The organism is Streptomyces viridochromogenes DSM 40736, from assembly GCF_000158955.1.
Taxonomy (GTDB): Bacteria; Actinomycetota; Actinomycetes; order Streptomycetales; family Streptomycetaceae; genus Streptomyces; species Streptomyces venetus.
The window spans coordinates 6773834-6831504 of record NZ_GG657757.1 but is presented as its reverse complement, the minus strand read 5'-3'; the positions used below and the strand labels follow the sequence as shown (position 1 = coordinate 6831504).

The following is a 57671-nucleotide window of genomic DNA, read 5'->3' as shown; positions in this document are numbered from 1 at the left end:
GCGGGCTCCGACTGGCTCGCCCAGTTGTTCCGCAAGCTGGACTTCGGGGCGCTGACGGAGGTCGGGGCTGGGGGTGTTCCGGCCGACTCCGATTCGGAGAAGCGGTTTCCCGTGTCGCATCGGCACGGTCCGGCGCTGGTGCATCTGGTGCCGTGGAACCAGGAGTTGGACAAGCGTCCGGCGGCCGGTCAGGTCCCGGCGCAGTCGATGCTCCAGGACTGCCTGAACCGCACCGAGGCCCACCTGTGGGCGGTGCTCACCAACGGGCGCCGGCTGCGGCTGCTGCGGGACTCGTCGTCCTTCGCGACGGCGGCGTACGTCGAGTTCGACCTCGAGGCGATCTTCGACGGGGAGCTGTTCAGCGAGTTCGTGCTGCTGTACTGCGTGCTGCACGCGTCGCGGTTCGCGGTGCCGGAGGGGGCTGCCCCGGCCGGGTGCTGGCTGGAGAAGTGGCGGACGGTCGCCATCGAGTCCGGTAGCCGGGCGCTGGATCACTTCCGTGACGGCGTTCAGGCGGCGCTGACCGTCCTCGGTACCGGGTTCCTGAGCCACCCGCACAACAACGAACTCCGTGAGCGTCTGGACGTCCACGCCTTCCAGACGGCGCTGCTGCGGCTCGTCTACCGCATGATCTTCCTCTTCGTCGCCGAGGACCGGGGTGCGCTGCTGGACCCCGATGCGGATGAACAGACCCGCGAGCGTTTCATCCGCTACTTCTCCACCGCGCGCCTGCGCCGACATGCCCTGCGCCGTCTGGGCACGGCCCACGACGACCAGTACCAGGCCCTCCTGCTCCTGATCGACGCGCTGGGTTCTGAGGACGGCCGTCCGGAGCTGGGGTTGAAGGGCCTCGGTGGCCTCTTCAACGACGGCCCCGCGGACAAGCCTCTGCACGGGGCGCGGCTGGCCAACCGCCACCTGTTCGAGGCGGTCAAGCACATGGCACGTGTGCGCGACACGGGCTCCGGCCGTTGGCGTCCCGTCGACTACCAGCACATGGGAGCCGAGGAGCTCGGCTCCGTATACGAGGCACTGCTGGAGCTGGTGCCGAAGCACAGCGTGGCCGACCGCACCTTCGAACTGGTCGATCGCATCGGTAACGACCGCAAGAAGACCGGTAGTTACTACACCCCATCGGCACTCACCGAGACGCTGCTCGACTCGACGCTGAACCCGGTGATAGACGATGCCGTCAGGCGCGGGGAGCAGCGGGCGAACGCGGAGGGTCGGCTCAGCCCCACCGATACGATCGTCGAGGAACTCCTCTCCCTCACAGTCTGCGACCCCGCCTGCGGATCGGGCCACTTCCTCGTGGCGGCTGCCCGCCGCATCGCCAAGCGGGTGGCCGCCGTCCGCGAGCGCAACCCGGAGCCCACAGCCGAGGCTGTACGGCATGCCCTGCACGAGGTCGTCGCGCGGTGCGTCTACGGCGTGGACCTCAACCCGATGGCGGTCGAGTTGGCCAAGGTATCGCTGTGGTTGGAAGCAATGGAACCGGGCAAACCCCTCAGCTTCCTGGACGCCCATATCAAGCATGGCAACGGTCTGATCGGGGTGACCCCAGCCCTGATGCGCGACGGCATCCCAGAGAAGGCGTTCAAAACGACAGAAGGCGACGACGATGCTTGGGCGCGGCAGTTGCTCAACCGCAACACGGAGGAACGCAAGGGCCAGGGCGTTCTGTTCGAGGCGCAGACGGAGACGAACGTCGCCAACACGTCCTTCGCCCGCAGCCTGCGCCATATCACCGCGTCTCCGGCCGACAACCTCACCGAGGTCCGCCGTAAAGAAGCCGCCTATCGTGACTGGTCCACGTCGGACGACTACCTCCACGCCCTACATTTGGCGGACGCCTGGTGTGCAGCCTTCGTCTGGGTCAAGCGCAAGGAGTCGTCACCAGCGATCACTCACAAGGTGTTCCGGGACCTAGAGGCACCTGACGGCAACGGGGCATCCCAGTCGACACACGACGAGATTGTGCGCCTACGTGACCAGTACGCCTTCTTTCACTGGCACCTAGAGTTCCCCGAAATCTTCTCGGTGTTGGAAGACGGAAACACACCGGCGGAAGCGGCTGCCGCCAGCCCGACAATGGGTTGGTCCGGCGGGTTTTCGTGCGTGGTGGGCAACCCACCGTGGGATCGTTCCGAGTTCGAAGACAAGAAATATTTTAGCGTGACAGAGCCGTCCATCGCCGAGCTGTCAGGCGTCGCTATGCGCAAGCGGATTGCCACCTGGCTTCAAGAGAATCCGGCCGAGGCTGAGCGATACCAGAGCGCGCGCCGAACACTGAAGTCCACTTTCATGTTCGCGGCAAACTCTGGCGTTTTCCCCCTGTGCGCCGAAGGGCTCACCGCCGGAGGCGTCACCAAGCTGCAGACGGACCAACTATTCACCGAGCTCTTTTCATCAATCTGCAGCCCAAACGGCCGGTTCGGATCCATCATCCCGACCGCCATCGCCACGAATGCCGGAGGGCAGTTTCTGTTCGGCGACTTCGTCCGCATAGGCACATTGGCATCGCTGTACGATTTCGAGAACCGCCGCCCGAAGTCTCCCGCTCTACCCAAAGGCGGAAAATGGTTCGCGAGTGTGGATTCTCGTTACAAGTTCTGCCTACTTTCCCTCACCGGGCGGGCCACCCGTGCGGATGCGAGCCGCATCGGCTTCTTCCTCTCGGAAACAACGGACATCCATGACTCAACCCGTGTCCTCGCCCTAGCCCCGGATGACCTGGCACGGATGAGCCCAAACACAGGCACCCTCCCCGTATTTCGCACACAGCGAGATGCGGATTTGACATCGACGATCTACCGGCGCTTTCCGGTATTGCAAAACGAAAAGTCATCAGATGGAAACCCGTGGAATATCGACTTCAAGTACATCATTCGGAGCGCTAATGACAGGGAAATCATTCGCCCACGCGCCGAACTAGAAGAAGAGGGCTGGGAACTTCAAGGGCACTCTTTCGTACGCGGCAATGAAAGAATGCTTCCCCTGTACGAAGCTAAGATGGTCAACTTCTTCAATCATCGAGCTGCCGATGTCATCAAGAGCCTCACTGCTGTCAACCGGCAGAACCAACCCCGCTATCTGCCTGCGACCGAGCTGCAAGATCCAGCGCGACAGGCGTTCCCGCTCAGCTGGGTTCAAGATGCTGGAACTATTTCGGTGGAGCGGAACGGCCGGAAGGTCGAAGTGCCAGGGGTCAGTATGCGCCTGGCTGAAGCACACTGGCAGCATGACTGGCTCTGCGGCTGGTGCGACGTGACCGCTTCAACTAACGAACGTACCGCCATTCCAGCCTTCATTCCCCGCGTAGCCACCCTCAATACCTATCCACTGATGCTGCCCCAGGTTCCGCCCAGGTTCGTCGCAGCCCTGATCGCCACCCAGTCATCCCTGGTGTTCGACTTCGTAAGTCGTCAAAAGATCAGTGATGCTCACATGAAGCTCTTCACGTGGAAGCAGCTACCTGTCCCCACCCCCGCTGTCCTCGAACCTCATCTCCCCTTCCTCCTACCTCGCGTCCTCGAACTCGTCTACACCGCCTACGACATGACTCCACTCGCCCGCGACCTGAGCGACGAAGGCGAACCGTACCGGTGGGACGAAGACCGCCGCACCCAACTGCGCGCCGAGCTGGACGCGTACTTCTTCCACCTTTACGGGATCTCCCGCAAGGACACCGACTACATCCTGGAGTCCTTCCAGTCGGAGTCGGGCGGCCTGAAGAACAACGAGATCGCCAAGTACGGCGAGTACCGCACCAAGCGTCTCGTCCTCGCCGAGTACGACCGCATGGCCGCCGCCGGGCTGACCCTGGAGAACCCGCTCACCGAGGGCGAGTCCGGTACCTACCGCTCCACCCTCACCCCACCCCCCGGTCAAGGTCCCCGCCACGACTGACCTGCCCCCGGGGGTGGCCCCCCCGGTGGCCATCCCCGGGCCTGCCCCACCGCTCAGCCAAGGAACAACGCACGTGGTACGTCGAAGCCAGACAGCAACCCTCGTTCGGTCGTCGTCCTGACCTCGGGTACCGACTGGGGCACCCGCGCCGCCGGGCAGCGGCGGAGCAGCGGGGCCGAGGAGCCCATACCCAAGCGGCAGCCCGCGAAGATCAAGGCCCTGCACCAAGCCCTTCACCTGGCCCGCGCGGCGATCGGCAGGAAGAACTGGCACGCAGCGCGTTACGCACTCAGCCGGGCCCGCGCCCTCACCAACCCCCTCCCCACGAACGTGGCCATTCGCGAGCGCGAGCAACTGTCGGAACTCCGCAGGAAGTTTGCGGCCCGCAATACGCCGGCTGCGAAGATGGCCAAGCAGGCGAAGGTGACTCAGGTCAAGCGGGCGGGCGGCGGCAAAAAGTCCGCCCCCAAGAAGGCCACGGCAAAGAAGGTTGAGCAGCAACCGAAGCCCGCACCCGTGCGCGACCTCGGTGACCGCTTCATCAACCGCGCAGCCCTCGGCTACGCTCCCACGAACAAGGCAGAGCATCGTTGTGTATCTACCCCCTCCGGCCAAGCTCTCGCAGGCCGGCCCGCCAGGAAGCATGACGCGTGACCTATGACATATCGGACGCTCAGGTCGCCGAATTTCGCGCCCATGGGCCCGCCATCATCGAGGCATACCTGGAATCCAAAGGTTGGCAGCGGAACCGCAGTGACAGCCCGCGTAACATCTGGTACTGGCAGAAGACCGCCTGGAACCTATGCCCGTACTGCGACGATCCAGATGGCCCGATCAAAGAAGATCCGTATTGCCCTGCTCATGACGATGCCACGTGGGCTCTCGTATGGCCCTACGGAGACGGAGCTACGGCTTACGACGCCTTGCGCACACTGTGTCAAGCAGAGGAACGCGGGCCGGAAAAGATCCTCCATGCACTGACCCTGCGCGGTCGCGACGAAGTCCGGGCACGAGGCGGCACTTCATTTTGGAAGGACATCGCGACCCCAAGTCTAGGTATCGAGTTCTTCGCGACACTCAACGACGTGCTGGCGTTGACTGCGGGACCCGACGAGGGTCCGGAGTCACCCAACAAGCACCCGTACGCGGTCGAACTGGTCTCCGAGAGCGAAGTGTTGTTCAGCTTTCCCCACGACGAACCACCGACGCGTGGCAAGTCACCCTCCGCAAGTCGGCAAGCGGCACAGCTTCTCTATGCAGCCGCATGCGGCCAGGAAGACTCCGACCGCGGCACTCATGTGGCGACGAGGTATGCAACCGGCGAGTGGACCACGGTAGAGGTCCTTGGACCGGAAGACCTACCTCCGTCAACTCCCCTCGAGAATAACGTCAGCTCGCTCGTCCACCAGTTCGGCCTACGAATCTGGACGTTCGACCTGGCGCTTCCTTCGAAGCGCCTCACCTCTTCCTTGTAAACCGTACGAGGTGTGCTGTCCGCTGCTCCAGCGGACAGCACACCCTCAAGTCGCTCAGCGCTCCGACGCGAACCGTACGAACTGGCTCCAGCCTTCGCGGCCGACGGCGAAGGCCGGACGGGTCACGTCCTTGGAGTCCCGTACGTGGATGACCTGTTCGGCGATCGCGATCTCCACACAGCTGTCGCCCTGGCTGCCGCTGTAGCTGGACTTGAACCAGGCGAGTTCCGATGTACCGCTGCTCATAGCTCTCCTCGCAGTCGCTCCAGCAGGTCCCGGGATTCTGTCGGGTTCAGGGCCTGCGAGCGCAGTGTGTCATAGCGTTGGCAGAGCAGAATCATCTCTTTCGGGTCGGAGATCAGCCGACCGTTCTGCTGTCCCTCGGAGTACCCGAGCCGTCGCCCCTCCGAGGTCTCCAGAATCTGTAGGGGGCCATCCAGGCACGCGTGCAACCGCGCCTCCACCGGCACCACCTGAAGCGTCACGTTGCGCGGAGCCGTGAGCTCAAGGACGTGGTCCATCAACCCACGCATCGCCTCGGCATCACCGAACTGCCGCCGGAACACGTGCTCCTCGACGATAAAGCTGAACGGCACCGTCGGCCGCTCCCGCATCATCACCTGCCGCTCCATCCGCGCGGCGAGCTGCACTTCCAGCTCCTCGTCCGTACGCAGCGGAATCGTGCCCTCGAACACCGCCCGCGCATACGCCTCCGACTGCAACAACCCCGGAACCAACCGGCACTCGTACGTACACAGACTCACCGCCTCCCGCTCCAGCCGAGCCCACCGCCGGAACCACGCCGCCAGCCCCGCCTCGCCCCGCGTGAGATGCCGCGCCGCCTTCCGCAACGCACCCGTGTTGCCCAGTGCCTCCTCCGCACGCTCCACGAACGCCTCGTCCGGCATCCGCCGCCCCAACTCCACGGACTCAACCGTGTGTTTGGAGTACTGGACCCGGGCGCCGAGGTCGACCCGGCTGAGCCCCGCATGCTCGCGCAACGCCTGGACGACCGCCCCGAACGTCCGCAGGCTGTCCGACGGATGCGGCTCCCGCTCCCACTCCCCCGCCGGAACCGCCCGCGCGCCGGCGCTTCCGGCCGCCGCCTCCCCCTCGACCCCGACCACGTCCATCCGCCGCCCCTTTCGTCCGCACCGCACCGCACCGCGACGGCAGTTCCACACGCCGCTCACTCGCCCACAGACTGGCGGATCATCAGACGTACCGTCCACTCTTCGTGTCCGTACGCTGACTCAGCGTACGGGGTGCCACACTCGTCCCCGCCCTGGCCCGACCGCCACTCTGAGACCACGGAGATCCAGGCCGACCGTCCGTGTGCACCGCTCACCTGCGGAAACACCCAGACGGCACGCCCCCTCCGTGCACTCCCGCCCATCACGGGCGGCGGCGGCCGGACTCGGCCGCGTCAGACGAGCTGGAAGGTGCAGTCATGCAAGACGGAACCCACCTGTACGCCCTCGACATCAGCGCGGCCTCGTTCACGAAGGCGTGCGGCGGCCCCTGCACGGAAGGGTGCGTGACCCTCGCCCGGATCGGTGAGGACGCCTGGGCGCTGGGCGACAGCAAGCGGCCGGACGCAGCACCGCTGCGGTTCACCACGGAGGAACTGAACGCCGCCGGTATCGACCCGGCCCGCTTCGGCCTCGGCGCCTGACACCCTCCCTCCCCCTCCCCTGTCGCCGGCCGGACCGGGTCCCTCCCCGCGTCCGGTCGGCGCTCCGCACTCCGGGAGCAGAACGTGCACCACCACGCCTACCTCTGGACCGGCCCGAAGACACGCTTCGACGACGAGGCCCTCCGACGGCCCCCGCACCCCGATCCCCCGCCAGCCGGGAGCAGACCGGAACTGATCGAGCGCTACCGCCTGGTGGCCGCAGAGTTCCGCACGTCGGACCTCCCGCCCCTGGAGACGGCGTACTGGCTCATCAAGCCCCGCTCGCTGGTGCGGGGCACCTGGGAGGAAGCGAAGGAGGCGGCGGCCTGGCTGGGTGAGCGGCTCGCCGAGTACGCCCCCCGGTTCGCCGCGGAGCACGACCGGGACACCGCGCGCCTGGCCCGGCTGGTGAACTCCGCCGCCGAACAGCTGCACGCGGGCGGCGACGTGTCGTACGGCCGCTACCTCGAACGCCCCTCCTACCTCGCCCTCGCCGTGGTGACGTGCTCCCCGAACCGCACGGCCCCCGAACTGCCGTGCCCCCGCGCATAGTCGGGGGCCCGGGTCTTCCCGTACCGCGCAGGCGCTCCGGCTCCGGTGAGTGAGCCGAGCCGGGAGTCGAGGGGCCGCCGGGCGGTGGGCGCACAGGAGGTTTGACAGGCACGGCAGTTCACTGGATCAGGTCTGTGTGCGGATGCTCGGGAGAGGCCGGACAGACGTAGAGCTGCATGTTGTCCGCCCTGCCCACTTCCACCTTCGTCGGCTGCGCGGGGGACAAGCCGGCGCGGTGACCGGCGGCGTAGGCGCCGGCCCGGTCCTCGTAGGGCGCCCAGCCGCGTCGCTCACCACCGTCCCATTCGAAGGAGGCGATGGTCAGCAGCGGGACCATCTGGGCTTCGCAGACGGCGCAGTACCGGCGGTACGGGTCGGTGCGGCCCCACGGCGGCCAGCCACCGACCTTTCCGCCGGGAGCGTCCGCCAGATTGCCGTCGTAGAACTCCGCCGGATACTCCGCGTACGAGCCGTCCACGTCCACGCCGGCTGCCTGCCATCTGCTCCAGTCCCCCACCACTTGCCTCAACTCCGGACCCCGATCAAGGCTGTTGGGATACTCGGTGATCGCTTCCGGTGCCAGCAGGCACGGCTCCGGTACGTAGCCCGGGTAGTTGACCTCGTACGGTTCCGGTGGCGTGGCGAGGACATCGCCGACCGAGGCGGCGGAACGCCAGAACACCGCGGTCGCGGGCTTCCAGTCCGGCTCGTGGTCGTAGGGGCACCAGAGGACCTGGAGCAGATCGGCCTCTCCGGGCGGCCGCAACAGGGGTACGTCGCGCAGGTACAGCTGGGCCACGGGCAACAGGGGCACCGGGCACTCCGCGGGCCGGGGTGGGCCGGCGTCGAATCGCTCCGCGAGCCGCGCGGCGTTCCGCTCCTTGATTTCCTCCTCCTCGGGCGTGAACTCGGGACCGTGGGGATCACGGTGCAGCCGGGCCAGCCTGCGCCTCGTCAGCCGTACGTCTGCCGGCGACTGGCGGAACCCGCTGTCCCCGTGCAGGTGCGAGGCTTCGCAGTGCGGCGACGGCTCCTCGGCCGGCCACAGCAACGGCCCCCGACCGAGCTGTCCCTGACCGAAGGCGACCCGGGACGGGGGTGCAGCCGTATCGCGGGACGCGCCAGTGGAGCCAGTTCGGGAAAGACCGCGGTCACCTCGACAGGCCGCGGCGGAGTCGTACGGACGAAAACCATGCCGGCGATCCTGCCACCAGCCACCGACAGTCCCTCGCCACCTCGATCGGCGCCCACGCTCAACCGACCGCGATGCCCCACCCACCGCACGGGAACCCTCTGCCGCCTTCCCGCGTTCCTCACACAGCATCGCGCGAATCCGGCGTACCGCCCGCCTTACCCGTCCGTACGCCTACCCTCCGTACGGGGCGCGGCACTCGCCCCCACCCGCATCCGGCCGCCAGTCTGGCGCCATGAACCACGCAACACCCCAAGTGGGCGCCCCTGTCGCGACCTTCACCCAGCTGCTGTCGTCCACGCGGCGCGGCGCCCGGCTCGCCCGACTCCTCGCGGTGACCGAGCTGCGCTCCCGAGGCGCGTCCCACGACCTCACGGAGCGTGCCGAACTCGTCGTCGGGGAGCTGGCCGCCAACGCCGTCCTGCACGGCCGCGTGCCCGGCCGCTGCTTCCGGCTGACCCTCGTCCTCGACCCGGCCGCCGGCCGCCTCCGCATCGAGGTCAGCGACGCCCGCGGAGACCTCCGCCCGCTCCCCCGCCCCACGGACACCGCGCCCGACCCCCTCCCGACCGGCGGACGCGGCCTGACCCTCGTCACCGCCCTCGCCGACCACTGGGACTGCGTCCCCTACCCGCCCAGCGGCAAGACCGTCCGCGCAGTGCTCTCGTGCCCACGCGCCAAGTCACCCCGAACGCCGCGGTCACCTCTCCGCAGCGGGAGCGACGTACCGCTGCGGGCAACGGCCATCCCTGGACTTCCGTCGCGCAGAGATCTGGGCACAGCGCCGATCACATCTGTATCGGGCAGGCCGTCGCTGACCGACTGAATCGGCAGGGGCCGCGACGCGCAGAGTTCCGCAAGGGAAGCACGTGCCACCAAGGTGGCTTGAACCCTCGGCACGGCGCTCAGTTTGTGCGGGTGTTTGACAAATGCGGCCCCACGTAGCCGACTATCACCTTGCCTGTCGAGCCCGCTGTGTCGTCGTAGAAGTGGATGCGAGGCGCGATCCTTCCCTTGTTGTCGATCTTTATGTGGGCTTCCATGAACACCTTGCCCGAGGCGTCGACCTCCAGCGGCACAGGAAGCAGGCGTTGCTGCCGGAACTTCCTGTCGTTGCGCACGGAGTCGGACTCCACCATGGCCACACGCGTCACCGGATACGTGCGCATGCCCTGAGGGGAAGCCTCGCAAAAATCCCGGAAGGTTCCGTCGAATCCTTGCTCGCCGGCGCTGCTCGCCCCGTACGAATCCAGCGCCAACAGGGCGTCCCACACCTTCGACGCCCAGGTCGAGCTCTTCATGTCGTCGTCGAGGTCCTCCGCCTTGCTCGTGTCGTAGGTCAGAACAAGATGCCTCATACGCTCGTGCACGCGTTCGTTCAGTTCGGCGAAGGACATCGGCGCCGGTTCCTCCGCCGACGGCGTGTAGGCGTCCTCCGCCCGGCCGGCCTCCACCAGCCGCTGCTGCAGAACCGCCACTTGATGGCGCATCGCGGACAGCTGTGCCTGAGTGGCGTCGTGGTCGGCGATTTCGTCCTCGTAGCGGTCGGTCGCCTCCCGCAGCTGCTCATCGAGCGCACGCCGGCCACGCTCCGCCAGGTCCCGGGCGCTGGCGGCCTCACTCAGCTCTTCCAGCGCTTTGTCGATCGTCTCGTTGGCCGTGTTCAGCTGGGCACGCAGAGAGCCGACGGTCTCGTTCCCCGATGACTCAGCGGTCTGGGACCGTGCCGCGCGCAGATCCTTGAGGACCTCCTCGATGCCCGGAAACGCGGGCTCGGCGAGCAGGGGTGGCTGCGGTGTGGTGACAGCGTGCTGGCGCGGGTACCTGGAGATCCGGACGTCTGCGTTGCGGAACTCCGGATCACTGAGCCGCCGGTACGTCAGGAGGCGGTGCCGCCGACCGTCTTCGGCGGAGCCGAGGGCGACGTCCGGAAGATAGGTGCGGATCTGGCCGGGGAACACGTCGTGCCGGTCTCCGGCGATTTGTCGGAAGGCGGAGACGGCCTCTCGTTCCAGCCGGAACACCGAGGCGATTCCGACCAGATTCCTGACGACCCCCGTCAGTAGCTTTTCCCAGGCGGGATTGTCGTTGGGCGGCTCCGCCGCGAGGACCAAAGGCAGTTCTCGGGTGGGATCGGTGAGCGCGGACGTGAGCAGGCCGACGGAGTCGGGGCCGATCAGGTGAGGTGCTGTGGTGAGCCGAATCGTCCCGTCCGACACATTGAAGTGATCGAGGATCTCACGGACGAGCCGAGGCGGGACCGGTGTGACCTGCCGTCTGCCCGGACTGGGGTAGTGCTCCAGGTCGACACCGACGTACGCCACTTGCGACTCACGGTCGACAGCGGACGTGAGCGTCGTCTGCCAAGTCCCCTCCTGCCTGTCCTCCTTGCTCTCCCGTAGACGAAGCCGCAGCGCAGTCTGGTGGCCGTCGGTGTCGTAGGAGTCGGTCACGGTGAGGGTGTAGGTGTCCGTGAGCCGATGGACGCCCGAGGAAAGGTGCGTCCCCAGTCCCTTGCTCTCCAGCCAGGAGGTGAAGCACGAGCGAGCCCCGGCGAACATCTGCTCCTGCTCGTCGTCGGGGATCGGTAGTACCGCCCGGTAGACCAGCGGGTTCTCAGCGCGCGGCTCGTCTCGGACGAACTCGCCCCGGCCCCAACGCATTGCCTGCGGTGTGGGCTTGCGGCTGGGCATCACCAGTGGAGTGGGTCTCAATGCCGGCCTCCTGCTTGATCGACGAACGGGAGGAATACCCGATGGTGGCGAACAGAACCGATCACGGAGTGAGTGCGAGCGCGCCTGCGCCTACGCGGGCAGCGCGGGGAACACCACCACCGAGCCGTCCCGGTCGCGGGCGATCTCGATCGCCACGTCCGTCGGGCGGCCGTTGAGTGCGACGCCGTCACCCAGGCGGCGGATCTGGTACGCCGCGCGCAGGAGCCGGTCGACCTCACCGGTCGTGAAGACGGGGCGCTTGCTGTTCGGGCGCGCCAGCTCCAGCGTCGACAGGCGCACCAGCACACTGGCGATGCCCGACTCCAGCTCGTCGAGACGCCGCACGTCGTCCTTGAGGGCGCGGGCGAAGTTCTCGAACAGGTTGTCAGGCTCGCTCTGGGCTCGCTCGACCGCCTGGAGGACGTTGACGCGCCGCTTCAACGCCATGGCCAACTGCGCCAGTTCGACGTGGGTGCGGAACGTGCCGCCCTGGTCGTCCACGCCGGGGAACGACTCGGTCAGCGTGCCGATCTCGACGGGCTCGCCGGCGGGCAGCTTGTCGAGCGCGCTCCGCCAGCGGGCCAGACGGATGTCGGCCTTGCTCAGTGCCGTGTCGATGGTGTGCACCGCCGAGTCGAGTCCCAGCGAGACACCGAGCTTGCCCTGGTCGAGCAGGATGGCCGTGGCCTTGTCGATGGCGGGACGGCAGCCGTTGAGTGCGCTGTGCTCGTCGTCGAGCTTGTCGGCCTGAAGCTGCTCCAGCAGGTCCGTGATGTGCGCGATGGCCTGCTGCCGCTTGCGGTCGGCGTGCGCGCTCACCCCGACGGCCACCGCCATGAGCACGAGCGGAGCGGCCACGGTGAGCACCGTGCCACCCGCGGCCGCGGCGCCGGCGGTCGCACCCGCGCCGCCGACCGTGCCCGCCGCCGCTGCCCCACTGACCGGCACAATGGTCGCTTTCGCGGCGATCTGGCCCGTCGCCGCATGCACGAGGTCGCCGTAGAACCCGCCCGTCGATCCCTTCGGCTCCATCCAGGTGACCAGCCCCTGTCCCAACTCGGTGGCGACCCTCGCCGGGACCACCACGCGGCACAGGATCTCGCCGGAGGCCGTCGCCTTGGCGACCGTGGCGGAAGCCTTCGCCGACTCGGTGATGAGCTGCGACAGGTGCTGCGCCAGGGGGCTGGCGGCACCGAGCGGGATGCCACGGCTGCCGTCGAGCTTGTCGGGCAGCGGGTGCGCCTCGAGCGTGGCGATCGGCTGGTCGGCCAACGCAGCCAGCACACTGCGCAGTTCAGCCAGCCGCTCAGCCGTCATCGGCCCGTCCCCGAACACGGCCGGCACCTGGACATCACGTGTCGCCAGCGTCCAGACCGGAACGCTAGTTGCCTTGCGATAGTCGATCATCGTCCCCCCAGAATCAAGGTGCTCAAGCCTACGGCTGACGCCACACCAAGACGGTAAATTGCCCGTCCTGCTGAATCACAGCACCCGGGAGTCACTCCGCTGTATCGGGCCGTCCGGTACCGGGCCGGCTTGCCTTGACGGCCCAAGTGATGCCTCGTACCAGTTGTCTGCTCGGTGGCACCGGCGGCGTTCCGCCTCCCTCTCAACTTCACCCACCGCAGAGGCACTAGGCAACAAGTCACTCTAGAGAATGAGTCTGTTGACATCGCCAACATACCCACCCTACGGTGCCTGGTGTTGCGTAGGTAGGGGTTAACGGCAGTGGATATGTGGCGGGAAGACACGGGCGCCGACCGAGGACTGGCATAAGCGGGGGGGGCACCACGTAACGCCGGGCGGTCCTCGCGTCCCGGCCGCAGAGGAGTCGCAACAGCGTCGTCACTGGTTGGGGGATCAAATTGACGCGGAACCGGGTACGTCTCAGCGGCGGCTCAAGCTGGCAGACAGACTTCCGTCGCAGGACCACAGGGCGTCCCGTGCGAACCCCCATGGAGATCGCCCAACTCCACCGGAGCCTGAGTCACACCCTCCTCAACCTCCAGCGCGCCGTGGAGAGGTGGGCGGTGGCCGATGCGACCGACCTGTACGCCCTGGCGTGGGCCCAGGTAGCACAGGCCCCGCCCAGCGAGACCAGGAAGCAGCGGGAAGAACTCCAAGCGTTCAAGAAGGTGCTCAACTCCCCGTCCTGGCTGGAGGAAGGGCACCGGCGGGCAGCGGCCGGAATCCGGCAGGATGACCCGCGCCGGCAGACCTCCGCGGTGCAGCCGAACCCCCGACCGGCCGAGGAGCCCGCACGCCGCCGCGCACCGCGCCGCGTCGTCAAGCCCGCTGAGGTCACCGGGGCGAACCACACCTCCTTGCGTGCGGCGAGTTCCAGCTCGCGGAATCCGGCTCACACCACTGAGCCGCCCCAGTTGGAGACCGGCCGGCTGTCGGAGATCGCGACTGAACTCCGGCCGCTGCTGGAACAGACCGCCCACCTGGGCGCGACCACAAGCTGGTCCCGGATGCGCAAACGCTTCCCCGCGCTGCCGCGGCTTCACCGGGACGACGAGAGTGTCGTCCTGTGGCTGGTGGACGAGGAACGCCAGGACGGAGAGCCCCTTCTCTCAGCGCTCGTCACGGTCGGCGACCGGCAGATGCACCCACGTTTCCCGGTCATCGCGGAACAGCTCGGACTGCCGTGCCCCGGCACGCCCACCCAGCAACAGATGACATGGAGTTACGAAGTCTTGAAAGCCCACCAGTACTGGCGGCACCGGCCCTCGCGGCCCCGTGCTTGACGGGGTCAGGGTCATTCGCGACCGGGGGCCAGGTGGAGTCCGTGGTCTGCGGCCTGGCCGTCACCTCGCAGGGGCGACGGTGAAGTGGATCGTCTCCTGGGCGCGCGACCGAGTCACCAGGGCGGAAGTGGAAATACAACTAGCCGAACCAGTTCGCGAGGAAGTACCGGAAACGCGTCCAGAGCGTTCCTCACCATGACCGACTGATCCCGCAGTCCTCCGTTTCCCTTCCTCGCCGCTCCAAGGAGGCCCGGCCGATGGCCACCGTCCTGTTCAAAGACACCACCCACCAGGTAGCCGATCTGATCACCGACATCCGTCGCGGTGAGATCGCCCTGCCCGACCTGCAACGGCCCTATGTGTGGGAACCGGCCAAGGCGCGTGAGCTGTTCGACTCCATGTACAAGGGGTTCCCGGTCGGCTACCTGCTCTTCTGGGAAACCGGGGTCGAACCCGGTGCCCGACAGATCGGCGAAGGATCCAAGCCGGAGGCGGCTCGTCGGCTCATCGTCGACGGTCAGCAGCGCCTCACCTCACTCTTCGCCGCCATGACCGGCACCCCCGTGCTGAGGGAGGACTACCGTTCGACGCGCATCCGGCTTGCCTTTCGGCCTTCCGACGCCACCTTCGCCGTCACGGACGCGGCGATCGAGAAAGACCCCGAGTACCTCCCGGACATCAGCGTCCTGTGGGACACCGCCACAGGACGCCGCAAGGTCATCCGTGACTTCCTTACCCGGCTAAGGGACAAGCGTTCCCTTCCCGAGGCCGAGGAAGACCGGATCCAGGATGCACTGGACCGCCTTCACGACCTCGAGAGCTACCCGTTCAAAGGTGTTGTGCTCTCGGCCGACATCGACGAAGAGCAGGTCGCGGAGATCTTCGTCCGCATCAACAGTGAAGGTGTGAAGCTCGACCAGGCAGACTTCATTCTCACGCTCACCTCCGTCTTCTGGGAGGAAGGGCGCCGCGCTCTGGAGGACTTCTGCCGGCACTCGCGAACCCCCGCTCTCCACGGCGCATCACCCTTCAATTGGTACATCAGGCCAAAGCCGCCCCAACTGTTGCGCGTGGTCGCGGCCGTCGGCCTGGACTCCGCCGTGCTCAAGCAGGTGTACGCCGCCCTGCGAGGCCGAGACACCACCGGGAAGCTGTCCCCCGCACGGCGAGAGGAACGCTTCGCACAACTGCAGCAGGCACAAGAGCACGTCCTCGACCTCAAACACTGGCACGAGTTCTTCCTCTGCCTGGAGCACGCGGGCTTCCGCGGCGAGAAGATGATCTCAAGCCAGAACACGCTCCTCTACAGCTACGCGCTCTGGCTGATCGGCCGCGTCCGCTACGGCGTTCCCATCGACCAGCTCCGCTCCGTCATCGCGCGCTGGTTCTTCATGGCACAGCTCACCGGCCGCTACTCCGGGTCGGTGGAGTCCCAGATGGAGCAGGATCTCGCCCTGCTGCGAAACCTCACACCCCGGGACGCGCATGGCTTCACCACTGCCCTCGACCGGGTCGTCCGAGAAACCCTCACCTCGGACTTCTGGAGCATCACCCTGCCCAACACACTCAACAGTTCCGCCGCGAAGTCGCCCGCCCTGCTCGCCTACATCGCGGCTCTGAACATTCTGGACGCGGACGTGCTTCTGTCCACCATCAAGGTACGCACCCGGCTCGACCCGGCCATCCTCGCGCGTAAGGGGGTCGAGCGGCATCACCTCTTCCCCCGCAAGTATCTGCAGAAGTCCCTCGGCGTCACCACCAGCGCGCGCATCAATCAGATCGCCAACATGGCCCTGCTGGAGTGGAGCGACAACATCGCCATTTCCGACCAGGCGCCGACGCAGTACTGGCCCGCACAGCTGGCCGCCAAGAGGATCCCTGCCGATGTCATGGCCCGCCAGCGCTATCTGCACGCCCTGCCGGACGACTGGCCGTCAATGGACTACGAAACCTTCCTCACCACTCGTCGCACTCTGATGGCGCAGGTGGTCCGGGATGCTTTCGGGCAGCTGGAAAGCCCCTCCTACCACCCCGTCTACGACGTGCCGGCCCTCGTGCCCGAGCAGCGCTCGACAAGCCGAGTCCCCTCCCGCCGGATCAAACTGTCCGAGCTGCTGGACGCCGGTCTGATCAATGCGGGCACCGTCCTCACGCCCTCATGGGAGGAGTACGACCACGTAGCCGCCATCGACGACCAGGGACGCATCGTTCTCGACGGCCAGATCCACGACACACCGTCCGGAGCCGCCAATGCGGCCGGCGCCGGGACCAACGGCTGGACTTTCTGGCTTGCCGACACCCCGGAAGGGCAGGTCTCCCTGGCCGACCTAAGAGCTGCTCTGTCCGAAGAGAGCTGAACTCATCGAACTGTGGACGCCCTTCAGTCCAGCAGCCGCTCGGCACACTCCGGGACCCCGCGGATGTGTCGGCCGCCGGCGATCATGGCGAGGAGGAGACGATGGCCTTCGGTGTGGTGGATCTGCCCGGACACGGCGGCCTCGCGCATGAGAGTGACGGTGTTCTTGACGGGGATGCCGCGTGCGATGGCGTACTCGCCCGCGTCGCGGTCGTCCGTGATCCAGACGGCCCCGGCGAACTCCTGCCGTGTCTGGATGAGGGCGAGGGTTTCGGCTTCACCGAGGTGCCGTAAGGGCTCGGTCTGGGCGCCGCCGAAGACCGCGCGGCGCAGCCGGTCCGCGAGGGCGATCTCGGCCTCGGTGCACAGTTCGATCGGCTCACCCAGCCAGCCTTCGGCGCGGAGCCGGGCGAGGTCGCGTACGTAGGTGGCGGAGCGGCGGGCTTCCTCCGCCACCGCTTCGGTCCAGCGGCCGCAGCCGTCGAGCACCTTGCGGAGCAGATCCAGGCGTCCCACGCTGCCGAAGTTGCACAGGACCGTGTTGTCGGGGAAGAGGCTGACGCGGCTGGACGAATCCAAGGGACCTGTCATGGCTGGAATACCGGATCGCCCTTCTCGTCCTCCGGCAGGGGGCGCGCGGCGCGCGCGGGTTCGACTATGGCTCTCAAGTCGTCGACGGTGCGGCCCAGGTAAGCGGCCAGCGGGCGGAGGGTCGTCTCGCCGGCCTCGTACGCGGCGAGCAGCTCCGCCATCGGGACGAGCGGCGGGCGGGCCACCGCTGATTCAGCCCGGTGCCGGTAGTGGTCGTCGAGTCGCCCCGCGAGGACGTGACAGATCTCGGTCGTGAAGCCGCGGAACCGGTCACGGCGGGCAGTGTCGAGGAGACCGAGCCGATGCAGCCGCGCGGCCAGCGCACTCGGTGAGACCTTGAAGGCGACGACGAGTTCGCTGAGTTCGGCGTCAGTCGGGGCTTGCGGGTCAGTGACCGTGCGCTCCCAGGCACCCCGTACTACGGCTTCGGGCATCAGGAAGTGGGCGGCGAAGACGTTGGCCCGCACCTCCGTGTAGTCCTTCTGCCTGCCCGGCTGCGGTGTCGCGTCGGCGCGCAGATCCTGGGCGTCGCACGCGAGGAGGTGTCCGACCTCGTGGGCCAGGGTGAAGCGAGCCCGGGTCCACTCCTGGGTGGTCGCGAGCAGAACGATACGGAAAGCGTCGGACTGCCACGTCGCGCCGGACAGGGCTGCCTGAGAAGGGAACTCGACGAGCGCCACATCGATTCCGCAGTGCTCCGCAAGAAGCCGGGTAAGGGCTGGAAGGTCCATGCCGGCGGGCGATTCCGCCCCTCGCCGCGCGAGGTGTTCCGTGAGGTCGGCCGCGAGGCGTTCCCCTTGATCGACGTATCGTTCGAGCTCCGGGCGAGGTGCGGGCAGGTCGGGAATCGAGCGGCGGCGGTCGAGTAGTTCGAGGACCTCGTAGGCGGTCTGGAAGCGGCAGGCGAGCGCCTCGATCTCGGCCCAGCCGGCCCCCTCGGCCACCGTCCCGGCAGGACGGGCGGCGGAGCGGGGGCGCACCGGCTCGCGTCCACTGAGTAGGTAGTCCACCGTCGTGTCGGTGACTTCCGCGATGCGGGCGAGATCCAGGGAGCTGAAGCGGCGCACACCGCTGAGCGACTTGGAGAGTTTGTCCGGCGACAATCCGACCCGCTCGGCGAACGCGGCCTGGGAGAGGGAGGCTGCGCCCATAACCTTGCGTACACGGTCGATCACAGTCTCAGCCATTCCCTCACCGTACCGACGGCTTGCGGAAATCGCAACGCATCGGTGCGTGCGGCTCGCCTCGCGGTGGCTTACGGCCATCGCCGTCCTCAGCGCCCCGGCCACCTCATCAAAGCCTTCCTGCCCATCGTCCTTCGGCCAACTGAAACCGACGTCACGGGGCCGAACCCCCCGAGCCTGGAGCGACGGGCTCCGCGTCCTCACGGCCATCACCGACCCAGCTCGACGGGGGCTGCCCGAAGATGGCGCGTGCGGATCTGATCGTCAGTCGCCCGAAGAGATGGTTGCCGCCGGCGCCGAGCGCGGCACCGACACCGAGCGGCACCTGCTTGCTCAGCACCAGAACCCCCTGCTTGGTCCCGTACTTGGTAATGAACCGCGGGCCCAGCAGCTTGTTGGCCCGGTTGATTGCGCTCATGGGAATCGCACAGACGATGCGCCGTGCCCAGTAGGGGCCGGTGCGCCCGACGGCTTTGTCCAGCAGACGCACCGCTTTGTCGCCGAGGAGGACGGTCAGGACCAGGAGCCTGCGTCGCTCGACATCCTCGGGATGCAGGCCGTGAACCTCGGCCAGCGACAGTGTGTACAGCACCGATGCCTCCGTGAAGACCACCGCGTCGGCCAGAGCCGTGGGAATCCCGGCGCCGGGCACCATCCCCGCCGCGCCGGACGCTCCCCCGGAAGTAGTGACGCCTGCGAGGTAATAGCGGTCCAACCGGCGGATCAACTGCTGAGGAGTGTCGTCGGGGTGGACCCGCCGCTGGCGCTCGACGTGTTTCTTCGCCAGTGGCTGCTGGGCTACCAACGCCTTGTCGAGAACCTGCTGGAGTCGGTTCTTGGCGTCATCGGTCTGGCTCATCGGGATTTCTCTCCTATCGAATCTCGACGTTCGGAAGTCACTCGCCGCACATCGCACCATCTCGAAACGGGGCCGGCTTCATCGCACGCTCAAGGCACCCGTCATGCGATCACCGCATCTGCGTCCACCCGCGCAGCCCTTCCAGGTGCCGCGGCAGCCGGGAGCCCTGCCAGCCCAGGAGCAGCCGCTGCCGGGCGCGGGTGATCATGACGTAGTAGGCCATACGCAGGGTCGCCGCCGTGGGGTCGGTGGCGGAGTCCGACTCGGCGTCGGCGATGACGACGGTGTCGAAGTCGAGTCCCTTGGCGCTGGCGCGGTGGACGACGACAACGCCGGGGCGGTCGAGATCGAGGTCGCGGTAGCGGCCGGAGGGGGCCGCCGAGCTGTAGAGCTGAGGTTCGTGGGCGAGGCCGGCCCGTTCCAGGCGTCGCATCAGGTCGGACGCCGTGCGCAGCGAGTTGACGATGACGCCGATGCGATGCCGCGGCTGCTCGGTGGCCATCGTGGCGATGTCGTCGGCGAGGTCCTTGAAGCCTGGGTAGTGGCGGACGACGGGCAGCGGGCCGCTGCGGAAGGGCGGCTCGGGGCGGGTGCCACCGGTGCGGAACCGCTCGGCCAGGGCGGCGATCTCGCGGGTGTTGCGGTGGTTGCCGCCGACCTCGGCGCGGCTCGTGGAGCGCCCGAGTGCGGTGGTGATCTCGGTGAGGGTGGAGTTCGTCTCCGTGAGGCGCTGGCACTCGTCGGCGAACACCGTGACGGAGGCGGCGGCGATCCGGGCCAGGCGGTAGAAGCCCGGGGGCAGGTCCTGGCCCTCGTCGACGACGAGGTGGGGCGTGGCCGCGTCGTCCTCGCCGAGCTTCTCGGCGGCCAGGCCGGTGAGGGACGTCCAGTCGAACCAGCCGTCCTGGGTTCGCGGTGCGCCGTATCCGAAGTGGCGCAGGACCCAGCCGTGCACGGTGGCGGCCTCAACGGGAGCGCCGGGGACCGTGAGGCCCTGAAGGGTGTCGCGCAGGAGCTGACGAAGGAGGTTGGAGCGCGACAGGAGCACGGTGGGGCGGCCGGTGAGGGCGAGGTGGACGGCGCGGTGCGCGGCGATCAGGCTCTTGCCGCTGCCGGGCGGGCCGCTGACGACGTGGTGGCCGGTCAGCGGCAGGGCGTCCAGGCAGTCGCGCTGGGCGGGGGTGAGGCCGGGGTGGAGGACGGGGGTGTTCACGGTGGTCATGCGGGTCCTCCCAGGACAGTGGCGGCGGCGGACTCGCGGCTAGCGGTGAGGACGTCCGTGAAGTAGCCGGGGACGCGCGCGGAGCCGACGACCAGGGCGCGGTCGAGGAGGGTGTTGCCGGTCTGGCAGCTCGTCTCGGGCAGCAGGGTGCAGGCGTGGCAGGCGGCCCGGTTGAGGTTGCCGAAGCCCTGGCCGGTGTGCTCGGCGCACAGCGGATCGGCGGAGCACCAAGCGGCCGCCTCCAGCATCCTGACGAGCGTCTCGGCAAAGTGCGGTGCCTCGCCCTGCCGGACGAGGCCGCCGAGGGTGCCCTCCGCGTCACCGGCGGCCGTGTAGATCAGCAGGCCGCGCTGGCCGTACTCGGGGCGGCCGTACACGCGCTCGCGCAGGCTCGCGGTGGTGTAGCCGGAGTCGAAGGAGAGCTGGCGGATGAGGAGGTGGGCGAGGGTGTGCAGGAGGAGGAAGCGGGGCGAGAGGTCGCTGCCGACGGTCTCGGCGAGCTGCTCGTCGCGGAACGACGCGTCCAGGTCCGTACGGACGCCGTGGACGTGTGCCTGGACGCGCGGGTCGTTCTCCCAGGCGGTGAGGCGCTGTTCGTCGAGGGTGAGGACGATGCCTTCGCCGTAGACCTCGGTCGCGGGCAGCCAGCGCAGACGGCCGCTGGTGTCGGCGCGGACGAGGGTGCCGTGCGGGGAGTGGCGGCGGAAACCGGTCAGGGCCCGTACCTCGCGGAGACGGTCGGCGAGGACGACGCCGCCGATGTGCGCGTCGAGGGCGGCCCAGGGCTCCTCGGTCTCACTGGCGAGGCCGAGTCCGCCGCGGCGGACCGCGAACTCCGCCGTGGGTTCAGGAAGTTCGACGGCGTCGAAGGCGTACCACTCGTCGCGGCTCAGGTCGAGCTTCGCGGGCTCCGGCCGGTCGGCGGGCGGGGAGGCGGGTGCGCCGGTGGCCTCGGCGATGAGCTGGTCGATGACGCTGTCGGGGGCGTCGGTGTCCTCCTTGATGAATGCGCGGAACGAGTCGGCCCGGGACGTGCCGAGTGCGTCGAGCAGGTTCGTCCAGTAGCCGTGGCCGCGGACCGCGTCCGCCAAGTCCTTTTCCGCTCGCGGGGGTTCGTCGGTCGGGGGGATGTCGAGGGCCGAGAAGACCACCGGGTAGTACACGTTGCCGGCGGTGCGCTGCACGATGTGGACCTGCTGGCCGCAGGAGGCCTTGCCGTTCGGGCGCTGCCAGGGGTTGCGGCCCGGGCAGTGGCCGCCCTGGGGGCCGAGGATGTCGAGCAGGTCCCGCTCGGCCCCGCACGGGGTGCCGCCCTCCCGGGTCGCTCCGCAGCGCACCGAGAGCGCCTCGAGTCCGGAGGCGCGGTCGGCGACCCGGAAACTGAGCCGGCCTGCCTTCCAGGCTTGCTGCGACTCGGCGCAGGCGGCCCGCAGTTCGGGGGCCAGCTTGGAGTGGGCCCAGTACCACCAGTCGACGTCGTCGAGGTGTCCGTCCGCGCAGATGCGGACGAACCGCATGGGGGTGAGACGGGGTGCGGCGGAGCAGGACGTGCAGACGGGCGGCTCGCCGGGCTTCTCCTGCTCGCGCAGGAAGCGGACCATGGCCCGGCAGGATCCGCAGAACAGCCAACCGGGGAAGCGCACATAGGGGACGCCTGGTCGGTCGGGCTGGTCGTAGCGGTCGTTGAGGGTGTGGGGGGCGGCGTAGAAGCCGAGGACGCCCAGGCGGGCTGCCAGCCGCTCGGAGGGGACGGGCGTCTTGAGCTGGGGCCAGGTCTCGATGCCGGCGGCGACGAAGGACTCGCCCTGTACGTCGAGCACGGCACCGACGCCGAACGGCAGCACGGTCTGCGCCTGGCGGACCCGGAGTTTGCGTGTCACTTTCCTGCTCCTGTCACGGTGATCTGGCACTCCCGGTCGACGCTGCGCATGGAGTTGAGGGTCTCCCACAGGCCGTAGCGCTGCTCGAAGGACTTGAGCAGGTTGTGCTGCCCCTTTCCCTGGCTGCGGTAGTAGAGGCTCTTGCCCTCGGCCTCGGCCGCCTCGGCCTGCCGGTACCAGGCGTCCAGGAGGTCGCCTAGCTCTCGGCGGACGTCGGCGCGTACGGAGTCGGCGTCGGCTCCCGTGGCGTCGCGTTCGGCGGTCGCCGCGCGGTCGGCAAGGGCGTCGGCGATCCGCGCGGCCTCGTCCCTGTGCCGGGTGAGCAGTCCGGCCTGGTTCTCGGCGGCCAGGCCGAGCCGGTGGCGGACCAGGACGACCAGCGCGGCGTGCAGGGCGCGGCGGCGGGCGGGCCGGGACCAGGGGGTGACGCTGGCCGGTTCGACGTACCGGTACAGGGCCCGGTGGTAGTCGTTGAAGGTCTCGTAGTGCGAACGGTCGCGCGGGCGGGTGGCGTTGAAGTAGGTGACGACGAGGCCGGGCACCTGGTGGCGGCCGACACGGCTGGTGGCCTGGATGTACTCGGCGGTGGTCTTGGGCTGGCCCTGCATGAGCATGTACGCGAGCCGCTTCACGTCCACGCCGACGGAGAGCATGTTGGTGCAGGGCAGGAAGGAGACCGACCGCGGATCGGTCCGGGGCTTCTCCAGGCGGTCGAGGAGGATGGGCTGGTCGGCGCGCGCCACGCTGCTGTCGAGTTGCTGCACCTGCTCGCCGCGCAGGTCGCGGGTGCCCGCGCCCTCGTCGAGGGAGCGCAGCTGGGCGGGGATGTCGTCGCCGGCCGCGGTGACGGTGCGGCCGAGTTCGCGCAGGCTGTGGTGGTAGGCGACGAGCGTCCAGTAGTCGTCGCGGTGCTCCTCGGGGAGCTGGTGGACGCCCTGGAGCATGGCCGCCGTGGTGGCGACGGCGCCGCGGCCGGCGGTGTGGCCGAGCGCCATGACGCCGAGGTAGAGGCGGCCGGGGCGGCCGGTGTCGGGGACGGCGAAGAAGCTGTCGCGGGCGTCGAGTCCGGACGGCGGGAAGAGCTGGACGTCCTGGTGGTGCAGGGCGCGGACCTGTTCGGCGGAGCGGCGGATGGTGGCCGTGGCGGCGACGATCTTGGGCGGTCGGCCGTCCCGGTCCGTGCACAGTTCCAGGATGGCCGCCTCGTAGAGTCCGACCGTGGTGCCGAGCGGTCCGGTGAGCAGGTGCAGCTCGTCCTGGATGATCAGCGACGGGGGCGGGTTGCCGGTGCCGGTGCCGAACAGGCGGCCCGAGTCGGGTTCCCAGGCGAGCCGGGCGAACTTGTCGACCGTGCCGAGGACGAAGGTGGGCGGGTTCCGGTAGAGGTGCTGGTCGACGACGGCGACCGGCAGGACGTCGTGGAAGGCGCACTCGTCGCGGGTGCAGTTGAAGGCGAAGTCGTCCTTCTCCGCGCGGACTCCGTAGTCGGAGCGGACGCTGGACCAGGTCGCCGGCAGGATGCGGGTGCCGCACCACGGGCAGCGGTCGAGGATGAAGATGTCCTCGGGGTGCGAGGCCTGGCGCTGCTCGCCGAAGGCGCGCTCGGCCTTCTCGAAGTCGTTCGGGGTCGTGGTGTCGCCGACCCACAGGCCGATGGTGATCGGTCCGCCGCCCAGGCCGAGTCCGGGTTCGGTGCGGCGCAGGTGTTCCAGGGCGCAGATCGTGGTGGCGGCGCGCTGGAACTGCTGGGTGGTGAGCAGGCTGAGGGTGTAGCGGCTGAGCACGGTGGTGCCTTCGCCTTCGCCGCGGATCCTGCGCAGGGCGATGGTGAAGGCGGCCAGCAGCAGGTAGGCCTCGGTCTTGCCACCGCCGGTGGGGAACCAGATCAGGTCGGTGGTCTCACGGTCCCGGTGGCCCGGCTCGGCGACGCCATCGAGGGCGAGGAGGAAGAAGGCAAGCTGGAAAGGGCGCCAGGTGGCCTCGGAGTCCACGGGCGGATCGACGGCCACCGGCTCCGAGCGGTGCCGTCGCCGGCCGGCCTGGTCGGGGGCGGAGTGCCGCATCTGCAGCAGCATGGCGCGTTGGGCGATACGGAAGGCGGCGAGCAGTTCGGGGCGGTCCGGGTCGCACAGGGTGCGTACGCCCGCCTCGATCCGGGTCATCGCCTCTCGGATCCGGGCGAGGATACGCTCCGCTGCCTCCCGCCCCCAGTCCGGCACCTCGACGGACCGCTGGCCCACGTACCAGGCGTGGTATGAGGCGGCGAACTCAGCAAGTTCCTCGCGGAGTTGGTCGACGCCGACGGTCGGGTCGGCGAGGTGGGAGAGGGTGAGCGCGGGGGCGTCGAGCGGGCCTCCGGCGCGGATGGCGGGCACCTCGGCCCGGGGCAAGGCCTCACAGGCGAGGAGCGCGACGCCGCCTTGCTCGCCGTGCTCCTCTCGGACGGCGCAGCCGTGGCCTACGGCATGGGTGACCACATGCCGGTACTGCAGGCGCAGTTCGCGTTCCTCGGGGTCGCGGCTGGCGAGCCGGACGCTGGGGTACGGCAGCACGGTTCCGTCGGCGGGGCGGACGGTGAGCCGGCACTGGAACAGCATGTCGTCCCAGCTCGGCGCCTTGCCGTCGGAGCCGTCGTGCCGAGCCTCGTTGACCAGGGCCACGGTGACGAGCGTGCCCTCGCCGTAGGAGCGGCGGGTCAGCCGGATCGTCGCGCGCCCGTCGAGGACGGGGACCTCCTGCCGGTCCGGGCCGACCGTGTGCGTCTCGGGCTTGAGGGGCACGCGCTGCCAGCGCCGGCCTCGGCCCGCCTCGTTCCGCCGCGTCTCGTAGCGGGCGGCGGCGCAGCTGACCTCGACGTCCTCGGCGTCGGTGTAGAAGCTGACACCAAGGGAGGCGGGCAGCCAGCTGTTGGTCTCGGGCACCGGGTCGGGGGCCGGGTCCACGTCGGGGGCGTCCTGCTCGGTGCCGGGGGCCTCGGGGTCGTCGGCGGCGAGAGCGAGCTGCCGCTGGAGGTCGGCCTGTTGGGGGTAGAGCGTGCCCATCAGGTACTGCCGGTCGGGCGGCGCGTCGAGCACCTCGTCGTCACCGCCGGCGGGGCCGACGAGCTGGCGGGTGAGGTAGTCGACCAGCTCCTGGCGGGGGTCCATGTGCGGGTTCCTTCGGAAGAGAGTGCGTGGGGAGAGGGGACGATGTGGGATGCGTGGGCTTCAGCGGGGCCGCGGCAGCAGCCCGTGGCGGAGGAGCTGTCCCTCGAACTTCGCCTTGGCCTTCGGCTCGATCTGCCGGATGCGCTCACGGGTGACACCGAAGACGACCCCGATGTCCTCCAGCGTGTCCGGTTCGTCGCCGTCGAGTCCGGTGCGTCGGACGAGGACGTGCCGCTCGCGCTCGGAGAGATGCTCCACGACGTGCCGCAGGCGGGCTTGAAACTCCTTGCGGATCAACACCACGTCAGGTCCCGGCAGTCGGCTCGGTCCGATGATCAGGTCACCGAGGGCCGTGTCGTCGCCGATGATCCGGTCCAGGGAGTCGGTGGACCTGCTGATCCTGCGCACCTTCTCCACTTCGGCGAACGTGAGACCGCTGACGTAGGCCACGTTGTCGACGGTTCTGGGACGGCCCTCGTTCAGGAGCTTGCGCTCGGCGACAGCGACCTTGCTCACCTTCTCGTGCACATGCGCTGGCAGCCGGATCAGGGTGCCCTCGTCGGCGATGGCCCGTGTGATCGCCTGCTTGATCCACCAGGTCGCGTAGGTCGAGAACTTGAAGCCCTTGGTGGCGTCGAACTTCCGGACCGCGCGCATCAGCCCGATGGTTCCGTGCTGGACAAGGTCTTCGGTGTCCAGTCCGCGGCCCTGGTAGCCGAGCGCGATCTTCCACACGAGCCGCTGGTTGTGCAGGACGAGACACTCATAGGCACGCCACCGCTCGCTGCCGCGGGGCAGCGCGGCGATCTCCTCCGCGGGGACATCACGGCCAAGCCGGTCGCTACGGCCGAGGCCGTCCTCCCCGCCCCGGAGGAGAACGGCGAGGCCGACCTCCTCCTCCGCCTTCAGCACCACCTTGGCCGTGTGCCGCCGCCACCGGTCCGCCTCCAGCACCGCCCGGGCCGCGAGCACGGCCTCGGTCAGTCGCGGGGCCGTGGAGGGAGCGCCGGAGCGGACAGGTTGCTTGGCGGCCGGTGCCTTCGAGGCGGCGGCGCTAGGTGCGGGGGGCCGAGGCGGCCGAGGGCGGGTGATCGGGAAGTCGGCGGTCAGCTCTCGCGCTTCGCCGGCGCCGAGTCCGTGAAGTCGTACGACGCCGTCGTGGGCGAGCCTGCTGACGGCGCCGTCGGCGTCGGCGTAACGGGCTAGCATCCGCCGGGCCTGGGCCAGACGCGTGGCCGCTTCGGAGGGGACGGCGGACGGCAGTGGGGAAGCCTTCACCGACGGAGCCGCCGCGCGGCGGGCGGGTTTCACCTGGATACCCAGCGCGGCGAGTCCATTGCGGAGCCGTCGCCGCTGCTCGTCGGTCCTGAGCCCGAGCCGGTCCGCTTCGTCCGCGAAGGCCTGCCGACTGACCAGGCCCGCACGGGAAGCGCGGCGCTGCAGTCTTTCGATGACGGACGGCAACTCCGCTTCGACTGCGCGCCGTTCGACCTCGACCTCGACCATCGGCTCCCCCTCGCCCCGCACGATCGATGCATTCACACAGTCATCACATTCTGTGCATGCGTTCACTTGTACTCTTGATGCCTTGACAGTGTCAACAGGTAGGATGGGCACATGCCTCAGCCCGAACACCTTCCCGGCACGCCCGAGTTCCGCATCAAGCTCCCCCAGGACGGTGCCGAGGCGCGCGGACATCTGCTCGCCGAGTTCGGCGGCAACGGCACGCACAAGTTCCTCCTGGAGAAGGGCTCGACGGTGGCCGCCGAGGCGTGGCCGGGGCTCGGCGACCACGCCCGCCGGACCCGCGCGGAGCTGCGCGCGAGCGGCGGGCTCGTCGACGTCTCCGCCGACCGGTGGAAGGTGGCCCGGGACATCGAGTGCAACTCCTCCTCGGCCGCCGCCGCACTCGTGTACGGCTACGACGCCTCCGGCCCGGAGTCCTGGCGCACCGCCGAGGGTCATCCCCTCGCCGATTACCTGTCCACCGGCTGGCGTGCCCCGCGCAAGGCCTGGCTGGTACGCGGATCCAATGTCTCCGGGCACAACCTGGTACGGCAGTTGTGGCTGAAGGAGGGGCTCGTCTCGCTCACGGCCGCACATCTGCCTCCCCTGGAAGAGACCGATCCGACCAAGAGCACGCTGCGCCGCTTCGTCGAGGACGGGTACGAGGGGGCTGCCTCGTACAACCAGAAGCGGGGTCTCGTCGACGAACTGCATGCCTTCCTGACGCAGATGCGCATCGGCGACACCGTGGCCACCATCAGCGACGGTCGGCTGCATATCGGGAACATCACCGGGGACGCCGCGCAGGCCTCGTCGCCGGGCGGTCTGTCCAACCTGCGGAGGAACGTCTCATGGTTCACCAAGAGCCACGCGTACGAGGAACTGCCGGAGGGAGTGCAGCAGAAGCTGTCCGTCCAGCATGACGTGGTCGATCTGACCGTCGTTCTGGACGCACTGGACGAGCTCACCGGACTGACGGACCTCACGGCCCCCGTGGCAAGCGGGGAGCTGACTCTGCCGGACATCACCGGCACGCTCGCCGCCGACCTCCTCGTCCATGATCGCGCCTGGCTGGACGAGATACGGGAACTCCTCATCGACGAGCGACAGTTGGTTTTCTACGGGCCGCCGGGCACCGGCAAGACGTATCTGGCGATGAAGCTGGCCGAGTACTTCGGCGGGGGTCCGGAGCAGGTCAAGATCGTGCAGTTCCACCCCTCGTACGCCTACGAGGACTTCTTCGAGGGGTTCCGGCCCGTGGAGGATCCCGAGACGCGGGAGGTGGCCTTCCGGCTGACGGCGGGCCCGCTGCGGGAACTCGCCGATCTCGCCTCCCGCGAGGGCAACCGGCACATCCCGCACTTCCTGATCATCGACGAGATCAACCGGGCCAACCTGGCGAAGGTCTTCGGCGAGCTGTACTTCCTCCTGGAGTACCGGAAGAGGAGCGTCCGACTCACCTACTCCGGGGACGACTTCGCGCTGCCGCCCAACCTCTTCGTGATCGGCACGATGAACACCGCCGACCGTTCGATCGCGTTGGTGGACGCGGCGATGCGGCGCCGCTTCGCGTTCGTGGAACTGTCCCCGCGCACCGAGCCGACCGCCGGGCTGCTCGCGCGCTGGCTGAAGCACGAGGGCAGGGACATGGAGCCCGCTCGCCTGCTCGACGCCCTCAACGCCCGTATCGACGAGACCGATTTCGCGATCGGACCGTCGTACCTGATGAAGCCGGGCATCTACCGCGAGGGCGGCCTCGAACGGACGTGGCGCACCAAGATCCTCCCCCTGCTGGAGGAGTATCACTACGGCGAGAGCCTGGACGTGGCCGCCCGTTACGGCCTCGACTCCCTGCGCGAGCAGCGCCCGTGACCGTGCCCGCGTCCGTGCCCGAGGTGGCGTTGCGAGAGTACGGGCCCGCCGTCTCCGTACCGCTGGGCACCGAGGCCGGGCGGGCCCTCGCCGCCTCCGGGATCCTGCAGAGCGCGACCCCCGATCCCGGCCGGGACGGAAACTGGCTGCTGCGCGCGGGCAGTCGGGTCGGCGCCGTGCGTACGGGCGCCGGTACGGTCCTACGGATCATGCCCAAGACCCCGGTCAGGCGGCTGTTCTTCCTCCTCGGGTTCAGCCTCGACCCGGCGCGCGCCTGGCGCGACAGCCGGGAGGGCACCGTCGACACCGGCGCTCACGACGACGTCGTCCCCGCCCTCGCGCACGCCGTGGAACGACGGATCGACGCGGCGCTGCGGCAGGGGGTCCTCCAGGGCTACCGGGAGGTCGAGGAGTCCGCGCTGGTCGTGCGCGGCAGACTGCGTGAGACCGAGCAGATCCGTCGGCACTTCGGCCGTACGCCGCCGGTGGAGATCGTCTACGACGCGTACACCGCCGACACCGCCGAGAACCGCATCCTGCGGGCTGTGACCGAGCGGCTGCTGCGGCTGCCGGGTGTCCCGGGTCCGGTCCGGCGGCGGCTCGCCCACCAGCGGGTACGGCTCGCCGACGCACTGCCGCTGATACGGGGGCAGGAACTGCCTCTGTGGCAGCCGTCCCGCCTCAACGCTCGCTACCAGCCCGCCCTGCGGCTCGCCGAGGCCGTCCTGCGCGGCACCTCGCCGGAACACCGGCCGGCCGGCACCTCGCCACTGGCTGTGGACGGCTTCCTGCTCGATATGAACAAGCTGTTCGAGGACTTCGTCACGGTCGCCCTGCGCGAGGCTCTTCAGGAACACGGTCTGACCGCACGTCTCCAGGACCCCCACCACCTCGACCTCGCGGGTTTCGTACGGATGCGCCCCGACCTGGTCGTCCGCACCGGCGACGGCCGTACTCCGCTCGCCGTCGTCGACGCCAAGTACAAGGTCGAGAAGGCCGACGGACTGCACAATGCCGACCTGTACCAGGCGCTCGCGTACGCCACCGTGCTCGGTCTGCGCGAGGCGCATCTCGTGTACGCGGCCGGACGGCGGTCCGAGCGCTTCCACGAGGTGCGGGGAACAGCGGCGGGACCGGAGGGTCGGGCGATGCGGCTGTACCAGCACAGCCTCGATCTCTCCCGCGAACCAGAACAACTCCTCACAGCTTTCCGGAAGATCGCTGGACAACTGGCGTCCGGAAGAAAGGAAGCGGCCTGATGCCCCGGCTCGCCTTCGCCCAGAGTTTCTGGGACGGCTACGACACGTTGGAGAAGCCCGTCCGAGCCGGAGTGCGCAAGGCCATGGCGAAGTTCCAGGCCTTGAGTGTCGCCGAACTCAACGCCGACAAGGGACTTCACCTGGAGTCCGTCGAGAACGCCCGTGACAAACGGATGCGCACGATCCGCATTACCGGCTTCTGGCGGGGCGTCGTCCTCGCCCCCGACGACGGCAGCGACACGTTCCTGCTGGTCAACGTCCTGCCGCACGACGACGCCTACACCTGGGCGGCGAAGCGCCTGTACAGCGCGAACTCCGCGACGCGCGCCCTGGAGGTGCGCGACGCCGTCGCCCTGGACGAGCTGACGCCGCTGTACGAGACCGCCGCGCGCACGGCACCCCGGCTGCTGTTCTCGGACGTCTCCGACGGCACCCTGCGGGAACTCGGCATCGATGAGCAAGTACTGCGCGCCGCACGCTCGTTGGTGGACAAGGCCCAGCTGGAGGCGTTCTCCACCCTCCTGCCGGAGGACCAGTTGGAGGTGCTCCAGTACCTCGCCGAAGGCTTCAGTCCCGAGGACGTCTACCGGGATGTCGTCGCCGTCCGCCGGCCCGCCGACGCGCCCGCCGAACCGGTCGAGGACCTGGCCACGGTCATCGCCAACACTCCCGCACGCATTCGCCTGGTCACCGGGCCGCGGGAGTTGGAGGAGATTCTGGAGAAGCCGTTCGAGGCCTGGCGGGTCTTCCTCCACCCCTCCCAGCGGCGCGTCGCCTACCGCACCTCCTACGGCGGTCCCGTCCAGGTCACCGGCGGCCCCGGGACGGGCAAGACGGTGGCCGCCCTGCACCGGGTCAAGCACCTGCTCGGCCGTTCCGGGGACGGCCGTATCCTGCTCACCACCTACACGAACGCCCTCGCAGCCGGATTGCGCGACATGCTCGGGCTGCTGCTCGACGAGGACGAGAAGCTGCTGGCCCGGGTCGACGTGACGACGGTGGACGCGTGTGCCCATGGCATCATGCGTACGAGGTCGGCTGCCGTGCCCAAGCCGATCGGGGACCGGGAGCAGCGGCAGCTGTGGGAGAAGGCGGCTCGGCAGCTCGATCTGCCGTTCACCGCGCAGTTCCTGGCTCAGGAGTACCGGCACGTCGTACTCGGCCAGAACCTCCGTGACCTGGACGCCTACCTCGGTGCGAGCCGCCGCGGCCGCGGCACCGGTCTCGGCCCCACGCGCCGGCGAATGGTGTGGAGCGGCGTGCAGCGGTTCGAACAGTTCCTGCGGGACCGCGGCGAGACCACACACCTGCGCGTTTGCGCCCGCGCGGCGGAACTCCTCGGCGAAGAGCCGGCGCCGTACGCCCATGTGGTCGTCGACGAGGCACAGGACCTGCACCCCGCCCAGTGGCGGGTGCTGCGCGCCGCCGTCGCCCCCGGCCCCGACGACCTGTTCGCCACCGGAGACCCGCACCAGCGGATCTACGACTCCCGGGTCTCGCTCGGCTCCCTGGGCATCATGACGGTCGGCCGCAGCTTCCGGTTGCGCCTCAACTACCGTTCCACCGAGGAGATCCTCGCCTGGTCGGCGCGGCTCCTGGCACCCATCACCGTCGATGCCCTCGAAGGCGAGGGGACGGACTCGCTGGCCGGGTACCGGTCGCTGCTGCACGGGCGCCATCCTCAGGCGCAGGGGTACGCGACCCGGCAGGAGGAGACCGAGGCGCTGGTGGAGCGGGTCCGGACGCTGCTGGCCGAAGGCCTGGCACCGCACGAGATCGGTGTGTGCGCACGGTTCAACCTCTCCCTGGACACGGCCGAGGAGAAGCTGAAGGCCGCCGGCATCCCCGTGCTCCGGGTCCGAGGGCAGGTCGCGCAGGGGGCCGAAGGGGTACGGCTGGCGACGATGCATGCGATGAAGGGGCTGGAATTCCGGGCGGTGTCCGTGCTCGGTGTCGCCGAGGGCACCGTCCCGTTCGCCCGTGAGATCACGCCACGTGAGGCGGACCCCCTGCAGCATGACGCGGACCTGCTGCGGGAGCGCTGCCTGCTTTTCGTCGCCTGCACCCGGGCTCGCGAGGCACTGAGCGTGACATGGAGCGGAGCCGCGAGTCCGTTTCTGCCGTAGGCCGCCTGAGCGGTCGCCTCCTCCTCACTCCTGAGGAGCCAGGGCTCCCGTGGCGAGTCCGTCGCGGGCGACCTCGGCGAGCTGCCGGCTCAGCTCGTCGAGCTTGCGCAGCCCTTCCTCGAACGCGGACAGCGCCCGGAACGCGGAGCCGTACCGGCGCTGCTCCTCGATGTCCATGCGGGGGACGCGCGAGCCCCGCGCGTCGAAACGGTAGGTCCCGCTGGTGCTGGTGGAGCGGCGGGCGTTGGCGGAGCTGCGCAGGAAGCCCTGGAGATAGTCCGTGTCGAGTTGCTCACTGGCCGAGACCGGTTCCGGGCCGTCGTACTCCACAAGTCCCGCACGGGCGAGATCCGCGACGCTCGTGGTGGCACCGTCCAGCGAGCCCGGCCCGCCGCCGGGAGCAAGCTCGGGCAGGAAGGCGGCGAGCCGGAGTACCTGCTCCTGCAACTGCTTGCGCAGGGCCTCGTACTCACCGGGGTAGTCACGGTGACGGAAGCGCAGATGGCTGCCGGGGGTCAGGTCGACGGTGTCGTCGAGGAGTTCGATCAGCGGTACGTCCGCGGTCTGGTCGTCCCGGGGTTCCAGGTCTCCGTCGGGGTTGTTGTCGGTCAGGTCGACCATGCGCACGGTGTGGTGGGTGTCCGTACCCGAGGTGTTCTCGGGACGCCGTAGGCACCACAGATGGACGGGCAGGGAGTGCGAGGTCGCCGTCCCCGGGGGCAGGGCGACCACTTGGCGCACGATGCCCCGGCGTACGAGTTCCGACCGGATGCGGCGGCCTGCCTTGCGGTAGGCGACCGAGGCCGGCATGACCATGAGGACCTGGCCGCCGGGCGCGGTGTGCGCGTACGCGTGCTGGAGCCAGGCGAGTTCCCCTTCGGCCTTGGAGGGGGTGCCCAGTTCCCAGCGGGAGTCGAGCAGTAGCTGCTCTCTCCCCCACTCCGTCACACCTGCCGGCGGGTCACAGACGATCAGATCCGCCCTGAGGTCCGGCCATGCGTCCGCGCGCAGGGAGTCCCCTGCCACGACGCTCACCTCGGAGCGGCCCAGAAGTTCGGCACGCAACTGGGCAAACCGGGCGCTGTCGGTATCCATCTCCTGGCCTCGGCAGCGCGCCCCGCTCTCGGAGGCGACTGACAGGAGCAGCACCCCAATACCACAGGCGGGATCGAACACGGTGGCGCCGACCGGCAGCTCGGGGGCGAAGTGGCACACAGCCCTCACCACACGCTCGGACGTCACCTGGTCGGATCCAGCACGGCGGGCAGAGTCCATGAACCGGTCAGTAAGTCCGTTTACGAGATCAACGGGCGCCTCGGTCTCGGCAAGCTGCCGCACGCGGGCAGCGACATCGTCCGGCAGAGCCGGCTCGGACTCCCCGGCCAGCGCGGCGGCGACCGCGGCCAGGCCGGCGACCATCTGATCTCCGTAGGTGGTCCGCAGCGCCTGCCACAACTCGACCTCGGGAGAGACCTCCTGACCCTTGCGCTGCCTGTCCAGCCAGTCCTGGACCTCGGCGAGGGCGTAAAGCGGACTGTTCGCGCCGCCTCCCGCCGGCGCGGGGAAGTCGTCGTAGCGCCGGCGCCAGTTGGAGACAGCGGCCCGGGTGACTCCGGCCAGCCGAGCGATCTCGGCACCGGTGACCAGCGGGCCGACCGAGGAAGCGGCGTTGTCTGTCATAGCCCCAGCGTACACGGATCACAGTAGACCTTCTAGAGGGTGTTCCGTTGACAACGTACACAGCACGATGCCACTCTCCATCGCGTATTCGGACTTCCCGTGCACCACAGCCGCCCACGGAGGCATCCATGGCATCGAACACCGCCGTACGCACCGTCTACCGCCTGTCCGCCGTCGCCCCCACCCAGGAGGCCATGCTGGACGCCCTCGACCTCGAACTTCTGGACAGGCTCGGCGCCGACCCGCATTTACCCGATGCGCTCGGGGTCCCGGCCGTCTACGTCACCTGCGGCATGGAGATCGCCGAGGCCCCCTGGTGCGCCCTCATGGCGCGCACCACCGGAATCACGGTCACCGAAGGCGTCCGGCGCACCGCCGCCGTACTCCTGCTCGCCGTGGACGGCACGGTGTACGCCATCGGCTGTGACCAGGGCTACCGGCTGATCCCCGACCACCTCAAGGACAAGCGCTTCGGTCTCTCCTTCGCCGTCCGGCAGATGGACCCCAACCTGATCCGTGGCGCGGTCTCCCGGTCCCTCGGGCAGGCGCGCACCGACATCTCCCTGGTGCCGGGCGGCGCCCCGGTCCCGCTGCTCGGCATCCGTGACCACTCGCGCATCGTGCGCAGCCTGGGCGGCTACCTCGACGACCTGCCGCTCACCCGGTCGCGGTACACCCGCGGAAAGGCCGTCAGCGCCCAGGGCGGGTGCGGGCTGAGAATCGCCCTCGGGGTCGAACCCGAGGCGCTCCTCTCCGACCTGCGGGCCATCGCCAGAATCTGCCGCGAGGACTTCCCTCACCAGGAGCTGGAGTTCGTCGACCACATCGTGCCGGTCGAGGACACGGCCGCCCTCGGCGTGCTCGACCAGGCCCTGGACGACCTCCTCGGGCGTCCCGCCGACGGACGGATCTCCGTCTCCGTCCCGTCCGAACACCATGCTGCTTACGCGGAGGCGACCACGTACCTGACGCGGATCAACAGCCCCGGTGCCCTGCGCTCCGACGACTTCGACCTCGACTACGTCCTCACCCGGGCCCGCCTCGCACCGCCCGGCGCACGTCTCCAGGCGCTGCGTGAGGGAGCCGTGACCCTTGCCAGGGATCGTCGAGCCGGTGTGGCCCACGCGCTCGCCGTCACCAGCGCGCTGACCTGGCTGGAGGCCGGGATCTCCCTGGGCCCCAGACGCTTCTTTCTGATGGACGGTGAGTGGTACGAGGCCGGGTCGGCCTACGTGGACGAGTGCCGGTCTGCCGTGGCGGCGCTGTTCCCGCCGTCGCCCTCCGTCTCCCTCCCCGCATGGATCGACGGTGAGTCCGAGAACGCCTACAACAACAGGGTGGCCGACGAGGAGCGGACCGACTGGCTCTGCCTCGACACCAGGAACGTCGCCAATCCGCTCCGTGCGAGGGACCAGGTCGAGATCTGCGACCTGCTCATGCCCGACGGCACGCTCGTCCTCGTCAAGCGCGCGGGCGGTTCCGGTCCGCTGAGTCACCTGTTCAACCAGGCCAGGGTGGCGGTCGAGCTGCTCCAGGAGTCCGCCCGGGTCCGTGCGGAGTTCACCGCGAAGGTGGCCCGGCTCAGCCGGGGCGAACTCGTCCTCCCGGACGACTTCACGCCCAAGCGGATCGTCCTGGCCATGCTCCTCAAGAACCGCGAGAACCTGATCCCGGACTCCGTCTTCGGCTTTTCCCAGATCACCATCGCCCAGACCGCGAAGGCCCTGGCCGCACGAGGGGTGAGTGTCGAGGTCATCGGAATCCCGGGGAGCGGCGCAGATGCGCTCCCTGTCGACGCATGACGTGGGGGTTCGGGCGGCAGCCCCTCGACTGAAAGTGCACCGATGCGCTCTCTCGCGTGATCGTGCAACAACCGAAAGTGTGCGTCCCCCGGAACGGGAAAGTCGGCACCTCGTGGACGTACGACTGCTGACCTTCGGGCACAGCACCGCCGGCCGGGAGCCCATCACCGAGCTGCTGCGGCAGGCCGGTGTCGCGGCCGTCGTGGACGTGCGGACCGCTCCCGGGAGCCGCCGGAATCCCGATCTGCTGCGGGAGCGGCTCGCCGAGTGGATGCCGGCGACCGGCATCGCCTATCGGTGGGAACCCGCCCTCGGCGGGTTCCGCGCGCTGCCCGCGGACAGTCCGGACGTCGTGTGGCGCAACGAGTCCTTCCGCGGCTACGCCGCACACACCCGGTCCCCCGAGTTCGTCGCGGCCATGGACCGGTTGCTGCGGGAGGCGGTGCACGCGCGCACCGCCGTGATGTGCAGCGAGGCGGTCTGGTGGCGCTGTCACCGCCGTCTGATCGCCGACTTCGCCGTGCTCGCCCGCGGTGTGCCCGCCCTGCACCTCATGCACGACGGCCGTCTGAGCGCCCACCCGCCGACACCGGGAGCCCGTCTTCGCGACGACGGGCTCCTCGTGTACGACGCCCCCACCGAGCCGCCCGGGGGCTGAGCCGTCAGTACAGCTTGTTCACCGCCGTCACCGTCGTGGCCTTGAAGTCCGCCACCTGGGCGTGCTGGAAATCGCCCATCTGGCTCCAGCGGACGATGGTCACGGTCGCGCCGTCGCGGCCGACCGAGAAGAGGCCGATGTCGGAGGAGCCCCAGGTGGAGGCGGTGTGGATGCCGTAGACGTCGGCGCCCTCCTCGACGTTCAGCTTGCCGTAGTACTTCTGCGTCGCCGTGATGTCGGGGTCCTGCTGCATCAGCTTCTTCGCGCAGCCGGCGAGGTCCTTGCGCAGCAGTGCCGCGAAGTCCTTCGCCCACTGCTCGCTGCGTCCCTCGACCGTGAGCTGCTGGGCGTTCGTGTCGTACTCCGTCCAGTACTCCCGGTGCGTGGTGATGGACGGCAGCGCGTCACCCACGCACATCGGCAGCGGGTCGGGCTGGCCGGCGGCGACCGGACCGGCGTACCAGGGCGAGGTCGGGTGCGGCGGCAGCTCGGTCGGCTCCAGGAACCGGGGCGTGTCGGAGGCCGGTGCGGTGGCCGCGACGGCCGGCACGGCGGCTGCGGCGACACCGGCGACGGCCGCCAGCGCGGCCACGGTCGTACGGATGCCTCGGTTACGGATCTTCATGGTCTCCCCCATTGGTTTCCCCCGGCTTTCCCGGTCGGGTCCGCGGGCTGCTGCCCTTGCCCCCCGTACGACCCGCCACCGGCCGCATCCGTTGCCCTGCGGGCCTGCTACGGATCCGTCCCGATTGTCACGGGCCCGCTACCGCGGGTCGAGGCCCTCGCCGAGAGCGGCGATCGCGGCGGGGCCGTGGCCGGCGGCGAGGAGCGGGGCGCGGATGTCCCGGTCCAGGTCGGGGACGTAGCCCGATCAGGACGTCTGCGGGCCCTGGACATGTACAGTCCCGTCCCTCCTCCTACACGGCCGCGCGTACACGGCCGGACGGATGTGCGGGGTACCCCGGGCGGGAGAGGCGCATGCCGGGCGGCCTTCCCTGGGCGATACAGGGCGTAAAGCGACCGAAGAATGGATAGGGGCTATACGGCGAAACGCGGGGAGTGTCGGACGTGCCCGGATGCCGGGCGCAGCGGCTTCAGGGGAGGGAGCACGCATGGACGGCCGGCCCTTGTATCTGGAACCCCGGCTGGAACCACGGCTCAGGTCGCTCCTGGCGGCGGCCGGGACACTGCACTCGCTCACCGACGCGCTCGGCTCGCCCCTGCACGTCGTGGTGCCGGACCAGATCGCGGAGAACCTGGAGCGGTTCCGGTCGGTGTACCGCGCGCACCACCTGTCGGGCCAGGTCTTCTACGCCCACAAGGCCAACCGGTCCAGCGCGTTGCTGCGGCGCCTCGCCGCCACGGACGCGGGCGTCGACGTCGCGTCGCTGGGCGAGTTGCAGCACGCCCTCGGGGCCGGTTTCACCGCCGACCGGATCACGGCCACGGGGCCGAAGAACCCCGAGTTCCTGTGGCTCGCGGCCCGTACGGGCGTGACCGTCAGCGTGGACGGGACCGACGAGCTGGACCAACTGGCCTCCCTGGTGCGCACGTTCGGGCTCGCCCCGGTGCGGGTGCTGCTGCGGCTGTCGGGGTTCGAGGCGTCGGGGGTCAAGGTGCTGAGCCGTCGCAGCCGGTTCGGTACGCCCGTGAGGGAGTTGGACACCCTGCTGAAGTCGGTCGAGCGGCACGGGGACGCGGTCGAGCTGACAGGCGTCGGCTACCACCTGGACACCACTGGCATCGCGGAGAAGGCGACCGCCCTGGAAGGGTCCCTGGCCGCCCTGGAGGCCTGCCGGAGCCGGGGGTTACGGCCCCGGGCCGTGGACGTCGGCGGCGGGTTCGGCGTCAGCTACCTCGCCGAACGGGAGCAGTGGGAGGCGTACACGAGCGCGCTCACCTCCGCCGTGCTGGGCCGGCGCCCGCCCCTGACGTGGGGTGGTCACGGCTACGGGCTGCGCGACGAGTCCGGCACCCTGCGCGGCACGCTGGGCCTCTACCCCGCCCACCGCTCGGTCGCCGGCGCCGCCTACCTGGACGATCTGCTGGCCCAGCCCGCCGCCTCGCTGGGCGGACGCCCGCTGGCCGCGGTGCTGCTGGAGCACCTGTACGACCTGCACACCGAGCCCGGCCGGGCCCTGCTGGACCAGTGCGGACTCAGCCTGGCGCGGGTCCTGGAGGTCCGCGGCCCGGAACCCGGTGGGGAACTGCTCGTACGGCTGGCCGCGAAGGCGGACGACATCGCCCTGGAGGACCACGGAGTGCTGATGGACCCGGTCGTCGTCCCCAGAAGCGGAGCCGGGCCGGGTGAGGGGCCCGTCGCCGTGCACCTCTTCGGCGGTCTCTGCCTGGAGACCGACCTCATCACCCGGCGCACGGTGTTCCTGCCGCGCCGCCCGGATCCCGGTGACCTGCTCGCCTTCGCCAACACCGCGGGCTACGCCATGGACTTCCACGCCACGCGCGCCCAGTACCAGCCCGCCGCCCGCAAGGCGGCCGCCTGGCAGGACGGGGACGTGTGGCGCTGGTGCCTCGACGAACAGTTCTGGCCGACCACGCCCTCGGGGGGAGCCCAGTGAGGTACGACAGCATCACGGAGGCGATCGGCAACACGCCACTGGTGCGCATCGACCCGGCCGTGCACGGGCTGCGGAACATCGACCTGTTCGCCAAGCTGGAGATGCTCAACCCGTGGGGCTCGGTCAAGGACCGTGCGGCCTGGAACATGGCCCGCCCACTGCTGGCCGACGCGGTCGAACACGACAGCCAGGTCGTGGAGCTGTCCAGCGGCAACACGGCGAAGGCGCTGGCGGTCGTCGCCGGCATGCACGGCCTGGGCTTCAGAAGCGTCACCAACCGGATGCGGGTGCCGGAGATCAAGGACCTCCTGCTGCTGCTCGGCGCGGAGATCGAGGAGTTGCCGGGTCAGAGCGAGTGCCTGGACCCGAGCGCGACGGACGATCCGCTGACCCTCTTCCACCGCACCCTGTCCGCCTCCGGCGGCACCTATCTGCACACCGACCAGTACTTCAACCCGCGCAACACCGAGGCGCATCTCACCGGCACCGGGCCGGAGATCGTCAAGGACCTGGACGGCCGGGTGCCGGACTGGTTCGTGGCGTGCGTGGGGACGGCGGGTTCCTCCACGGGCGTGGCCCGCGCGCTGCGCGAGGAGAACCCCTCGGTGCGGGTGCTCGGTCTGGTCGCTGCCAAGTCCGACTTCATCCCCGGGATCCGCACCATCGACGAGGTGCAGGAGGTCGGCCTGTTCGACCCGGAGACGTACGACACGATGGAGTCGGTGACCGCCGACGAGGCGATCGAGGGGATGCTGACCCTGAACCGCCGCTGCGGCATCCTGGGCGGGCCCACCGGCGGCGCCGCCTACTTCGGGGCCGTCCGCCATCTGCGGGCGCTGGACGAGGAGTCGGCCGGGCGCCGGACCGCGGTGTTCATCGTCTGCGACCGGGTGGAGAGCTATCTGAGCTACGTCCGGCAGCGGCGGCCCGATCTGCTGGGCAGGCCGCCCCGGAAGAACTCGCCCGCCGACCTGACCGACGCCGAGGTCGCCGGGGCGCCGTCGGTCACCGTGGCCGAAGCCCGGCGGTGGATCGACACCGGCCGGCCGCTCGTGGTCGACCTGCGCAGCCCCTTCGCGTACGCGGCGCTGCACATCGACGGGTCGGTCAACATCGTCGACGAGCTGTTCTTGGAACTCCTGCGGGGCGGGCTGCCCTTCAGCCGGCGCACGCCCGTGCTGCTGGCCTGCCCGGTGGGCGAGCAGTCCGCCCGGTACGCGGCGCTGCTGACCCGGATGGGCCACCCGGAGGTGCGCAGTCTGGCCGGCGGCATCATCGCCTGGCGGGACGCGGGCGCGCCCCTGGTGCGGGACTGACCGGCATGACCGCACCGGCCGTCCGCGACGGCCTCCACCCGTGGCAGCAGGCGCTGCGCGCCCAGTTCCCCATCATCACCGGGCACCCGGAGCTGGCGTACCTGGACAGCGCGGCGACGGCGCAGAAGCCGCGGGCCGTTCTGGACGCCGTGCAGACGTATCTCACCACCGGCAACGCCAACTCCGCGCGCGGCACCTACACCTGGGCCAACCGGACCACGGAGCTGGTCGAGCGGACCCGTGAGCGCGTCGCCCGGTTCCTCGGGGACGACCGGCCCGAGCGCTCCGCCGTGCACTTCACCAGCGGCGCGACCGAGGGGCTGCGCACGATCGCCCGCGACTGGCTGCCGGGGTTCCTGCGCGACGGCGACGAGATCGTCGTACCGGACGCCGACCACCGGGCCAACATCGAGCCCTGGCTGGAGGCCCAGCGGCTGCTCGCCGGTGCGGGCGTGCGCGTCCGGGTGGTGCCGATGCCGTACCAGAGCGGTTCCGGGGACTACGACCACCGGGCGCTGGCCGAACGGGCCGGGCCGCGTACCCGGTTCGTCGCCGCGACCCATGTGCACCACGTCTACGGCGGTGACATGAACGTGCACCGCATCCGCGGGGCGGTCGGACCGGACGCGGTCATCTGTCTGGACGCGGCGCAGAGTGTCGGCCATCTGCCGGTGTCGGTGGCCGAGTTGGACGTCGACTTCGTCGTCTTCTCCGGGCACAAGGCGCTGGCCCTGCCCGGCTCCGGGGCGGTGTGGGCCCGGCAGGAACGGGGACCGGCCTTCGTGCCCGGTGGGTGGAGCGGCACTCCGAACACCGTGGGCATCGCCTCGCTGGAAGCGGCTCTGGACTGGCTGGACGCCGCAGGTGTCGAGCGGATCGAGCGCTGGACGGCCGGTCTGGCGGCCCGGCTCACCGACGGACTGCGGCGCCTGGACGCCTACGAGGTGCTCGGCTGCCCGCTCAGCCTGGCCGCCGACTCGACCGTGCAGCGGCGCCGGGGCATCGTGACCCTGCGGCACCGCGCCGTCGAGTCGGGCGATCTGGGCTTCGTCCTCTTCAGTCACGGCTTCATGGTCCGCTCGGACAACCACTGCCAGGGCGACGCGGGCGAGAAGACCGGTTCGGTGCGGGTGAGTCTGCATGTGTACAACACCGTTGAGGAGATCGACCGGCTGCTGTCGGTTCTCGCCTCACTCTCGTGACCGCGCCGACTATGCGTAATGGGAACCGTTTCCACCTGTAGGCTCGGGCCGAAGAGTCAGGTTCGAGTACGGCGAGGTGGCGCGACCGGATGGGGCTGAGTCTGGCGACGGCGCAGCGGTGGGTGGAGCGCTGGGAGCTCCAGCAGCAGCGGTACGCCGTCGACCGCGAGGAGCGGTTCACGGTGATCGCGGATGTCGTCGAACACGTCACGGCGGGGACACCCCGGCCGCTGGTCGTCGACCTGGGCTGCGGGCCCGGCTCCCTGGCGGCCCGGCTGGTCCGGCGGTTGCCGGGCGCGCAGGTGGTGGCCGTGGACCGGGACCCGCTGCTGCTGGAGCTGGGCCGGACGCATCACCCGGACGCGGCCCGCTACGTCGACGCGGAGATCGGGGCGCCCGGCTGGACCTGGGCCCTGGACCTGGACCGGCCCCTGGACGCGGCCGTCTCCACGACGGCCCTGCACTACCTCGACCGCGACACCCTCCTGCGCGTCTACCGGCAGCTCGCCACGCTGCTGCGGCCCGGTGGCGTCCTCGTCAACGGCGACCACCTTCCCCAGGACGACACGGGACCGGCCCGCATCGCCGCTCATGTCGGGCGGTGCCGGGCCGACCGGCAGCGGGTGTTCGCACAGGAGGACTGGGGGTCCTGGTGGACGGCCGTCGCCGACGACCCCGAGATGGCCGACCTCCTCGCCGAGCGCCGGTGCCGCACGGCGCCGCGCGGCACCGGCCGTTCCGCCGAACTCCCCCTCTCCACCCACCTGAGCCTGCTGCGGCAGGCGGGGTTCGACACGGCGGGGCCGGTCTGGCAGTACGGCGACAGCTGCGTGGTCGTCGCGGTCCGCTATCGCGCGCTCAGCTCCGGGTCAGGGTGATGTCCTGGTCCTTCACGGCGTGCAGGCGCGGCAGGGGCAGGATGCCGACGAGGCGCAGCTCCAGGACCGTGGCCTGGACGTGGACCGCGCCGGGCACGATCGCGCCGGGCGTGGGGCGGCCCGTGTTCTGCCAGCGGTGCTGCGCGCCGTCGCACACGGCCCGGGTGCCGCCGATGCCGTAACTGGTCGTCGAGGCGCCCTGTCTGACGGAGGAGCCGATGTAGACGGGGCCGGTGGCGTCCACGCAGGTATAGGTGCCGGAGAGGGTGATGGTGCCGTCGGCGGCGATCCGGCCCACCGCGTCGACCGTCACGTCCTCGGACGGAGCGGCGGCGGACGCGGTGGGGGGTACGGCGGTGGCGGGTACGGCGATGGCGGGTGCGGCGGTGGCTCCGGTCAGCAGGAGCAGCACGGCACCGGTCGCCGCGCCGAGGAGGGGACGTACACGCACAGGGGAACCTCCCGATAGGAGTGAGATGTCCCCTCCACTCGAACCGGGCTCCCGGGCCGACGCAACCGGTCCTCACCCCTTCGGCGGTGCATCCGCCCCGACCGTCGTGGAACCGTCCTGGGAATGTCCGGGGCCTGTCACGCTTCGCTCCGAGCCGTTCCGATCAGCTTCGAGTCGGGAGCATCGTCTGTCCGTAAGAGTCATACGAACCTACGGATGGCCCTACCGACGTGGAGGTGCGCCATGTGTGCCCACCAGACCCTGTGCCCCGCGACCGACTCCCGCGCCGCGCACGTCGTCGCCGCCCACCCCGAGCAGGGCTGGAGCCTGCTGTGCGACGGGGCGATCGTCTTCGACGACACCGGTGAGCTGCTGCCGGACGGACGCGTGGTGGAGCCGCACCGCGTGACGGCGGAGCGGATGGCCGTCGCGGCCTGACCGGAAGGTCACCTCACGGCAGCACCGCGAAGCCGTCCAGTTCCACCATCGCCTCCTCGTCCCACAGCCGGACCACCTCGACGACCGCCATGGCGGGATAGTCACGGCCCGCCAGCCTCCGCCACAGGCGGCCCAGTTCCGGGGCGTGGGCGCGGTACGCCCCGACGTCCGTGGCGTGGACGGTGACCCGGGCGAGGTCGGCGGGTGTGCCGCCGGCCGCCGCGAGGGCGGTGAGCAGGTTCGTCAGCGCCCTCTCGAACTGTTCGGGCAGGGTCCGCCCGACCACCTTTCCGTCGGTGTCGAGGGCGGTCTGCCCCGCCAGGAACACCACGCGGGAGCCGGTGGCCACGACGGCGTGGGAGAAGCCCGTCGGCGGGGACAGCTCGGGCGGGTTGACGCGCTCGGTGGTCACCGGGCCTCCTCGTGGGCTGCGTACAACTCCTTGGCGATGATGCCGCGCTGCACCTCGCTGGCCCCCTCGTAGACGCGCGGGGCGCGGACCTCGCGGTAGAGGTGTTCGAGCAGGTGGCCGCGTTGCAGCGCGCGGGCGCCGTGCAGTTGGACGGCCGTGTCGACGACGTACTGCGCGGTCTCGGTGGCGAGCAGTTTCGCCATGGCGGCGCGCTGGGGCACGTCCGGGGCGTCGTCGTCGTACGCCGTCGCCGCCGCGTAGACCATCAGGCGGGCCGCCTCGGTGCGCAGGGCCATCTCGGCGACCTGGTGGGAGACGGCCTGAAGGTCCTTCAGCTTGCCCCCGAAGGCGTCCCGGCCGGCGGTGTGGGCGAGGGTCGCGTCGAGGGCCGCCCGGGCCATGCCGACCGCGAAGGCGCCGACGCTCGGGCGGAACAGGTTGAGGGTGCCCATGGCGACGCGGAAGCCGCGGTCCACCTCGCCGAGCACGTCGTCGGCCGTCACCGGAACGGCGTCGAAGTCGAGTGCGCCGATCGGGTGCGGGGAGAGCATGTCGAGTGCGGTGCCGGTCAGGCCCGGGCGGTCGGCGGGCACGAGGAAGGCGGTGACGCCGCGTGCCCCCGCACCGGGAGCGGTCCGGGCGAAGACGGTGTAGAAGTCGGCCTCGGGGGCGTTGGAGATCCAGCGCTTCTGCCCGCTGAGCCGCCACCCGGTGGCGTGGTCCCCCTCGGCCCGCAACGCCAGCGCCGCCGCGTCCGATCCCGCGCCCGGCTCGCTCAGCGCGAAGGCCGCGACCGCCGTGCCGTCGGCCACCCGGGGCAGCCAGCGGGCGCGTTGGGACGCGGTGCCGTGGGCGTGGACGGGGTGCGCGCCGAGGCCTTGGAGGGCGAGGGCCGTCTCGGCCTCCGTGCAGCCGTAGGCGAGGGACTCGCGCATCAGGCACAGGTCGAGGGCACCGGAGGTGAACAGCCGGGCGAGCAGTCCGAGGCCGCCCAGTTCGGCGACCAGGGCGCGGTTCACCCGGCCCGGTTCGCCCTTGTCGGCCAGCGGGCGGAGCCGCTCGGCGGCCAGGATGCGCAGCTCGGCGCACCAGGCGAGTTGTGCCGGTTCGAGCGAGAATGCGGTCATCGCCGGTCCCTTCTCCGCCACCCCGCCTCCCGGGCCGGGCCACTCCGAGGCTATCGCGGACCGTTGACTGTCGTCACCAACACGATACGCTCCAGGAGCGAGCCCACCACGCCGAGGGGGCGAACCGTATGCATCCACGGAGCACGGCCCACGTCGACAGCTTCGCCCGCGATCATCTGCCACCCCCGGACCAATGGCCCGAACTCCGCTTCGACCTGCCGGAGCTGCGCTACCCCGAACGGCTCAACTGCGCCGCCGAACTGCTCAGCGGCCCGCCCGACGACCGCCCGGCGTTCCTCACCGAGACCGGCGAGCCGTGGACGTACGCCGATCTGCGCGCCCGCGTCGACCGCGTCGCTCACCTGCTCACCGGCGAACTCGGTGTCGTCCCCGGCAACCGCGTGCTGCTGCGCGGCCCCACCACACCGTGGCTCGCGGCCTGCTGGCTGGCGGTGCTGAAGGCGGGGGCCGTCGCGGTCACGGTGCTGGCCCAGCAGCGCCCGCACGAGCTGAGCACGATGTGCGAGATCGCCCGGGTCCGGCACGCGCTGTGCGACGTCCGGGCCGTCGACGACCTCGCCAAGGCCGAGGTCCCGGACCTGCGGATCACGACCTACGGCGGTGACGCCCCGGACGACCTGTTCCACCGCATGGCGCCCGGGACGCCGTACGAGGCCGTCGACACGGCGGCCGACGACGTGGCGCTGATCGCCTTCACCTCCGGCACCACCGGCCGCCCCAAGGGCTGTATGCACTTCCACCGGGACGTCCTGGCGATCGCCGACACCTTCTCCCGGCACGTACTGCGGCCGTGCGCGGACGACGTGTTCACGGGCAGCCCACCGCTGGGCTTCACCTTCGGCCTGGGCGGCCTGGTGGTCTTCCCGCTGCGGGCCGGGGCGAGCGCCCTGCTGCTCGAACAGGCCGGCCCGAAGCAGCTGCTGCCCGCCATCGCACGGCACCGGGTCTCCGTCCTGTTCACGGCACCGACGGCGTACCGCGCGATGCTCGACGAACTCGACGGGCACGACGTGTCGTCGCTGCGCCGCTGCGTCTCGGCCGGGGAGAACCTGCCGGCGGCCACCTGGCGGGCCTGGCACGAGCGCACGGGCGTACGCGTCATCAACGGCATCGGCGCCACCGAGCTGCTGCACATCTTCGTCTCCGCGGCCGACGAGCGGATCCGGCCCGGGACCACGGGCGTTCCCGTGCCGGGCTGGCAGGCGCGCGTGCAGGACGAGCACGGCGAGCCGCTGCCCGACGGGGAGCCGGGGCTGCTCGCGGTACGCGGCCCGGTCGGCTGCCGGTACCTCGCCGACCCGCGGCAACGGGAGTACGTACGCGGCGGCTGGAACATCACCGGCGACACCTACGTCCGCGAACCCGACGGCTACTTCCGGTACGTCGCCCGCGCCGACGACATGATCATCTCGGCCGGGTACAACATCGCCGGGCCGGAGGTCGAGGACGCGCTGCTGCGGCACCCGGACGTGGTGGAGACGGCGGTCGTGGGACGGCCCGACGCGGCACGCGGGCAGGTCGTGGTGGCCTTCACCGTCCTCAAGGAAGGCGCCGAGAGGGACGCCGAGGCGCTGCGCTCCTTCGTGAAGGCGGAGCTGGCCCCGTACAAGTGCCCGCGCGAGATCGTCTTCCTGGACGCGCTGCCGCGCACCGCCACCGGCAAACTCCAGCGGTTCAGGCTGCGCGCCGTGGGAGACCCGGACGACGACATCAAAACCGACCGGGAGTGAACCGCACGACCTAAGATGATCAACGTGTCCGACCAGCATGCACCACGGTCTCTCATCGTCACGCTCTACGGCGCGTACGGCCGATTCGTCCCGGGCCCCGTGCCCGTCGCCGAACTGATCCGGCTGCTCGCCGCGGTCGGCGTGGACGCCCCGTCCGTACGCTCCTCGGTGTCGCGGCTGAAGAGACGCGGACTGCTCGTGCCCGCCCGCACCGCCCAGGGCGCGGCCGGGTACGAACTGTCCCCGGACGCACGGCAGTTGCTCGACGACGGCGACCGGCGCATCTACGCCACGGCCCCGCCCGGGGACGAGGGCTGGGTGCTCGCCGTGTTCTCCGTGCCGGAGTCCGAGCGGCAGAAGCGGCACGTGCTGCGCTCGCGGCTGGCCGGGCTCGGTTTCGGCACGGCGGCGCCGGGCGTGTGGGTCGCGCCGGCGCGGCTGTACGAGGAGACCCGGCACACCCTGCGGCGGCTGCGGCTCGACGCGTACGTCGACCTCTTCCGCGGTGACCACCTCGGCTTCGCGCCGACCGCGGAGGCCGTCGCCCGCTGGTGGGACCTGGCCGCCATCGCCAAGGAGCACGAGGCGTTCCTCGACGGTCACGAGCGCGTGCTGCACGACTGGGAGAAGCGAACGGACACCCCGCCCGAGGAGGCCTACCGTGACTACCTCCTCGCCCTGGACTCCTGGCGCCACCTCCCCTACGCCGACCCCGGCCTGCCCTCCGAACTGCTCCCCGGCGACTGGCCGGGCGCCCGGTCGGCGGCGGTGTTCCGGGGGCTGCACGAGCGGCTGCGGGACGCGGGTGCCGACTTCGTGGGGCTGCTCGGCTCCCCGGGGTGAACGGCTCGGCCCGCGGGCTCAGCCGCCCAGCGTGAGGCGCGGCTTGGGCGCGTCCGTACGGCCCGTCCGGGGGCGGCGGCTGCCCGCGCGGTACGGGGCCGGCCATTCGGCGCCCGGGCCCGTGTAGCCCTGTTCGGCCGCCGCGTGCAGCGTCCAGTGCGGGTCGTAGAGGTGCGGGCGGGCCAGGGCGCACAGGTCCGTACGGCCCGCCAGGATGAGGGAGTTGACGTCGTCCCAGGAGGAGATCGCGCCGACCGCGATCACCGGGACGCCGGTGGTGTGCCGGATCCGGTCGGCGAACGGCGTCTGGTACGACCGCCCGAACTCCGGCCGCTCGTCCGCCACGACCTGTCCCGTCGACACGTCGATCGCGTCGGCCCCGTGCGCGGCGAAGGCCCGGGCGATCTCGACGGCGTCCTCGGCACTCGTCCCGCCCTCCGCCCAGTCGGTCGCGGAGATCCGGACGGTCATGGGCCGCTCCCCCGGCCACACGTCCCGTACGGCGTCGAAGACCTCCAGCGGGAAGCGGAGACGCTTCTCCAGCGAGCCGCCGTAGGCGTCGGTGCGGCGGTTGGTCAGCGGGGAGAGGAAGCCGGAGAGCAGGTAGCCGTGGGCGCAGTGCAGTTCGAGCAGGTCGAAGCCGGCCCGGGCGGCGCGCTGGGCGGCGGCGGCGAACTGCTCGCGGATGTCGGTGAGCCCCGCGCGGGACAGCTCGCGCGGGGTCTGGCCGTACGGCTTGTAGGGGAGCGCGGACGCGGCCACGAGCGGCCAGTTGCCCTCCGGCAGCGACTCGTCCATGCCCTCCCACATCACCTTCGTGGAGCCCTTGCGGCCGCTGTGGCCGAGCTGCACGCCGATCGCGGTTCCGGGCGCCTGCGCGTGCACGAACTCGGTGACGCGCCGCCACGCCTCGGCCTGCCGGCCGGTGTAGAGGCCGGCGCAGCCGGGCGTGATCCGGCCCTCCTCGCTGACGCACACCATCTCCGTCATCACCAGCCCGGCCCCGCCCAGCGCCCGCGCGCCGAGATGCACGAGGTGGAAGTCACCGGGGACGCCGTCGACCGCCGAGTACATGTCCATGGGCGAGACGACGACCCGGTTGCGCAGGGTCAGGCCGCGCAGCCGGAACGGGGTGAACATCGGCGGTGTGCCGGGCGGGCAGCCGAACTCGCGTTCCACGGCCTCGGTGAAGCGTGGGTCGCGGAGCCGAAGGTTTTCGTGCGTGACGCGGCGGCTTCGGGTGAGCAGGTTGAAGGCGAACTGGCGGGGCGGCTGGTCGAGGTGGAGGGCGAGATTCTCGAACCACTCCAGGCTGGCCCGGGCCGCGCGCTGCGTGGAGGCGACGACGGGCCGCCGTTCCGCCTCGTAGGCGGCCAGAGCCTCCTCCAGGGTGTCCCGTTCCTCCAGGCAGGCGGCCAGGGCCAGGGCGTCCTCGACGGCGAGCTTGGTGCCGGAACCGATGGAGAAGTGGGCGGTGTGGGCGGCGTCGCCGAGCAGGACGACGTTGCCGTGTGACCAGCGCTCGTTGACGACCGTGCGGAAGGTCGTCCACGTGGAGTTGTTGGACTTCAGGGGGCGGTCGCGGAGCGCCTGCGCGAAGATCTTGGCGCAGCGTTCGATCGACTCGGCCTCGTCGAGCTCGTCGAAGCCGGCCGCGTGCCAGACCTCCTCGCGCATCTCGATGATCACCGTGGAGGCGTCGGGGGCGAAGGGGTAGGCGTGCAGTTGCATCACGCCGTGCTCGGTCTCGGCGATCTCGAAGCGGAAGGCGTCGAAGGGGAAGTCGGCGGCGAGCCAGATGTAGCGGCAGCGGTGGGGGGTGAGGTGGGGGCGGAAGGCGTTCGCGTAGGTCTCGCGGGTGGTGCTGTGGACTCCGTCGGCGGCGATGACGAGGTCGTGGGTCTGCGGGAGGTCCTTCGGGGCCTCGGTGCGGAAGCGGAGGTCGACGCCGAGTTCTCGGCAGCGGGTGTGGAGGATCTCCAGGAGGCGCTTCCTGCCGAGTGCGGCGAAGCCGTGGCCTCTGGAGGTGTGGAGGGTGTCGCGGTGGACGATGTCGATGTCGTCCCAGCGGACGAAGTCCCTCTGGAGGGCTTCGTAGACCTGCGGGTCGGCGTGTTCGATGCCGCCGAGGGTCTCGTCGGAGAGGACCACTCCGAAGCCGAAGGTGTCGTCGGGGGCGTTGCGTTCCCAGACGGTGATGTCGCGGGTGGGGTCCAGGCGTTTGAGGAGGGTGGCGGCGTAGAGGCCTCCTGGGCCTCCGCCGATGATCGCGATGCGTCGGGGGTGGCTTGTGTCGTGATGCGGGTGCGGGTGGGTGGGGGCTGATCGCGCAGTTCCCCGCGCCCCTTTAGGTGCGTCCACTATCGTCCGCTCCATTTCGGGGGGCGCTTCTCTGTGAACGCTGCGTGGAACTCGGCGTAGTCCTCTCCTGTCATCAGGAGTGCCTGTGTCGAGGCGTCGAGTTCCACTGATGCCGCCAGGGGCATGTCCAGTTCCGACGTGAGCAGGGCCTTCGTCTGGGCGTAGGCCAAGGCCGGGCCCTGGGCGAGGCGGTGGGCCAGTTGTTGTGCTGTCTCGTCGGCCTGGCCCTCCTCCGTCAGTTCGCTGATCAGGCCGATGCGTTCCGCCTCGGTCGCGCGGACCGGGTCGCCCAGCATCAGCAGGCGGGTCGCGTGGCCCAGGCCGACGACGCGGGGCAGGAGGTAGGCCGCGCCCATGTCGCCGCCGGAGAGGCCCACCCGGGTGAAGAGGAACGCGAAGCGGGCCGTGGGGTCCGCCACGCGGAAGTCGGCGGCCAGGGCGAGTACCGCACCGGCGCCCGCCGCCACGCCGTGCAGTGCCGCGATCACCGGGAACGGGCACTCCCGGATGGCGCGGACCACCTGGCCGGTCATGCGGTTGAAGTCCAGGAGCTGGGCGGTGTCCATGCCCAGGGTGGCGCCGATGATCTCGTCGACGTCACCGCCGGAGCAGAAGCCGCGGCCCTCGCCGGCCAGGACCAGGGCCCGTACGGACCGCTCCCGGGAGAGCTCCGCGAGCAGGTCGCGCAGGTCGGCGTAGGCGCCGAAGGTGAGCGCGTTGAGCTTCTCGGGGCGGGCGAGGGTGACGGTGGCCACGCCGTCGGTGATGCCGACGCGCAGGTGCTCCCAGCCGGGGGTGCGGGCGGCGGAGCCGGTGAAGGGACTCATGACGTGCGGCCTCCTCGGGCGGGCACTGCCTCACTGAGCTCTACCCCTCGAAGTTATCACTCATCCGTGACTGTCGTCATGACTGCGCGATAGGCCGTCCGGGTAGGGATGGGTGTGAGCCCGGGTGTGCGCCGGGCCGGTCACATGCGTCACAGATCATCCACACCGGCGTAACGGCGGGCGCAGCCGTGCGCGGCACCGCGTTCACCTGGGTAAGCCGTGCGGCAAGGGGGCCGACGGCTCCCCCGCGGCGCCCCTCGGTCGCGTCCGAGAAGTGGCCCCGTACCATTCATCAGGTTGAAAGCAGGATGTCCTGCTCCATGAACGGACCCGCCGTGTACGAACTCTTCTCAGCCCCCGCCTCCTGGCGCGTCGCGCTGCCGCGGACCGCCGCGGCCGTGCCGGTGGCCCGTGCCCTGGTCCGTACGGCGCTGGCCGAGCGGGACCACGGGGCCGACTGCGACACCGCCGAGCTGCTCACGGCGGAGCTGGTGGCCAACGCCGTGGAGCACACCTCCGGCGAGGCCCCGATCGAGCTGGTCGTGGAGCTGATGGCGTCGGGCTGCCAGGTCGAGGTGCACGACACCGATCCGGCGCCGCCCGTGAACCTCACCTGTCCGACGATCGGGGCACCCGACCCGTGGCAGGAACACGGGCGCGGTCTGCTGTTGATCCGCGCCCTGAGCTCGTCGTGCGGGCACCGCCCGACCGAGGCCGGCAAGGCCGTCTGGTTCAGGCTGCCCGTGGTGCCGGCCCAGCGGCGCCCTTCGGCCTGACGGCCGCCGGCTTCAGCCGAGCGTCGCGACGAGGACGGCCTTGATGGTGTGCAGGCGGTTCTCCGCCTCGTCGAAGACGACGGAGTGCGCCGACTCGAAGACCTCGTCCGACACCTCCAGGTACGACAGGCCGTGGGCCTCGTGGACCTCCTGGCCGACCTTGGTGCCGAGGTCGTGGAAGGCCGGCAGGCAGTGCAGGAACTTCACGTCCGGGTTGCCGGTGGCGCGCAGGACGTCCATGGTCACGGCGTACGGGGCGAGGGCGGTGATGCGCTCCGCCCAGACCTCCTTCGGCTCGCCCATGGAGACCCAGACGTCGGTGGCGACGAAGTCGGCGCCGCGGACGCCCTCGTCCAGGGTCTCGGTGAGCGTGATGCGGGCGCCGCTGTCCTCGGCGAGCGCTCGGGCCCGGTCGACGACCTCCTCGGCCGGCCAGTACGCCTTCGGGGCGACCAGGCGCACGTCCATGCCGAGCAGGGCGCCGGTGATCAGGTAGGAGTTGCCCATGTTGAAGCGGGCGTCGCCGAGGTACGCGAAGGCGATCCCGCTCAGCGGCTTGGCGCAGTGCTCCGTCATGGTCAGCACGTCGGCGAGCATCTGGGTGGGGTGCCAGTCGTCGGTGAGCCCGTTGTAGACGGGGACACCGGCGTACGCGGCCAGCTCCTCCACCTTCCGCTGACTGTCGCCCCGGTACTCGATCCCGTCGTACATCCTGCCCAGCACCCGCGCGGTGTCCTTGACCGACTCCTTGTGGCCGATCTGCGAGCCGGACGGGTCGAGGTACGTCGTCGAGGCGCCCTGGTCGGCGGCCGCGACCTCGAAGGCGCAGCGGGTGCGGGTGGAGGTCTTCTCGAAGATCAGCGCGATGTTCCGGCCCCGCAGGTACTGGGTCTCGGTCCCGGCCTTCTTGGCGGCCTTCAGCTCGGCGGCCAGCTCGACCAGACCGCGGAACTCCTCCTCGGTGAAGTCCAGCTCCTTGAGGAAGTGGCGGCCGGCGAGGGCGGTCGGGACTGTCGCCATGGGGGCGCTCCAGGGATGCGGGTGGGGAACAACGACTCCTGGAATACTATACGAAGCTCAGCATGTATATACGGGGCGGTCGGGGGCCTACACCGGCTCCCGTTCGACCGGGCAGCTCATGCACCGCGGCCCGCCCCTCCCCCGCCCCAGCTCACTCCCCGGGATCTCTATCACCTCGATGCCCTGTTTGCGCAGGTGGGTATTGGTGGTGGCGTTCCGCTCGTAGGCGACCACCACACCGGGTTCGACGGCCAGGACGTTGCAGCCGTCGTCCCACTGCTCGCGTTCGGCCGCGTGCACGTCCTGGGTGGCGGTCAGCACCCGGATCTCGTTGAGGCCGAGCGCGGCGGCGATCGCGCGGTGCATGTGCTCCGGCGGATGGTCGGTGACCTTCAGCTCCTTCTCGCCGACGCCCGGCTCGATGGTGTACGAGCGGAGCATGCCGAGGCCCGCGTACTGGGTGAAGGTGTCGCCGTCGACCATGGTCATCACGGTGTCGAGGTGCATGAAGGCCCGCCGCTTGGGCATGTCGAGGGCCACGATCGTCTCGGCGGAACCCTCGGCGAACAGCTTGTGCGCGAGCATCTCGACGGCCTGGGGTGTGGTGCGCTCGCTCATCCCGATGAGGACGGCCCCGTTGCCGATGACGAGCACGTCCCCGCCCTCGATGGTGGACGGGTAGTCGGGCTGCCCCTCGGACCACACGTGGAAGGTCTCGTCGCGGAACAGCGGGTGGTGCCGGTAGATCGCCTCGAAGTGCACGGTCTCGCGCTGCCGTGCGGGCCAGCGCATCGCGTTGATGGAGACGCCGTCGTAGATCCAGGCGGAGGTGTCGCGGGTGAAGAGGTGGTTGGGCAGGGGGTCCAGCAGGAAGTCGTCCAGGTCCATGACGTGGAAGCGCACCGAGGTCGGCTCCGGGTGCCCGTCCAGGAACTCGCGTTTGGTCATGCCGCCGACCAGGAGCTCGGCCAGTTCCCGCGCGGGCAGGTGCTCGAAGGCGGCTCTCAGGTGGTCGGTGGCCAGCGGGCCGTACTCCTTCTCGTCGAAGACCCGGTCCAGGACGAGGGTCCTGGCCGCCGGGACCTGAAGGGTCTCGGCCAGCAGGTCACCGAAGAGGTGGACGGTGACACCGCGGTCGCGCAGCACGTCGGCGAACCCGTCGTGCTCGGCGCGGGCCCTGCGCACCCACAGCACGTCGTCGAAGAGCAGCGAGGTCTTGTTGCTCGGGGTGAGCCTTTTGAGCTCGATATCGGGCCGGTGCAGGATGACGCGGCGCAGCCGCCCGGCCTCGGAGTGGACGTGGTATGCCATGCCTCCATCCTGACCATCGGAGCGTCCGTTGACGCGCTGCTCGCACGTTTCCGCGGACTCTTGTTCGCGTCCGCCTGACGACAACGCGCCGGAGGGGTACGTCCGCGGTCAGCCGCTCGGCAGCGGCTGGAGCAGTTCGGGCCGGGCCAGCATGCGCCGGGTCGCCCGGCCCGGATCGTGCGCGGCCCGGGCGACGATCCACCCGGCCAGGGCGTGCGGCTCGGCGGGGTCGGCGGCCAGTTGCTCCGCGTATCCGGCGAGCGCGGCGGCCGTGTCACCGGCGGCGAGGTGCTCGTCGGCGGTGTGCGGGGCGACGGGGCGGGTGGCGAAGGCGTGGGTGCGGTCGTCGGGCCAGAAGGTGCGGTCGGCCCGGAAGCGGGGGCCGTCCGACGGTGCCCGTGCCGCGGGGTCGACGTTGCGCAGCCGCCACTCGGTGCGGTGCAGCGCCGCGGCCGTGCGGGCCCGGGTGAGGGCGCCGTCCGGGACCGGCTCACGCAGCCAGCCGTCCAGGGTGCGGGCGAGGCCGGACACCAGGGCCCGTCCCTGCGGGGTGAGCCGGCCCTCCGTGAGCAGGGTGCGCACGACCAGGCGGCTCTGCAGGCGGCGCAGCGCGAAGTGGTACCCGGCCGTGTCCGCCGTGCGCTCGTCCGGCGCCCCGGCCAGGCGGTCCCGCCAGAATCCCGCGACGCCGGTGAAGGCGTACACGCCGTGCAGCAGGCCGGTGAGGTGGCGGGGGTCGGTGCGCCAGGGGGCGTAGTAGCGCTCGGCCCGGTCGTCCTCCAGCAGCGGGAACAGGTGGAGGAGGGCGGCCAGCTTGCTGTGCTGGAGCTCGTGCACGAGGGTCTCGGCGAGGGCGAGCGGGGAGGACGGGCGGACGATGAGCATGCCGCCGAAGGAGTCGCCGCTGGAGGCCGACACCTGGACGAAGGGCGGTGGGGGCGGGCTGACGGCGGTGCGTCCGAAGGGCACGATCGCCCGGATCATGGCCGGGTCGACCCGCCCGGGGCCCGGCGTACCCGGGCGGGCGAGGATCCGCGCGGCCTCGCCGAACAGCCGTTGCCACTCGCGTGCCTCGCCCTCGTCGAGCCGGGCGGGGGGCAGGTGGTCGTCGAGATCGCGGTAGGGGTCGAGGTCTTCGAGTACGACGGTGAAAGAAGCCGTACCGTCGGAGGCGGGGTGGGTGAGGGTGCGCAGCGGCAACCAGGTGTCGGTGCCGGCACGCTGCGCCAGCGGATGGCAGGTCACCCGCACCGAGCCGGCCGCGCGGCCCGGTCCGGTGACCGTCAGCTCTCCCCTGGCCGCCGAGGCTCGGCCGACCGCCAGGCTCTCCTGCGCGCCGGGGAGTCTGACCATGCCGAGACCGGGCAGGGGCAACCGCCCGTCGGTCAGGGCGACATCGAAGGCGGTCTCCGTGCCCGCGTGCAAGGACGCCGAGAGGGCGAGCGCACTCAGGTGGCCCGCCTCTGCCCAGAGCGGCGGCCCGCCGGCCGTGCCGTGCACCCGGCGCAGCATGTGGGAGATCCAGCCGCCGGTCGCCGGGGCCAGCAGGAGGCGTTCGACCGGCTCGGGCGACTTCTCGGCCGCCTCCTTGAGCACCCGCCAGGCTTCGGCGACCGGGGTGAGAGGCGTGCGCAGGACGTCGAGATCGTCGAGGAGCGTGCGCAGGAGCAGCAACCGCCGCGCGCGCTCTGCCCGTTCGAGGAAGGCGACGGCCGCCGGCGAGCCACCTCCGGCGGCCAGCTCCGCGAACAGCCGGTCCGGCATACGGAAGGGAGCGAGGTGCTGCTCGCTGGTCATCGTCGCGGACCTCCGGTCGGGGTGGTGGACATGCGGGGACCCCGGTGCGTGTGCGGGTGTCGCACCGGGGTTCTGCCGTCGGGACGGCGTCGGCCTAATCGGCTCGGGCGCCCCCCGGTCCCTCACCACTCCTCATGCTGCTGCGGGCGCGCAACACCTCGGTCAGCAGTCGTGTGGTGGGGGGCAAGGTGGGGAGACCGTCCACAGCGCTCAGGGGCAGCGCCGCGAGGTCCGCCAGGTCGGACTCCCAGACATCCGTCCGGGCAGCGACGACGACCGGTTCAGGTGCGGCTGCGACGTGGCGCAGGGCGGGCGGCTGCTCCAAGGTGCTCCCCCTTCTCGCACGGTGGCACGCGATGCCCCGTGTCTTTCCATCATGGCCAATACCCCCGGGGGCGAAAACCGTACGATCACGCCACTGATCACTGGCGATCAAGCCGACGCGCCGACAAGGGCGCCAACGCGGCCAGAGCGGCGGCGAGTTCTGCCTTCAGTCCGGGGTCGTCGTCAACGGACACGACGGCGTCGAACAGGTCCCACAGTGCCTCCGGGTTCCGCCGGGCGAGCCCGCCGAGAATGTTGACAACATCGGTGCGCGCCTTGCTGTGACGGCGCAGTACGGCTGTGACACGGGGGTTCAGCGCGGTCAGGACCGTCTGCCGTTCCTCCGGGTCACCCATCAGTGGGTAGGCGAGCATCGCCTCCACTGCCCGCTGCAACGCTGTGAGGGATTGCGGTGCGGCGGGCGGTACGGCCGGCGGCAGGGTCTCGGTGCGATCGGGGTTCTGGAGCCGGATCTCGGGGTGCTGAAGAGTACGGCCCTCTTCCCTGAGGGCCGCGATGCGCGCTCGAACGGCCGGAAACAGTTCCTCCGGATCCGGCGGTGCGGGCAGAACGGCCCTCCGGTCGGCCAGCAGACCGAGCAGGACGTCGGAGAACAGGCCGGTGGCCCGGACGGGATCGTTGGCCGCCGCCCTGCCCCGGCCGGCGGCGCGCAGCACGGTCTGCCGGTGCACGAGGTCGGGCCGGCCCACGGGCAGGGCGTCGGCGGGCAGCGCCTCCTGGAAAGCGAGGTCCTCCTCGAAGGTCTCGCAGGCGTCCACGATCCACATCTGCTCGCGCAGCCCGGGCACGGCGTCACTCGTGTACCGGGTGAGCGCGGAGTCCAGGTCGATGCCCACCTTGTCGGCGACGCCCGCGTCCGCGCAGAACAGCCGCAGGCGCCCGGCCCGGTCCAGCACCCCGTGTCCGCCCCACCACACCCACAGCATGTCGCCCTGTGCTGCGGACAGTTCACGCACGAGGACCCTGCGCAGCGTCGCATGGTCCGCAGGACCGTGTGGGACTTGCGGGTCGTACGGTGGCAACGGGGCCAGGTGCAGGCGCACTTGCGGCTCCGGCACCCCGGCGTCCCGCAGCAGCCGCCAGAACCGTACGGCGTCCCGGGCTGGTCCGGGCAGCCGCCAGGCGTCGCCGGCCTCGTACGTCTCTATCCCGACGACGAGGGCATGCACGCGGGCCGGGTCGACGGGCGGAACCGGCCCGGTCATGGCAGGTGGTCGACGATGTGGCGGTACACGGCGGGGTTCGTCCAGTAGGCGCTGTGCGCGGCGGGGAACGGCTGGCCGCTGTCGACGCGGACATCGGTGACGCGGCCCGGGAAGAGTCCCGCGCCGACGTAGCCGAGCAGATCGCGTGGGTCGTACAGGTTCAGCCAGGTGGGGACGTGCGAGGGCAGGGGCGCGGGATGTTCGAGGGACGGCAGGGAGCCCGACTCGTAGAGGAAGGGTCCCTGGGAGCCGGCCGTCACCAGGAGGCCGACCTGCGGCAGCGGGGCGGAGATCAGCGTGTCGAGGGCGATGATGCCGCCGAGGCTGTGGCCGACCAGGGCGACGGGCGGCTCCAGGCCGGCGACGAGGGCGCGCAGGCCGTCCCGGAAGGCCGCGCCCCGGCTCAGGTAGCGCAGGATGTCACCGGCGGAGGGGTGGGCCGCTTCGGTGAGAGCACGTCGGCGGCGCTCCACGGCCCGCGCGGCCATGGCTCCGGCCGACCGCAGCAGGCAGGAGCGCAGTCCCCGCTCCGAACCCCGGGGTGGTGCGCCGAGGGCCTCGGCGATCCGGTCGGTGACGGCGTCCCGCGTCTGGCCTACGGGGACGAGCGGGGAGTCGGCGTCG

44 protein-coding genes and 1 pseudogene (1 of these 45 cut by a window edge) are annotated in these 57671 nt (G+C 70.3%); 21 read left to right on the top strand and 24 right to left on the bottom strand.

The features are described from left to right. From SSQG_RS30005 to SSQG_RS41535, 3 genes are all read left to right on the top strand, one after another. Window positions 1–3909: the 3' portion of an Eco57I restriction-modification methylase domain-containing protein gene (locus tag SSQG_RS30005; protein WP_039933939.1), read on the top strand. 270 nt of this gene lie to the left of the window's left edge; the window shows 3909 of its 4179 coding nt (coding positions 271–4179); the start codon falls outside the window, past its left edge; the stop codon is at window positions 3907–3909. A gap of 330 nt (window positions 3910–4239) precedes the next feature. Then, entirely contained in the window at window positions 4240–4563 is a 324-nt protein-coding gene (locus tag SSQG_RS43135) for a hypothetical protein (RefSeq protein ID WP_003993689.1), read from the top strand. Then, the gene (locus SSQG_RS41535; RefSeq protein ID WP_003993688.1) at window positions 4560–5384 is read left to right on the top strand and encodes a hypothetical protein; all 825 of its coding nucleotides are present in this window, start codon (window positions 4560–4562) and stop codon (window positions 5382–5384) included. The genes SSQG_RS43135 and SSQG_RS41535 overlap by 4 nt, the downstream gene beginning before the upstream one ends. 54 nt (window positions 5385–5438) lie before the next feature. On the opposite strand, the gene SSQG_RS30000 is transcribed toward SSQG_RS41535, so the two are convergent. After that, a complete protein-coding gene (locus tag SSQG_RS30000; RefSeq protein ID WP_003993687.1) occupies window positions 5439–5630 on the bottom strand; it encodes a DUF397 domain-containing protein in 192 nt (63 codons plus the stop codon). Further along, complete coding sequence (locus SSQG_RS29995) at window positions 5627–6517, bottom strand: helix-turn-helix domain-containing protein (protein ID WP_003993686.1); 891 nt, start codon at window positions 6515–6517, stop codon at window positions 5627–5629. The genes SSQG_RS30000 and SSQG_RS29995 overlap by 4 nt, the downstream gene beginning before the upstream one ends. Window positions 6518–6834: 317 nt before the next feature. Here SSQG_RS29995 and SSQG_RS29990 point away from each other — a divergent pair, with 317 nt between their 5' ends. Beyond that, complete coding sequence (locus SSQG_RS29990) at window positions 6835–7059, top strand: DUF397 domain-containing protein (protein WP_003993684.1); 225 nt, start codon at window positions 6835–6837, stop codon at window positions 7057–7059. 84 nt (window positions 7060–7143) lie between these two features. Further along, window positions 7144–7611: a hypothetical protein gene (locus SSQG_RS29985; protein WP_003993683.1), complete on the top strand. Its 468-nt coding sequence runs from the start codon at window positions 7144–7146 to the stop codon at window positions 7609–7611. A gap of 118 nt (window positions 7612–7729) precedes the next feature. Here the strand turns inward: SSQG_RS29985 and SSQG_RS44100 are convergent, their stop codons facing one another. Beyond that, window positions 7730–8425 (bottom strand): hypothetical protein, encoded by a 696-nt coding sequence (locus SSQG_RS44100; protein ID WP_425315004.1) that lies wholly within the window; start codon window positions 8423–8425, stop codon window positions 7730–7732. 613 nt (window positions 8426–9038) lie between these two features. Here SSQG_RS44100 and SSQG_RS29975 point away from each other — a divergent pair. Then, window positions 9039–9476, top strand: a pseudogene (locus SSQG_RS29975) (ATP-binding protein); the annotation flags it as partial. Between the two features lie 232 nt (window positions 9477–9708). On the opposite strand, the gene SSQG_RS29970 reads toward SSQG_RS29975, so the two are convergent. Further along, entirely contained in the window at window positions 9709–11022 is a 1314-nt protein-coding gene (locus SSQG_RS29970; RefSeq protein ID WP_158681146.1) for a hypothetical protein, read from the bottom strand. A gap of 585 nt (window positions 11023–11607) precedes the next feature. Then, complete coding sequence (locus SSQG_RS29965) at window positions 11608–12924, bottom strand: hypothetical protein (protein ID WP_003993679.1); 1317 nt, start codon at window positions 12922–12924, stop codon at window positions 11608–11610. Window positions 12925–13460: 536 nt separating this feature from the next. Between SSQG_RS29965 and SSQG_RS29960 the strand changes: the two genes are divergently transcribed. After that, entirely contained in the window at window positions 13461–14267 is an 807-nt protein-coding gene (locus SSQG_RS29960; protein WP_003993678.1) for a hypothetical protein, read from the top strand. Window positions 14268–14524: 257 nt separating this feature from the next. Beyond that, the gene (locus SSQG_RS29955) at window positions 14525–16624 is read left to right on the top strand and encodes a GmrSD restriction endonuclease domain-containing protein (RefSeq protein ID WP_003993677.1); all 2100 of its coding nucleotides are present in this window, start codon (window positions 14525–14527) and stop codon (window positions 16622–16624) included. A 23-nt stretch (window positions 16625–16647) separates the two neighbouring features. On the opposite strand, the gene SSQG_RS29950 is transcribed toward SSQG_RS29955, so the two are convergent. The 7 genes from SSQG_RS29950 to SSQG_RS29920 form a co-directional block, all read right to left on the bottom strand. Further along, window positions 16648–17202 carry a hypothetical protein gene (locus SSQG_RS29950; protein WP_244299294.1) on the bottom strand — a complete coding sequence of 185 codons (555 nt, stop codon included), beginning with the start codon at window positions 17200–17202 and terminating at the stop codon, window positions 16648–16650. Between the two features lie 8 nt (window positions 17203–17210). Further along, window positions 17211–18479, bottom strand: coding sequence for a helix-turn-helix domain-containing protein (locus tag SSQG_RS29945; protein ID WP_244299291.1), 1269 nt, complete (start codon window positions 18477–18479; stop codon window positions 17211–17213). 73 nt (window positions 18480–18552) lie between these two features. Then, entirely contained in the window at window positions 18553–19257 is a 705-nt protein-coding gene (locus SSQG_RS29940) for a hypothetical protein (RefSeq protein ID WP_003993673.1), read from the bottom strand. A gap of 109 nt (window positions 19258–19366) precedes the next feature. Then, entirely contained in the window at window positions 19367–20479 is a 1113-nt protein-coding gene (locus SSQG_RS29935; protein WP_003993672.1) for an AAA family ATPase, read from the bottom strand. Then, window positions 20476–22359, bottom strand: a complete 1884-nt coding sequence (gene drmB, locus SSQG_RS29930; protein WP_039933932.1) for a DUF1998 domain-containing protein — start codon at window positions 22357–22359, stop codon at window positions 20476–20478. The genes SSQG_RS29935 and drmB overlap by 4 nt, the downstream gene beginning before the upstream one ends. Further along, the gene (locus SSQG_RS29925) at window positions 22356–25505 is read right to left on the bottom strand and encodes a helicase-related protein (protein WP_003993670.1); all 3150 of its coding nucleotides are present in this window, start codon (window positions 25503–25505) and stop codon (window positions 22356–22358) included. Before SSQG_RS29925 ends, drmB begins: the two co-directional genes overlap by 4 nt. A gap of 60 nt (window positions 25506–25565) precedes the next feature. Then, window positions 25566–27047, bottom strand: a complete 1482-nt coding sequence (locus SSQG_RS29920; RefSeq protein WP_244299289.1) for a sigma-70 family RNA polymerase sigma factor — start codon at window positions 27045–27047, stop codon at window positions 25566–25568. A gap of 75 nt (window positions 27048–27122) precedes the next feature. On the opposite strand from SSQG_RS29920, the gene SSQG_RS29915 reads away from it, so the two are divergent. Genes SSQG_RS29915 through SSQG_RS29905 form a run of 3 tightly spaced genes read left to right on the top strand, consistent with a single transcriptional unit; the run spans window position 27123 to window position 32268 of the window. After that, on the top strand, window positions 27123–28883 hold the full coding sequence (locus SSQG_RS29915) for a DUF4357 domain-containing protein (RefSeq protein WP_003993668.1): 1761 nt from the start codon (window positions 27123–27125) through the stop codon (window positions 28881–28883). Beyond that, on the top strand, window positions 28880–30142 hold the full coding sequence (locus tag SSQG_RS29910; protein WP_003993667.1) for an McrC family protein: 1263 nt from the start codon (window positions 28880–28882) through the stop codon (window positions 30140–30142). The genes SSQG_RS29915 and SSQG_RS29910 overlap by 4 nt, the downstream gene beginning before the upstream one ends. Then, complete coding sequence (locus tag SSQG_RS29905; protein ID WP_039933929.1) at window positions 30142–32268, top strand: UvrD-helicase domain-containing protein; 2127 nt, start codon at window positions 30142–30144, stop codon at window positions 32266–32268. The genes SSQG_RS29910 and SSQG_RS29905 overlap by 1 nt, the downstream gene beginning before the upstream one ends. A gap of 24 nt (window positions 32269–32292) precedes the next feature. Here the strand turns inward: SSQG_RS29905 and SSQG_RS29900 are convergent, their stop codons facing one another. After that, a complete protein-coding gene (locus tag SSQG_RS29900) occupies window positions 32293–33948 on the bottom strand; it encodes an N-6 DNA methylase (protein WP_039933927.1) in 1656 nt (551 codons plus the stop codon). 128 nt (window positions 33949–34076) lie between these two features. On the opposite strand from SSQG_RS29900, the gene SSQG_RS29895 reads away from it, so the two are divergent. Both SSQG_RS29895 and SSQG_RS29890 read left to right on the top strand, forming a co-directional pair. After that, on the top strand, window positions 34077–35750 hold the full coding sequence (locus SSQG_RS29895; RefSeq protein WP_003993664.1) for a TIGR04141 family sporadically distributed protein: 1674 nt from the start codon (window positions 34077–34079) through the stop codon (window positions 35748–35750). A gap of 112 nt (window positions 35751–35862) precedes the next feature. Continuing rightward, on the top strand, window positions 35863–36408 hold the full coding sequence (locus tag SSQG_RS29890) for a DUF488 family protein (RefSeq protein ID WP_039933925.1): 546 nt from the start codon (window positions 35863–35865) through the stop codon (window positions 36406–36408). A gap of 4 nt (window positions 36409–36412) precedes the next feature. Here the strand turns inward: SSQG_RS29890 and SSQG_RS29885 are convergent, their stop codons facing one another. After that, window positions 36413–37045 carry a hypothetical protein gene (locus SSQG_RS29885; RefSeq protein ID WP_003993662.1) on the bottom strand — a complete coding sequence of 211 codons (633 nt, stop codon included), beginning with the start codon at window positions 37043–37045 and terminating at the stop codon, window positions 36413–36415. 475 nt (window positions 37046–37520) lie between these two features. Here SSQG_RS29885 and SSQG_RS29880 point away from each other — a divergent pair, with 475 nt between their 5' ends. The 4 genes from SSQG_RS29880 (at window position 37521) to SSQG_RS29865 (ending at window position 42383) form a co-directional block, all read left to right on the top strand. Then, complete coding sequence (locus tag SSQG_RS29880; protein ID WP_039933923.1) at window positions 37521–38987, top strand: Y4yA family PLP-dependent enzyme; 1467 nt, start codon at window positions 37521–37523, stop codon at window positions 38985–38987. Beyond that, the gene (locus SSQG_RS29875) at window positions 38984–40303 is read left to right on the top strand and encodes a pyridoxal-phosphate dependent enzyme (protein WP_003993660.1); all 1320 of its coding nucleotides are present in this window, start codon (window positions 38984–38986) and stop codon (window positions 40301–40303) included. The genes SSQG_RS29880 and SSQG_RS29875 overlap by 4 nt, the downstream gene beginning before the upstream one ends. 5 nt (window positions 40304–40308) lie before the next feature. Next, window positions 40309–41505 carry an aminotransferase class V-fold PLP-dependent enzyme gene (locus SSQG_RS29870; protein WP_039933921.1) on the top strand — a complete coding sequence of 399 codons (1197 nt, stop codon included), beginning with the start codon at window positions 40309–40311 and terminating at the stop codon, window positions 41503–41505. 89 nt (window positions 41506–41594) lie between these two features. After that, a complete protein-coding gene (locus SSQG_RS29865) occupies window positions 41595–42383 on the top strand; it encodes a class I SAM-dependent methyltransferase (protein WP_003993658.1) in 789 nt (262 codons plus the stop codon). Here SSQG_RS29865 and SSQG_RS29860 read toward each other — a convergent pair. Then, entirely contained in the window at window positions 42364–42834 is a 471-nt protein-coding gene (locus SSQG_RS29860) for a DUF6299 family protein (RefSeq protein WP_039933919.1), read from the bottom strand. The two genes, SSQG_RS29865 and SSQG_RS29860, sit on opposite strands and share 20 nt — an antisense overlap. A 243-nt stretch (window positions 42835–43077) precedes the next feature. Between SSQG_RS29860 and SSQG_RS29855 the strand changes: the two genes are divergently transcribed. Then, the gene (locus SSQG_RS29855; protein WP_039933917.1) at window positions 43078–43272 is read left to right on the top strand and encodes a DUF5999 family protein; all 195 of its coding nucleotides are present in this window, start codon (window positions 43078–43080) and stop codon (window positions 43270–43272) included. A 13-nt stretch (window positions 43273–43285) separates the two neighbouring features. Here the strand turns inward: SSQG_RS29855 and SSQG_RS29850 are convergent, their stop codons facing one another. Continuing rightward, window positions 43286–43684, bottom strand: coding sequence for a RidA family protein (locus SSQG_RS29850; protein ID WP_003993655.1), 399 nt, complete (start codon window positions 43682–43684; stop codon window positions 43286–43288). Then, the gene (locus tag SSQG_RS29845; protein ID WP_039935513.1) at window positions 43681–44811 is read right to left on the bottom strand and encodes an acyl-CoA dehydrogenase family protein; all 1131 of its coding nucleotides are present in this window, start codon (window positions 44809–44811) and stop codon (window positions 43681–43683) included. Before SSQG_RS29845 ends, SSQG_RS29850 begins: the two co-directional genes overlap by 4 nt. 128 nt (window positions 44812–44939) lie before the next feature. Here SSQG_RS29845 and SSQG_RS29840 point away from each other — a divergent pair, with 128 nt between their 5' ends. Then, entirely contained in the window at window positions 44940–46562 is a 1623-nt protein-coding gene (locus tag SSQG_RS29840; protein ID WP_039933914.1) for an AMP-binding protein, read from the top strand. Window positions 46563–46577: 15 nt separating this feature from the next. Further along, the gene (locus SSQG_RS29835; RefSeq protein WP_003993652.1) at window positions 46578–47405 is read left to right on the top strand and encodes a PaaX family transcriptional regulator; all 828 of its coding nucleotides are present in this window, start codon (window positions 46578–46580) and stop codon (window positions 47403–47405) included. A gap of 18 nt (window positions 47406–47423) precedes the next feature. On the opposite strand, the gene SSQG_RS29830 is transcribed toward SSQG_RS29835, so the two are convergent. Further along, a complete protein-coding gene (locus SSQG_RS29830; RefSeq protein WP_039933911.1) occupies window positions 47424–49781 on the bottom strand; it encodes a bifunctional salicylyl-CoA 5-hydroxylase/oxidoreductase in 2358 nt (785 codons plus the stop codon). Next, window positions 49766–50593 (bottom strand): enoyl-CoA hydratase family protein, encoded by an 828-nt coding sequence (locus tag SSQG_RS29825; protein WP_003993650.1) that lies wholly within the window; start codon window positions 50591–50593, stop codon window positions 49766–49768. The genes SSQG_RS29830 and SSQG_RS29825 overlap by 16 nt, the downstream gene beginning before the upstream one ends. A gap of 308 nt (window positions 50594–50901) precedes the next feature. Between SSQG_RS29825 and SSQG_RS29820 the strand changes: the two genes are divergently transcribed. Continuing rightward, window positions 50902–51369 carry an ATP-binding protein gene (locus SSQG_RS29820; RefSeq protein WP_003993649.1) on the top strand — a complete coding sequence of 156 codons (468 nt, stop codon included), beginning with the start codon at window positions 50902–50904 and terminating at the stop codon, window positions 51367–51369. A gap of 12 nt (window positions 51370–51381) precedes the next feature. Here SSQG_RS29820 and argF read toward each other — a convergent pair whose 3' ends face one another. From argF to SSQG_RS29795, 5 genes are all read right to left on the bottom strand, one after another. Next, complete coding sequence (gene argF, locus SSQG_RS29815; protein ID WP_003993648.1) at window positions 51382–52389, bottom strand: ornithine carbamoyltransferase; 1008 nt, start codon at window positions 52387–52389, stop codon at window positions 51382–51384. Window positions 52390–52476: 87 nt separating this feature from the next. Beyond that, window positions 52477–53700, bottom strand: a complete 1224-nt coding sequence (locus tag SSQG_RS29810) for an arginine deiminase (protein ID WP_003993647.1) — start codon at window positions 53698–53700, stop codon at window positions 52477–52479. Window positions 53701–53808: 108 nt separating this feature from the next. Further along, window positions 53809–55497 (bottom strand): HEXXH motif domain-containing protein, encoded by a 1689-nt coding sequence (locus SSQG_RS29805; RefSeq protein WP_039933907.1) that lies wholly within the window; start codon window positions 55495–55497, stop codon window positions 53809–53811. A gap of 422 nt (window positions 55498–55919) precedes the next feature. Further along, complete coding sequence (locus SSQG_RS29800) at window positions 55920–57047, bottom strand: effector-associated domain 2-containing protein (RefSeq protein WP_003993645.1); 1128 nt, start codon at window positions 57045–57047, stop codon at window positions 55920–55922. Beyond that, on the bottom strand, window positions 57044–57671 hold a 628-nt coding region (locus SSQG_RS29795), incomplete at its 5' end, for an alpha/beta fold hydrolase (RefSeq protein WP_003993644.1). The genes SSQG_RS29800 and SSQG_RS29795, both read right to left, overlap by 4 nt.

What these genes read in the sequence shown, in the direction of transcription:
- SSQG_RS29965 (WP_003993679.1), bottom strand. Translation starts at nt 12,924, where the DNA reads ATGATCGACTATCGCAAGGCAACTAGCGTTCCGGTCTGGACGCTGGCG.
- SSQG_RS29840 (WP_039933914.1), top strand. Translation starts at nt 44,940, where the DNA reads ATGCATCCACGGAGCACGGCCCACGTCGACAGCTTCGCCCGCGATCAT.
- SSQG_RS29830 (WP_039933911.1), bottom strand. Translation starts at nt 49,781, where the DNA reads ATGGAGCGGACGATAGTGGACGCACCTAAAGGGGCGCGGGGAACTGCG.
- SSQG_RS29835 (WP_003993652.1), top strand. Translation starts at nt 46,578, where the DNA reads ATGATCAACGTGTCCGACCAGCATGCACCACGGTCTCTCATCGTCACG.
- SSQG_RS29935 (WP_003993672.1), bottom strand. Translation starts at nt 20,479, where the DNA reads ATGACCACCGTGAACACCCCCGTCCTCCACCCCGGCCTCACCCCCGCC.
- SSQG_RS29810 (WP_003993647.1), bottom strand. Translation starts at nt 53,700, where the DNA reads ATGGCATACCACGTCCACTCCGAGGCCGGGCGGCTGCGCCGCGTCATC.
- SSQG_RS29845 (WP_039935513.1), bottom strand. Translation starts at nt 44,811, where the DNA reads ATGACCGCATTCTCGCTCGAACCGGCACAACTCGCCTGGTGCGCCGAG.
- SSQG_RS29880 (WP_039933923.1), top strand. Translation starts at nt 37,521, where the DNA reads ATGGACGGCCGGCCCTTGTATCTGGAACCCCGGCTGGAACCACGGCTC.
- SSQG_RS29915 (WP_003993668.1), top strand. Translation starts at nt 27,123, where the DNA reads ATGCCTCAGCCCGAACACCTTCCCGGCACGCCCGAGTTCCGCATCAAG.
- SSQG_RS29855 (WP_039933917.1), top strand. Translation starts at nt 43,078, where the DNA reads ATGTGTGCCCACCAGACCCTGTGCCCCGCGACCGACTCCCGCGCCGCG.
- SSQG_RS29805 (WP_039933907.1), bottom strand. Translation starts at nt 55,497, where the DNA reads ATGACCAGCGAGCAGCACCTCGCTCCCTTCCGTATGCCGGACCGGCTG.
- SSQG_RS29945 (WP_244299291.1), bottom strand. Translation starts at nt 18,479, where the DNA reads ATGGCCGTAAGCCACCGCGAGGCGAGCCGCACGCACCGATGCGTTGCG.
- SSQG_RS29925 (WP_003993670.1), bottom strand. Translation starts at nt 25,505, where the DNA reads ATGGACCCCCGCCAGGAGCTGGTCGACTACCTCACCCGCCAGCTCGTC.
- SSQG_RS29825 (WP_003993650.1), bottom strand. Translation starts at nt 50,593, where the DNA reads ATGAGTCCCTTCACCGGCTCCGCCGCCCGCACCCCCGGCTGGGAGCAC.
- SSQG_RS29870 (WP_039933921.1), top strand. Translation starts at nt 40,309, where the DNA reads ATGACCGCACCGGCCGTCCGCGACGGCCTCCACCCGTGGCAGCAGGCG.
- SSQG_RS29990 (WP_003993684.1), top strand. Translation starts at nt 6,835, where the DNA reads ATGCAAGACGGAACCCACCTGTACGCCCTCGACATCAGCGCGGCCTCG.
- SSQG_RS29800 (WP_003993645.1), bottom strand. Translation starts at nt 57,047, where the DNA reads ATGACCGGGCCGGTTCCGCCCGTCGACCCGGCCCGCGTGCATGCCCTC.
- SSQG_RS29885 (WP_003993662.1), bottom strand. Translation starts at nt 37,045, where the DNA reads ATGGGGGAGACCATGAAGATCCGTAACCGAGGCATCCGTACGACCGTG.
- SSQG_RS29900 (WP_039933927.1), bottom strand. Translation starts at nt 33,948, where the DNA reads ATGACAGACAACGCCGCTTCCTCGGTCGGCCCGCTGGTCACCGGTGCC.
- SSQG_RS29905 (WP_039933929.1), top strand. Translation starts at nt 30,142, where the DNA reads ATGCCCCGGCTCGCCTTCGCCCAGAGTTTCTGGGACGGCTACGACACG.
- SSQG_RS29865 (WP_003993658.1), top strand. Translation starts at nt 41,595, where the DNA reads ATGGGGCTGAGTCTGGCGACGGCGCAGCGGTGGGTGGAGCGCTGGGAG.
- SSQG_RS30000 (WP_003993687.1), bottom strand. Translation starts at nt 5,630, where the DNA reads ATGAGCAGCGGTACATCGGAACTCGCCTGGTTCAAGTCCAGCTACAGC.
- SSQG_RS29940 (WP_003993673.1), bottom strand. Translation starts at nt 19,257, where the DNA reads ATGAGCCAGACCGATGACGCCAAGAACCGACTCCAGCAGGTTCTCGAC.
- SSQG_RS29820 (WP_003993649.1), top strand. Translation starts at nt 50,902, where the DNA reads ATGTCCTGCTCCATGAACGGACCCGCCGTGTACGAACTCTTCTCAGCC.
- SSQG_RS29895 (WP_003993664.1), top strand. Translation starts at nt 34,077, where the DNA reads ATGGCATCGAACACCGCCGTACGCACCGTCTACCGCCTGTCCGCCGTC.
- argF (WP_003993648.1), bottom strand. Translation starts at nt 52,389, where the DNA reads ATGGCGACAGTCCCGACCGCCCTCGCCGGCCGCCACTTCCTCAAGGAG.
- SSQG_RS29995 (WP_003993686.1), bottom strand. Translation starts at nt 6,517, where the DNA reads ATGGACGTGGTCGGGGTCGAGGGGGAGGCGGCGGCCGGAAGCGCCGGC.
- SSQG_RS29955 (WP_003993677.1), top strand. Translation starts at nt 14,525, where the DNA reads ATGGCCACCGTCCTGTTCAAAGACACCACCCACCAGGTAGCCGATCTG.